Raw genomic sequence first — 57,671 nt, 5'->3', positions numbered from 1 at the left:
CAAGGCGTCGGCATCACATCCGCATCGGCCCGGAAGGGGATGGAGGAATCGCGCGGTGGTTTGTAGTCGTAGCTGAAGTAATTCAGCATCTCCTCGACACGCACGGCATCGGCCGGTGGCTTCTGCCCATTCATCAGGAAGCGCCGAATGTTCGCATAAGAGCCCGTATCCACATCGATGGAGAAAGTGGAGACAGGTGTCTCGGCAACGCGTTTCACTGGGTTGTCGTCAGCGTGGGCGTATTTTTCGTTGTTCTGGGGCTGCGCTGGATAGATGCTGGCAGTGAAGTTCTCGGTCTGCCCGGGCACCGCCTGGGCAGTGATTCCAGGTGTCGGTACGGGCTCGACTTTGCGCATCTCGGTCGGGGCGGTCACATCGCTCGACGCCAGGTCAGCCGCATCGCTTGAAGCTGATTCCGCTGCGGCTTTCACCTTGGCTGCCGCCTGCAAATCGGCTGTCTGACTGTTCTCCGCACCGCATGCATTGAGGATCAATGCCGATGACAGCAGAATGTGCGTGAAGAGAATTTGCCTGCGCATGATGGCGCCTCTATTGCTGATTGTCCCCTGGGCGACGAGGATCAGCATTCAGATAGGCGAAAGCGGGACCGGATTGTGGCGAAGTTGGGGTCGTGCCGAGGCGGATTGTGGTCAGCGCCAGTTGCGGCTGCGGGAGACGGCCGTCCGGTACTTCATCCGCTGGGCGTCGGTGACGTTGCCGGCGGGGCGCAGTTGGGCCTTGGGCGCGGGCGGCGGCGGCAGGGTCTCGATTGTGGCGAGGCCGGCGCCGATGAGCGCCAATTGCGCCGTTCCCAGGCCCGTTAGTTCCGTGCTGGCGGGGACCGCCACTTCGCGGTTGAGAACGTCGGCCACGAAGCGATCAAAATAGGCATTCTTGGCGAGGCCGCCGTCGATGGAAATGCGGCCGCCGATCGGGGCCAGGCGCGACATGGCGTCGATGACCTCACCGGCACGCAGGGCGATGCCTTCCAGCAGCGCCTGCATCATATCGGCCTTGCTGGTGTCGAGGCCGAGGCCCAGCCACATGCCGGCAGCGGATCGGTCCCAATAGGGGCAGCCGAGGCCGCTCAGGGCCGGTACGAAGGCAATATCCCGGGCGATCGCACTTTCGGCAGAGAAATCGTCAATGTCGGCGTAATCCGAGAACAATCCCAGGTTCCGCGCCCAGTTGACCGCCGACGCAGCGTTATAGACGCCGCCGTCGAGTGCATAGGCGGGCGGAGATTTGCCGAGCCGCCAGGCTATGGTCGGCAGCAATCCACTGGCGACATCGCGGAGCGGTTTATCGCCGACAACGCAGAGGGCGAATGCGCCGGTACCGAAGGTGATCTTCGCATCACCCGCCTTGCGGCAGCCGTGGCCAAACAAAGCCGCCTGCTGGTCGACGAGGTTGGCCGTGATGGCGATCCCGCCAACCTCACCGAACGCGTCGGCCGTCGATCTGATTTCCGGCAGGCATTCAATTGGCACACCGAACAGGTCACACAGGATCGGGTCCCAGGTCAGGGTCTCAAGGTTCATGAGGCTGGTGCGCGATGCTGTCGTGACATCGGTTGCGAAAGTTCCGGCGAGCCGGTCCAGGAAGAAGGCATCGCTGGTGCCGAGCCGCAAACGTCCCTGCTTGAGCAACAACTTCGCTTCGTCGACATTATCGATGAGCCAGCGCAGCTTGCTGGCTGAGAAATAGGGGTCGAGCGGCAGACCGGCGCGCGCCAGGGTCGTCTCTTCGTGACCACCTTCCTTAAGCGAGGCGATGGCTTCGTTGGTGCGTGCATCCTGCCAGACGATCGCATTGTAGATGGCGCGCTTGGTCTGCGCATCCCAGGCCACCACCGTTTCGCCCTGGTTGGCGATGCCGAGCGCACGGGCCTTGCCGGTACTGCCGACACAGGCATTGAGATGGGTGATAAGCTCCTCAGGGTCATGCTCAACCCAACCGGCCTGGGGCAGGATCTGCCGATGTTCAAATCCATCGAGCGTCTGAAACAGCCCATCCGCATAAAGGCGATGCAGTTTGGTTCCGGTGGTGCCTTGATCGATGGCGAGAACGAAATCGGTCATGTCAGTCGTGTGGCGAGAGGTCGATGGTCAATTGATGGATGCCGGTCAGGTCGATCGCTGGGACGCGCCAAGCGATGCGCCGCTCGGGCAGGACGTTGATCGGCCGCGACCAGATTTCGCGTCCGTCGGCGAGTACACGGAGCCGGCCCTTGGTGGCGACGCGCGCCCGCGCCTTGAAGAGAAGCGGATCATAGGGCCCCCGCCCGGTCAGACGCTGCGGATACACATAGCTGAGATTGCCGGCCGCTTCGAGCCGGATTGGCACCAATGGCTGTGGCAAATGGCCGGTCAAGGCGCGATGAATGATCCGTGCAACTGAGCGGCCTTCGCGGAAACATTGCCCCGCCGTCTCGATGCCCCGTAGCAAATTGCCCGCGGCGAAGTAGACGGGATCGGAGCAGCGGTAGTGCTGATCGATGATCGGGCCGCGTGTCCCGGGATCGATTTCCAGGTGGCTTTGCGTCAGCAGCGCCGTTTCTGGCCGGAAGCGGCCCGTGAAGATGATGCCGTCACATGAAAGAGTTCGTTCTTTTTCGCCGCGCTTGAATGAAATGCCTTCGACCCGGTCCTGGCCGATAATGGCGAGATCGGCGCATCCTGTGATGACGGGGACGCCGAAGCCGATGCGTGCGATCCAATCACCGGGACGCCATGCGGTGATGCGGTCGCGCTCTTCCAGCATGGCGGCCACTTTCACGCCAACATGACCGAGCGTCAGAAGCGTCGAAAAGGCAACCAGTTCGGTGCCGATGACGACCGGATTCTGGAAGGGGGCCTTGTTGTAGAGATAGGCGAATTGCTGCAGGGCGCCCGTGTTCATGACGCCCCAGGGCCTTGTTCCGGAGACGAGGCGCGCGCTGCGCGGTGTTTCGCGCGCACCCATTGCCAGCAGGACTTTCTGCGCCTGGAAATTCACGGGACCGTTCGGGCCCGTCACCTGAACGCGGCCATTGGGTTCCAGCTTCAGAACGGTATGGCCAAGGCGCAGGTCAAGGTCGGCGACGTCGTCAACCAGATTCTTGGCGAAATCAGGGCCGCTCATCAGTCGGCCATATTGCAGCAGGCCATAGCCGCTATGACCGCAATGGCGGGGAATGCCGCCGCCCTGGGCTTCGCGATCAATGATGACGATGTCGCGATGACCCAGCCGCTTCAGTTCGGCGGCAGCGGAAAGGCCGGCGGGACCAGCGCCGATGATGACGACCTCATGCGTCTTCATGGCGCGAACTTTCCTTCGGCCATCGCCGCAACGTGCGCGCTGCAATAGAAGCCCTGGCACCGCCCCATCATGGCGCGGGTCCGTCGCTTGAGGCCGCCGATATCGCCCGCCGGAAAATCGCCGTCGAGCGCATTGGCAATTTCACGCCGCGTGACCAATTCGCAATGGCAGACGATGTCGGCGCCGAGCGCGTCCTGATAGGGGCGCGCATTCTCCTCGCAGAGATTTGGCACGGGCGTCCAGATCGGTTCGGCCTCCGTCAGGCGGCGGTAGCTGGTATTGTAAAGACTGCTGACGTGCTGGGCGATGCCAAGGGCGCCGGTCAGCCCCGTTGAACGTATGCCGGCAACAGTGATCCAGCGTCGGTCCGGTTGCGCCGTGATCTGATAATCCTTGAATTCGGTCGCCGGTCGGAGGCCGGCATAAACGGCGTTGACGTCGACATTGGCAAGACCCGGCAGCATTTCGATACCGCGCGCGACCAACTGCCGAAGGGTGGCTTCGTCGATGCTGGCTTTTGCCCGATCTTCCTGATCCTCGGCGGTTGGTCCCACCAGGACGTTGCCGAAGGCAGTGCGGCAAATGACGATGCCCTTGGTCCGCTCGGTCGGGACCGGCAGGATGATGGCCTTCAACAGCCGGGCTGCAGGTTTGTCAAAGACGACGAACTGCCCTTTGCGTGGGGTCACCTTGAAGGGAGCGGGGCGGTTGATCGCCTCGACAATGTCGCCGTAATTGCCGGCCGCGTTGATCACGCAATCGGCTGTCACCTCGCCCTGCGAGGTTTCCAGATGCCAGACGCCGTCGAAATGCCCGCCGGACACCCGGCAGTTGCGCAGGACGATGCCGCCATGGGCGATGCCCTGCCGCACATAAGCAAGCGGTGCCGACCAAGGATCGATGATGTGCTCGCCAGGGACATGGACGCCGCCCACGGCCTTGGGCGACAGCAGCGGCTCCTGGCGGCGCAATTGGTCGCGGTCGATGCGCTGGACGTCCGCCACTTTATTCTCGTGCGCCTTGGCGACTATCCCGTCGAGCTTGGCGAGCTCTTCCTCGTTCCAGGCAACGACGATGGCGCCAGAGCGGACCAGCGGCAGATTGAGCTTTTCGCGGATCGCCAGGTATTCCCGGTAGCCGTTCTGCATGCAGGACAGCTCGAGCGAATTGTGCGGGGCGTCGAAGCCGGTATGGAGGAGGGCACTGTTGCCCTTGGAAGCGCCGGAGAGGATGTCGCGTCCGGCTTCCAACAGGACTGGGCGGGCGCCGCCCATAGCAAGCCTGCGGAAGATGGCGCAACCCACCACCCCGCCGCCAATGATCACCACCTGGGCATGATTGGTTTCGGTCAAATTTTCGTCCCCTGTCGCGGGGCAGTTTGCCACGACTAGGAAAAAAAATCACGCGCCGCGAGGGGGCGGCGCGTGATTTGGACGTCGTTTTGTGGGTCCTTAAAGCTGGGTGCGGAAGTGGAAGGATTTCGGCCGGGTGAGCATCTCATAGCCCACGCGGGACAAGGTGGCGCCGCGGCCCGAATCCTTGACGCCGACCCAGGCCAGCGCCGGGTCGAGATAGTCGCAGCGGTTCATATAGACCGTGCCGGTCTCGATCTCATTGCCGATCTGGCGCGCCGCCTTCTCGTCCATGGTCCAGAGGGCCGCGGTGAGGCCGTACTTGCTGTCGTTCATCAGCTTCACGGCCTCATCGTCATTCTTCACCTTCATGATGCCGATGACCGGGCCGAAGCTCTCCTCCGCCATTACCGACATGGAATGATCGACATTCACGAGGACCTGCGGGGCGAGGTAGGGGGTGCCTGGCTTATCGGCCGCGAAGGACTTGGTATCGATGAGTGCCTTGGCGCCATGCTTCACGGCGTCGGCGATCTGGCCGCGAACGAATTCGGCGGCCGAGGTTCGCACCATCGGCCCGAGATTCGTCGCCGTGTCGAGCGGGTTGCCGAGTTTGTAGCCCTTGGTGAGATCCACGAAGCCCTCGACGAACTTGTCGTAGAGGCTTTCATGCACATAGATGCGTTCGATGGCGCAGCAGCATTGGCCCGAATTGAACATGGCGCCGTCGACCAGATTCTCGACCGCGTGGGCGAGGTTGGCATCGGCGCGGACATAGGCCGGGTCCTTACCGCCCAGTTCCAGGCCGAGGCCCATGAACTTGCCCACAGCCGCCTGCTGGACGGCGTGGCCGCCGGCAACCGAGCCGGTGAAGTTGCAATAGGCGATCTCGGGGGCGGCGATGACCTTCGCCGTGTCGTCATGGGTGAGGACGAGGGTCTGGAAAACACCCTTGGGCAGGCCCGCGGCGTCGAGTGCCTTCTGGAAATCTTCGGCGCAGATGGGCGTCTGGGCCGAGTGCTTGAGGATCACGGCATTGCCAGCCATCAGGGCCGGAACGACGCCATTGACCGAGGTAAGATAGGGATAGTTCCACGGCGCCACGATGAAGACGACGCCCAGTGGCTCCCGATGCAGCACGCGGGTGAAACCGGGCTTGTCGGTGAAGGAGACATCGGCGAGGGCCTCCGGCGCCAGATTGATCATGAAGCGGGCGCGCTCTTCGAAGCCGCGCATTTCGCCGGGGCTCTGCGAGATCGGGCGGCCCATCTGGCGGGTGATATCGGTGGCGTGCTTGTCCTTGTCCTTCAGGAACTCGTCAACGAAACGGTTCATGATCTTGGCGCGCTCGGCGATCGACACCTTGCGCCATTCCTTCTGCGCCTTGGCGGCGGTTGCTAGCGTGGCGCTGATTTCCGCCGGGGTGGCGTAGGGGCGTTCGACATAGACGGAATTGTCGACCGGCGAGATGGTTTTCTGGGTAGCGGCCATGATGTCCTCGAGGGGTATGCGTCAGCAATAGAAAGCGCCCGCCTCCGGAAGGAGACGGGCGCGGAAACGAAGGTCAGATGATTTCGAAATAGCGGGAAAGTTCCCAATCAGTGATGTGCTTGCGGAACTCGCGCTCCTCATGTTCGCGGGTGCCAGCATGATGCTCGACAAAGGCGTCGCCGAAGAGATCACGGGCGGCCTTCGACTTGCGCAGGCGTTGGGCGGCTTCCCACAGGGTCTGCGGCAGGTCGAGCTTCGCCGGGTGCTTCATCTCGTAGGAATTGCCGACGATTGCCGGCAGCGGCTCGATCTTGTTCTCGATACCGTAGAGGCCCGAGCCGATCGCGGCAGCCAGGGCGAGGTACGGGTTGCAGTCGGCGGCGGCAATTCGATATTCGACCCGCTGCGACTTTTCCGAACCCGGGATGACGCGCAGTGCACAGGTGCGGTTTTCAACGCCCCAGGTCGCGTTGGTCGGTGCCCAGAAGCCGGGGATGAGACGCGAGTAGGAGTTGACCGTCGGCGAGACCATGCCGAGAAGTTCCGGCATCAAGGCCTGCTGACCGCCGATGAACCAGCGCATCTTGTCCGAGATGTTGTGTTCCTTCTTCGGGTCGTGGAAGACGGTCTTGCCGTCCTTGCCCTTCAAGGAAATGTGGATGTGGCCCGACTGGCCGGGATAGGAGTTCGACCATTTCGCCATGAAGGTGGCAAGGAGGCCGCGACGCTGCGCCAAGACCTTCATGAAGGTCTTGAAAAGAGCAGCGCGGTCGGCAGCTTCAAGCGCCTTGTCGACGGTGAGCGCTGCTTCCAAGACGCCGGGACCGGTTTCGGTGTGCAGACCTTCGATCGGCATGCGCATTTTTTCGCAGGTGTCGAGGATGTCCTGGTAGAGCTCCGACCAGACCGAATTGCGAATGACCGAATAGCCGAACCAGCCCGGAGTCATCGGCGTCAGATTCTTGTAGTTCTTCTCGCGGATGCTCTCGGGCGTCTCGTCGAACATGAAGAATTCGAACTCGAGCGCCGAATAGACGTCGTAGCCCAGCTTTGCGGCCCGATTGAGGACACGGCGCAGCGTACCGCGAGGGCAGATCTCTTCGGCCTTGTTGACGAATTCAGCAATGAAGAAGAGGCCGTTATCTTCCATCGGCAGGTCGCGGCAGGTCTCGGGGATGATGCGCGCCCAGGCGTCAGGATAGGCCGTGTGCCAGCCGGTATAGTTGAGGCCGTCGATCAGCTGGTCCTGATTGTCCCAGCCAAGCACCACGTCGCAGAAGCCGAAGCCGCCTTCGAGGGCCGAGAAGAACTTCGCCTTCGACATGTACTTGCCGCGCAGGATGGCGTCGCCATCGAACACGCCGACTTTGATATGCGTCAGGCCGCGCTCTTCCACGATCTTCTTGGCCTGGGCAATGGTTTTCACTTGTTCCGGTTTCAACGGCATTTTTTCAATACCCCCTGTTGTCGAATGAATTGGAATTTAGGCCGCGGCAAATGGCGCGGCAATCGCGAGTTGGATTTAGAGTGCGGCTCCCCCGACGTCGGGTTCCAGCGCCCGGCCGTTTCCATCGCCGGTCAGCCCCCCTCTGTCCTTGTGACCTGAGAGATTCACTGGTGGAGAACCAGTTTACTCCGTCGGTGAGGCGACGACGTCCGGCGCCCGCTTTCCAGAGATGGTGATTCCGACCTGGTCCTTTTGCCTGAGAGTTTCCGGGGGCGGTTGCTCCTTCGGCGCCGACATCCATTGCGGTGTCGATCTCTCCCTAGGTCGGAGGATTGTGCGCGCGGAGTGTGTGATTGCCCCGTTGAAACGTCAAGCCGAAAAAGGAAAAAGGGAGGCAGTTTGCACTGCCTCCCCATTCCGTTTGTTGATTTGCTGTGGAATCAGCCGGCGCCACCAATTGCCGCTTCTTCCTTCGCGATCTCGGCCTGACGGGCCTTGACGTCCGCCTCTGTGAGCGGCGGGCCGGGGAACCGGCTCTTCTCGAAGGCAAACCAGACGACGATCAGCACTGCGATAGCACCGGCCAGGAAATAGCCGACCAGCTGGTAGGGGGGCTGGAAGCCGACAAAAGCGAGGACAGCGCCGCCGATCACGGCGAGCACGCCCACGGGTTTCGACCAGACACCCAGATTGAACGGGCCTTTCTTCGTCCAGGTCTTGCCTTCGGCGAGGACACCCGCGCCGATCGGCATGATGTAGGAGACGTAGAGGAACACCGCGCAACCCGAAGCGAGGATGATGTAGGCGTTGGCATCACTGCCGGCAACCCAGCCCAAAATGAAGCACAGGATGGCGCCGACCAAGATGGCGGCACCCGGTGTGCGATACTTCGGGCTGACCTGGCGCAAGAACTTCGATGCGCCCGGAATACCACCATCGCGCGCGAAGGCATAGATCATGCGCGAAAGCGATGTCATGCCGGCGAGAGCGCAGAGATAGTTGGCGAGCACAATGCCGATTGCCAGCAGGTCCTTGAGTGCCTTCGGCATCAGACTGCTGTCAAGCACGTAGAAGAACACAGACCAACCCTTGGCGGCGCCTTCGGTCGTATCCGGCATGGCGAGCAGGACCGCGGCGACGAGGAGCCAGCCAAACAGAGCTGACCAGAACACGGCCGAGATCATGCCGCGCGGCACCGCACGCTGAGCATCGCGGGTTTCTTCTGAAGTGTGAGCAGAAGCGTCGAAGCCAGTGATGGTGTAGCAGACGTGCAGCAGGCCCAGGATGAAGGCGAAGAACAGGCTGCCGGTCTGCGGCCAGGTCCCGCCACCGACATCACCTGTGTTGTTGGTGAAGGTGACCAGACGCGAGAAGTCGAGTTCTACCGGCGAGGCGACGATGAGGCCGATGATCAGCACGAACGAGACCGCCATGATGAGGTAGCCAGAAAAGTCCGTCAGCAGCGTCGTCGCCTTGATGCCGACATAGTTGAGGATCGCTTGGGTCGCGGTGATCAACGCCACGGCGATGATCAGATGCGTCCCAGTGAAACTGTTGGGATCCATCCCGAGCACACCGACCAGAATGAGGTCGCGCGCCAGCAGATAGACACCGTAGTTCACAGAAGCGACGACGAAAAGCAGGCCTAAGAGATTGAGCCACGCTGTGGCCCAGCCCCAGCCCTTGCCACCGAGGATCGAACCCCAGTGATAGAGACCACCCGCCGTTGGATAGGCGGAAGCGATCTGGCCCATTGCTGCTGCGACGAGCAAGGCAAAGACCGAGCCAACGATCCAGCCAATACCGATCGAGCCACCGCCGCCGGCGCTGAACGCCACCGTGTAGGCGCCGATGCCGCCAGCGAGAATGCAGATGATGGAGAACGAAATTGCGAAGTTCTGGAACCCGCCCATGCGGCGGGACAGCTCCTGGGAATAACCCATGGAGTGGAGGACTTTTACGTCCTCGTCGTGATGACTAGGCACAGACATTTATAACCCCCTCAGTTTGCGGTCCTGCGCAGCGGCAATTCCCCGCCGTTGGCTCTGCACAGACCCGACCCCCTCCGGATGGATGGGGCCTCTTTCGACTCAGATGGTCGATTTCCCGCCAATCGGATGCGGCGAAGTATGCGCCGCATAAAGAAAAAGTAAAGACGGCGTTAACTTTTTGAGATGATTCAATGTGATGGGATACGCGTTTTGCATCTGCGAAATTGACCGGATGCGCAACTTGCAGCGTTTCAGACCCCGCCGACCACTAGCGCTGCTACCCAAGCGTAAGTCGGGGAAATTTCGATTCCCGGAATTCCATTAACCACGTTCACCCTGGAAATGGGCGCGGCACAGTTCGGTAAAGGCGAGGGCACGGCGCGTGGGCCGCAGCTTCTTGAGGCGCGCGATGCCGAGGCGCGTCGGTCGCAGTTTTTCCTTGATGGGAAGGAAGACGAGGCGCCGCCCATCGAGTGTCAGTTCGCTCAAAGGACGCGAATGCATGATCGAAAATGCATCCGAATGAGCCACCAGTCCACGCACCATTTCAAAGCTCGGCGTTTCATGGGCGACCCGGGGCTGCAATCCAAGCCCATAGATGATCGAGAGAAAATAGTCGCGACTATGCGGCAGGCCGAGCAAGACCATCGGATAGTGGATGAGGTCGGCAATGGCCACGGCCTTCTGCTTGGCGAGCGGATGGTTCTTCGCGAGGATGCAGTGAAGCGGAACCTCGGTCAGGGTATCAAACTCCAAATCGTCGTCGAGGCCGAGATCGTAGGTCAGGGCGAACTCGAACTCGCCTGCCCGTAATCCGTCGAGGACGCCCTGCACGTGATGTTCGTGCAGCTTCACGCTGATCTCCGGATGGCTGTTGGCAAGGGCGCCGATCAGACGCGGTAGAACAAGGGGGGCGACGGTCTGGAAGCAGCCGATGTGAAGTTCGCCCGCGACGTCCTGGCCCAGCCCCATCGCGCCCAGGCGCACATCCTCGGCATGCTCCAGCAGGCTCTTGGCGTCGGTCAGCAGTTCGCGGCCGGCGGCAGTGAGGCTGAGGCCCTGGGCATGGTGGCGCACGAAAAGGTCGACGCCGAAGCGGGACTCGAGCTCGGCGATCGCTGCCGATACGGACGGTTGCGAGATGTTGACCCGCTGGGCAGCCAGCGTAACCGAGCCCGTCTCGGCGGTTGCCACGAAATAGCGCAATTGCTTCAGAGTAAACGGCATTGGCAAATCCGATACAATTCGAATGATAAAAAGATTTTCTCATTGCCGCGCCCGGCAGGCAAGATCACAGGCAGTAACGTTGCGAATTGAACGCATCCCAAGGCGTCAGACAGTCCGGCAGGGAGAGGCCATCAATGCTGCGAACAGGGAACCAGTACCGGGATAGCCTCAAAGACGGGCGGCAGGTCTGGATCAACGGCGAACGGGTAAAAGATGTAACGACCCATCCGGCCTTCAAACCGATCGTCGATGTGCGCGCCCGTATCTACGACATGGCGCATGAGGAAAAGACCAAATCGGTCATGTCCTATCGCGACGGCAAGACGGGCCAGGAAAACTGCATCGGCTACAAGCTGCCGCACACCCAGGAAGACTGGCACGCCAAGCGCCGCGCCATTGACGCCGTCATGCGCGATATCAGGGGCTATGCCGTGCGCGTCGGCGACGAGACCGTGGGCGAGATGTGGTCGCTCTATGACGGCCGCGACATCCTCAACGAAGTCGATCCGCAATTCTCGAAGAACATCGAGCATCACATTCAGCACGTCCTCAATTCGGACACCTTCCATGTTTCGGCCAATACCGATCCCAAGGGCGATCGTTCAAAGCGGCCGCAGGATCAGGATCCGGACATGCTGCTGCATCTGGTGAAGGAGACCGACAAGGGCATCATCGTGCGCGGTGCCAAGTATGAAACCGCAGCAGCTTATGCCAACCAGGCTTTCGTCAAACCCACTATCGCCAATTGGGGCGACGACAAGCTCAGCGACTACGCGCTGGGTTTCATCTGCGATATGGGTTCGCCGGGCTTGAAGCATATCTGCCGAACCGGATTCACCGGTCGCGCTTCGGCCGACGATTATCCGCTCTCGAATCGCGCGGACGAGGTCGACACCTTGCTCGTGTTCGACGATGTGCTCATCCCGTGGGAGAATGTGCTGTTCTATCGGCACACCAAGGCGGCAGCCTTCATTCGTGGCACGCTGCACCGGTACAGCGCCTATCCCTTTACTCTGAGATTGCTCTATATCGCCGACCTGATGCTGGGTGCCGCGGCGTTCAATGCCAAGCAGACCGGTCTCGATGCCCAGCAGGCCGTGCGTGAGAAGCTTGCGCTGTTGATGCAGTACCGCGAGGCCATCAACGCCCATCTTATCGCTTCCATCACCATGGCGGAGAAGAGTCCGGGCGGATTGCTGATGCCCAATTCTTCGCTGCTCTTCACCGGGCGCTATGCTGCGATCAATCAGCTGCCGGCCATGATGCATCTGGCGCGGGAACTGTGCGGTGGTCAGATCTGCGTGACGCCGGATAAGGCGACCTTCGACAATCCGGAAATCAAGGATTGGATGCAGAAATACTATTCAGTCAATGAATTCTGGCAGGCTGAGGACCGCCGCAAGCTGCTGGCCTTCGCGCGCGATCTGCTCAATTCCGACCGCGCCGGTCATATGGTGACGTTCGAGCTCTTCGCCCAGTCACCGCCCTTTGCACATCTCAATCACATCTATATGAATTTCGACATGTCCAACGCCCTTTCCTATGTCAAGGATTGCGCTGGCTTGTCGGACCGCGTCATGGATCAATGGAAGAAGAAGTAAGACAATGACCTACAGCCACGTTCGCTTGCGCAAGTTCAACACCAAGAAGACCTATCCGGAGCAAAGCCTCGATAACGACCTCTCGATGTCGGTCCGGGCGGGCAACACCATCTTCCTGCGCGGCCAGGTCGGCCAGGCGCTCGATGGATCGATGGTCGGCGTCGGTGACGCCGCGGCCCAATCCGAACAGGCGATGCGCAATGTAAAGCAACTTCTCGAGGAACAGGGTGGCAAGCTTGCCGATATCTGCAAGATCGTCATCTACATCACCGATCCGCGCTATCGCGAGGATGTGTATCGGGTCGTCGGCAAGCACCTCAAAGGCGTTTACCCGGTTTCGACCGGCCTTGTCGTCCAGGGCTTGGCGCGTCCGGAATGGGTCATGGAAATCGACGCCTATGCGGTGATCCCGGAAAGTCGTATGAAGAACATCCAGGAGCCGCCTGCCGCGTTGCAGTGGAAGGATACCGCCGACAAAGCGGATCGCGCCAAGAAGGCAGCGAAGAAGAGGGCGACCCGCAAGAAGTAAGAAAGGGCTCGGATGACCTTCTCGCTCGTCGGCCGTTGCGCCGACACCGGCATGTTCGGGGTGGCGATCACCACCTCGTCGATCGCGGTTGCCTCACGCTGTCCCTGGGCCAGGGCCGGCGTGGGGGCTGTCGCTACCCAGAACGTCACCGACCCACGGCTTGGCAATCAGGGACTCGATCTGCTGGCGCAAGGGTTGAGCGCGCCGGACGCGTTGAAGGCCCTGATGGCCAAGGCGCCGTCCTCGCAGCACAGGCAAGTAACCATCATCGATGCCAAGGGCCGCACCGCGCATTGGACCGGGACCAAGACGCTCGGCACCAACAATGTGGCGGAAGGTGAGGATTGCGTCGCTGCGGGCAATCTGCTGCAGAACCCGGACGTGCCGGCCGCGATGGCCAGGGCTTTCGTCCAATCGAAAGGGCGCCATCTTGCTGACCGCCTGCTGCTGGGGCTTGAAGCCGGCATCGTGGCCGGTGGTGAAATGGGCCCGGTGCATTCAGCGGGCCTTCTCGTCGTTCACGAGCAAACCTGGCCGCTCGTCGATCTCCGCGTCGATTGGAGCGATGACAACCCGATCGTGCGCCTGAAGCGGCTCTGGGAGGATTATCAGCCCCAGATGGACGCCTATATCACCCGCGCTCTCAATCCCGATGCGGCCCCAGCCTATGGCGTGCCGGGAGATCCGGGAGACGATACCAAATAGGGCAGGCTCTCATTTGAACCGCGGAGGCAGCAGGATGGCGACCGTGACGGCACTGACGGGTAAGACCCCGATCGAAGGCTTTGATCCCGACCCGCAAAAATCCTACACGCTGCCGGCGCGGTACTATTTTGAGCCTTCCGTTTACGCGTGGGAGCAGGAGGCCATATTTGGCCACAGCTGGTGCTATGTCGGCCATGTCGGTTCGTTGAAGGAACCGGGCTGCTATATCACCGCCAAGGTCGCGGACCAGAACATTCTGGTCATCCGCGGCAAGGACGACAATCTGCGTGCCTTCTACAATGTCTGCCAGCACCGGGCGCATGAACTGGTGAAAGGCAGCGGCCAGGCCAAGGTGCTGACCTGTCCCTACCATGCCTGGACCTATCACGCGGATGGCCGCCTGCGCACGGCGCGCGGCAGCGAGAATCTGCCGAACTTCAACAAGGACGAATTCTGCCTGAAACCGGTCCGGGTCGAGACGATGGCGAACTTCGTCTTCGTCAATTTGGACCCCGACGCGCCGTCACTGAAGACGCAGAGCGGTGCGCTCGAATCCGAAATCCGCGGCTATTGCCCAGAGATCGACCATCTGGTGCTCGCCCGGGTCATGACCTATGACATCGAAGGCAATTGGAAGAACTCGGTCGACAATTTCCTGGAATGCTATCACTGCCACGTGGCGCATTCGGACTTCTGCGACCTCGTGGACATGGATAGTTACCGCTCGATCTGCCACGATATCTATTCCAGCCATTGCGGGCGTTCATCGCATCGTGCGAGCAAGGCCTATCAATACAGTGGCGATGCACGCGCACAGAAATTCGGCTCCTGGCTGCTGTGGCCGAATCTCTCGATTGAGGTCTTTCCTGGCGCGCCCAACGTGAACATCTTCCACCACGTGCCGATCGGGCCGGAGAAGACCCGGCATGTGTTCGAGTTCTATATGGAGTCGGATATGCCGACACCGGAACAGGAAGACGCCATCCGCTATATCGATGAAGTGCTGCAGGCCGAAGACATCGCGCTGGTCGAAAGCGTCCAGCGTGGCCTGCACAGCAAAGGCTACAACCAGGGTCGCTTCATCGTCGATGAAGGTCGTACCGATAAAAGCGAGCATGCCGTGCATCACTTTCACGGGCTGGTGGTCGACGCGCTCAATCGCTATGGCGGGGCTTAGTCCGGGAAACCGAGATGCTGCGGCAGGTCGTCGGTGATGGTAAACCACGGCGCCTTTGATCCGACGAAGATGTGTGCCCTGGGAGCGAGGCTCGGTGCATCGATGAGTGTCCCATAGGTCACATGCGCATAGGCAGCTTCGCGGACCACAGAATAAATGAGCGAACCGCATTTGCCGCAATGGAAGTCGTGATCGATTCCGTCTCCATACCGGACCAGCTGTGCGGCGCCAGAGGAGATTTTGAACTGCGAAATCTCAATGCCGCCGAATGGCTTGAAAGCGGCGCCGGTTGCCCGCCGACATAGCGAGCAATGGCAGTTCATGGCGTAGCGGAAATCATCTGCCACCTCGTAGCGGACGGTTCCGCACAGGCAGGATCCGTTAAGGATTTTGGCGCTTTTGTCGATCACGTTGCCGGTCCCACGTCTTAAGGGTAGAGTGCGGCCGATTATGGCTACCCAGCCACAAATTGGCTATGGCATTGAAAAATGGCGCCTTTCGACATCGTACATTCAGCTTGTCCACATGATTGTCCTTCTACTTGCGCCCTGGAGGTCGAGCGACTCTCCCCGACCCAGATTGGGCGCATTCACGGTGCCAAGGAGAACTCGTACACAGCCGGCGTCATTTGCGCCAAGGTGGCACGCTATGCGGAACGGCAGCATCACCCGGATCGGCTGACCGAGCCCCTGCGCCGGGTCGGCGACAAGGGGGTGGGTCGGGCGGCCTACCAGCCTATGACTTGGAGCGACGCTCTCGACGAGATTGCGGCGAAGTTTCAGGAAGCTGAGAAGCGCTACGGCGCGGAAGCGGTCTTTCCCTACTATTACGCCGGCACGATGGGGCTGGTGCAACGCGACGGCATCTTCCGTCTGACGCATGAGAAGAAGTATTCGCGCCAGAAGAGCACGATCTGCGTCGCGCTGTCCGATGCCGGCTGGGCCGCGGGTGTCGGCACCATGCGTGGTGTCGATAGCCGCGAAATCGCGGACAGCGATCTCGTCATCGTCTGGGGCGGCAATCCGGTCGCAACACAAGTCAATGTCATGACTCACGTTGTTCGTGCCCGCAAGTCGCGCGGGGCGAAGCTGGTCGTGGTCGATCCCTATCGCACCGGTACGGCGGAAGCGGCTGACCTGCATCTCATGTTGCGCCCTGGCACGGATGGGGCGCTTGCCGTCGCTGTCATGCATGTTCTCTTTGTCGAAGGTTTTGCCGACCGCGACTATCTGGCACGCCACGCCGATGCGCCGGATGAGTTGGAGCGCCATGTCGCGACGCGGTCGCCGGAATGGGCCGAAACGATCACGGGCATACCGGCAGCAACCATCCGCGAATTCGCCAGATTGTATGGCCGCCACAAGAAGAGCTTCATCCGCGTCGGCTACGGTTTTTCCCGAACCCGGAACGGTGCGGTCAATCTCCACGCCGTCAGCTGCCTGCCGACCGTGACCGGCGCTTGGGCAGAGAAGGGCGGTGGCGCGCACTATTCGAACCGCACGATCTACCATATCGATAACACGCTCATTCAGGGCTTGGACATGGCCGATCGCTCCGTGCGCGAGCTCGATCAGTCGCGGCTTGGCGCGATCCTGACCGGCGACAAACGGGACCTGGGCAACGGCCCGCCGGTGACGGCGATGATTGTTCAGAATACCAATCCGATGAATGTCTGCCCGAATTCCGCCTTGGTCCGGCAGGGCTTCATGCGGGACGATCTCTTTGTTGCCGTTCATGAGCAATTCATGACCGAGACCGCCGCGATGGCCGACATCGTGCTGCCGGCGACGACTTTCCTCGAACATGACGATATTTATCGTGCAAGTGGTCATACGCATCTGCAGGTCACGCGCAAGGTGATTGAACCGCTGGGGCAAGCGATGCCCAATCATTACGTGATTTCTGAACTCGCTAAGCGCTTGGATTGCCGGCATCGCGGCTTCGCCATGAGCGCGTGGGAGATCATCGACGAGACGCTCAAGATCTCGGGCCACAAATCCGCGCAGGATATGTATGACGCCCATTGGGAAGATTGTGCCGTCGATTTTGAAACGGGGCATTTCCTCAACGGCTTCGGTCATCCGGATAAGAAATTCCGCTTCAAGCCGGATTGGTCGGCGATCGGCGACGATGTCGAGGGGTTGCCGGCCATGCCGGATCATGCGCCCTTGACCGATGCGCCGACCGATCAGCATCCGCTGCGGCTGGTGACGGCGCCGGCCCGGCAGTTTCTGAACTCGACCTTCACGCCGACGCCGACATCGCGGGTGCGGGAAGGGCGGCCGACGCTTCTCATTCATCCGCAGGACGGCGCGCGCTATGGTGTCAGCGACGGCGGCGCCATCTCGGTCGGCAACAAGCTGGGATCGATCGATCTCCATGCCAAATTCTTCGACGGGCTGCTGCCTGGCGTGGTGGTGATCGAAAGCCTGTGGGGCAATGCCGACTTCCCCGGCGGGCTCGGCGTCAATGCCTTGGTATCCGACGAACCCGGCAAGCCGGATGGTGGCGCCGTGTTCCACGATACCGCTGTCTGGGTCAAGGCAGCCTAGGGCGATGGCCAAGATCGGTCCGCATATCATCGTCCTGGGGAATGAAAAGGGCGGGTCGGGCAAATCGACCACGGCGATGCATCTCATCGTCGCCTTGCTCGCTGCCGGCAAGAAGGTCGGTTCGATCGATCTCGATGCGCGGCAGGGCTCGCTCTCGCGCTACGTCGAAAACCGGCGCAAGACGGCCGAAGGGATGCTCACTCCCTTGCCGATGCCGACCCATATTCCCATCAATCAAAGTCAGGCCGACAGCCGCGAAGTGGCGAAGCTGGAGGACGAGGCGAACCTTGCCGCGGCCCTGGATCAGCTCAAGGAGAATGACTTCATCGTCATCGATACACCCGGCAGCGACAGCGCCCTGTCGCGTGCAGCGCATATCCGCGCCGATACGCTGATATCGCCGTTGAACGACAGCTTCCTGGATCTCGACCTGTTCGGCCGTATCGAGGATGAAGGCGCCAGCATCCGCCGCCCCAGCGTCTATGCCGAAACGGTCTGGGAGCAGCGCAAGCGCCGGGCGATGGCGGGCGGCAAGCCGATCGACTGGGTCGTCATGCGCAATCGCCTCTCCAGCCTGGACGCGCGCAACAAGCGCGACATCGGCAAGCTTCTGGAACAACTGGCCAAGCGTATCGGCTTTCGCATTGCGCCTGGTTTTACCGAGCGCGTGATCTTCCGCGAACTCTTCCCGCGTGGCCTGACCCTGCTCGACCTCTCGCGCCAGGATGCCGGCGTCCAGTGGCGCATGTCCCATGTGGCGGCGCGCCAGGAAGTCCGCGAACTGCTTGAGGCGCTCAATCTTGTGCCTGTGGATGCGGAATCAGGCGCAGTTTAAAACCGACGAGCCACTTTTTGGCGATGTCACACAACAAGGGCACGAATTGCTTTCTTTTGTGTTCGTCCCGTGAAGTTGGGGAAATATCCGCGATTATTCGGCGCTCCCCGCTTGTGCCAGTCTTCGGCGGCATGGCAGAAATGCTGCGTCGCATCAATCAAAGGGAAACGGAATGATCAAACCGCTTAAGAAGGCCATCTTCCCGGTCGCGGGACTGGGCACGCGATTCCTGCCGGCGACGAAATCGATGCCGAAGGAAATGCTGACGGTGGTCGACAAGCCGCTGATCCAATATGCGGTCGAAGAGGCGCAAGCTGCCGGGATCGAGGAGATGATCCTGGTCACCGGTCGCGGCAAATCGGCGATGGAAGACCATTTCGATCATTCCTACGAGCTAGAGGATACGCTGACCCGCCGCGGCAAGAAGGCAGAACTGGAACTCCTCAAGAAAATGCTGCCGCTTGCCGGCAACGTCGCCTATGTACGCCAGCAGGAGCCGCAAGGATTGGGGCACGCCGTCTGGTGCGCGCGCCATTTCATCAAGGACGAAGCGGTGGCGGTGCTGCTGCCGGACGATCTGGTTCACGGTGAAGTTTCGTGCCTGAAGCAGATGGCGGATGTTTACCGGAAGGTCGGCGGCAACATCATTGCCGTCATGGAAGTGGCGCAGGAACATACCAGCCGCTACGGGATCCTCTCACCGGGCACTGACAAGGACGGTCTCGTCGAGGTAAAGGGGTTGGTCGAAAAACCGTCGCCCGACAAGGCGCCGTCGCGGCTCGCCGTGATCGGCCGCTACATCCTGCAGCCGGAAATCTTCCATCATCTTGAGGCGCAGGAGCCGGGGGCGGGTGGTGAGATTCAGCTGACGGATTCCATGGCGCGCATGATCGGCCAGGTGCCCTTCCACGGCTATCGCTTCGCAGGCAAACGTTATGATTGCGGCGACAAGGCCGGATTCATTGAGGCCAATATCGCCCTCGGCGTCGCGCATCCCATCCTGGGCAAGAGCGTGCGGCAGGTGGTGGCGGACATCGCCAGCAGCTTGAAATTGTGAATCCGGGACGACCTGCAACGCTTGTCAGCTAGCTTGCATTCTGCCGGTGGGCTGCTTAGGCTCCCCGGCAGAAGGTCGTGGCCATAGGTGATTTTGCCTGGGATACGATCCTTGTGCTGTTGAGGACCATGTCGACTGTTCGCGACATATTCAATCTGACCGCCGTCCAGTCGATCTATCGAACCTTTGCTGTGGTTCTGGTCGGCTTTTTCCTGGCGGTTTGCGTCCTGGTCGCCAAATCCTTCAGCAATTGGCCGGTGAGCGACGCGTTGGCCGAATACGCCAATGGTCTTGCCCTTTGGATCGGCGCCCTCCTGGCTATGGTCCTGGCGCATCAGCATCCGCCTCGTTCCGGTGCGCGCATTTTCTGGTGGGGTGCGACGCTTGGCTTGGCATTGATTGCTGCGAACGAGGTCTTCAATATCTTCGATCGCATCGAGCGCGCCTGGGGTGACGACGACTATGCCGACCTGCTGTTCCTCTGTCTGACCCCGATCGGCCTCTATGCGGCCTGCTCGCTGGAAGAAGCGCCCCGTATTGCTGTGCGCGCCATGCAGCTGGGTTTCGCCTTCCAATGTATTTCCGACGTGATCGATCTTTCTGATGGGGATGGGTTTCTCTTCAACTACCAAATTCCCGGGCTCGAGCAGAATTTGATGGATGTAGTGACCGACATTTCGGAACTGATATTCATCGAGACATATCTGTTCGGTCTCGGATGTCTGTTGCTCAATCTCCTGATGCGTCGACTTGGTTTGATTGGGGGAACTGCTTGATGATGGACGAACTGTCGGCCATTTGGCGCCGGTTGCTGACGATTGCAGGCGCGATCTTGCTCGCGCCGCTTCTGCTGACGCTGATATTGGGGCGGATCATCTTCTTCTCGATTCTCGATCTTGCGCAGGCGGCGCATCAGATCGCCTGGGAGATTCGGGATATGTCGTTGCCGAAATCCGTGCGGGCGCGCCTGTTACCCTTCTGGGCTGGGTGGCTGATGTCCATCCTGCTGCTGGCCGGGGCGTTGGCTGGTGTAGTCATCGTTGTACGGCAGACGGTGGATTGGGCATTCGATGATCAGTGGGTGGCGCGCGGTGCGGCCGTCATGCTGGCGCTTTTCGCCGTCTATTTCGCATTTCGCTTGGCGATGCTCGGTACCGCCGCGCTGCAGCGCGCGCTGGCGCACAATCTGGCACGCGTGATTTCGGGGGAACTTGCGCAACTGAAGGCGGAAACGGATCGCCGCGCGCGAATTCTCGCTGCCGGCCACATTTCGTCAGCCATTCCGATGCCGAGCTTCAGTCGCGAAGGTGCGGAGATCGTCGAATTGCTGGGGCACCCGACCGAGGCAACCTTGCGGCAATTGTTGATCAGTCTCGAAGCGTTCAACACCGCCGCTGCCTATGACCAGCGCCCCAGCGACGTTCACGTGCGGGCACGACTGAAGGCGGTTGATCAGGATCTGGCCCGGGCCATGCGGGCCATCGACCCGCATTGCCGCTTGGTTTGAGGCCCAGTTCGGCCTTGCTAAAGATAAGCACATAAAAATATTCTTATCCCGCCAATAGGCGGGGAAGATATGGAAGAGATTTTAAGGGGGCTGCGCGCCTCGGCCGAAGCAACGCGTCTGCGCATCCTGGGACTGTGCGCCCATGCTGAACTGACAGTGAGCGATCTGGTCGAGATTCTGGGCCAATCCCAGCCGCGCATCTCGCGACACCTCAAATTGCTGGTCGAGGCCGGCGTCCTGGTTCGCAACCAGGAGGGCCCGTGGGCATGGTACCGCCTGCCGGAAGAGGGTGTGGGTGGAGAGCTTGCACGCCTCATCGTCGACTTGCTTCCGTCCGATGATCGGCAGCACGCCCAGGATTTGAAGCGCCTGCAGGCCATTTCGGAAGGTTGGACAAGCCGCGTCGCCGATTTCTTCCGCCAGCATGCCGGCGATTGGGAGCAGATTCGTTCGCTCCATGCCGACCAGGCCGCCGTCGATGCGGCCTTGTTGAAAGCCTTGCCGGAAGGACAGATCGAAAGCCTACTCGACGTTGGCACCGGGGCAGGTCATGTCTTGTCCCTGGTCGGCAAACGTGCCCAATCGGCAGTGGGCGTCGACCGCTCGCGCGAGATGTTGAATGTGGCGCGATCGAATCTGTTCCGCGCCGGCCTGCGCCATTGTCAGGTACGGCAGGCCGATATGTTCGCACTGCCCTTCGAGGACGCGGCTTTCACGGCCGTGACGATGAACATGGTGCTGCATTTCGCGGATCGGCCGGATGCGGCTTTGGCTGAAGCGGCGCGCGTGCTGGCGCAAGGTGGGCGGCTGGTGATTGTCGATTTCGTGACGCACAGCCTCGAACAATTGCGCGAAGAGCAGGCCCACCGCTGGCTGGGTTTTGACGACAGTCAGATAACATCCTGGTGCAAGTCAGCCGGTCTCATGCCGCTGCCGCCGCAGCATCTGGCGGGCGGCTCTCTGACGGTTGCGCTGTGGTCGGCGGAGCGACCCGCTTGATCGCTTATTCGAAGCCGTAGCGCGCCATGATCTCGCGGCGCAGGCGCGGGATCAGGTCAGGATCAGCGTGCAGGTGCGCTTCCTCTGAATCGAGAATGGCGAGGAACAAGCGACCGCGCATGCGTGCCGCATCGATCTTGGCGCCGACCCGCGCGCCGACGGCCGACAAGATGACATCGAGGCAGCGCTCCGCGGCATTGAGCCGGCCCCACAGAAAGTCATGCTCGCGCCACGACCGGTTGAAGAAGGCGCCGAAGCTCATGAGCGATGTGCCGCGCAGCACGACATCGCCGAGGCTGCGCGCATCGTCCGGGCTGATGCGGTCGACAAGAACCTCATTGATCTCATCCATGTCGGTCCATTGCAGGATCGGGAAGGTGATGAGATCGAAGAAGGCGAACCCGACATAGGCCTTGGCGACGGCGCGCCGGGCGATGGGCGGCAGAAAGGCAAAGCCCATGACCGAGATGATCTCGTCCAGCGAATGGTCGATGGGAATGAGGCCGAAGGATTCCTCGAGAGCGGCGAGATCCGCCTCGGAGAATTCGCCGCCCGCCCGCGCCGATGCCGCCAGCCGGGTCGCTGCTTCGACTGGCTTTCCGGCGTACTTGCTGGCATCCCAGCGCGGTGCCGCCCGCTCGATGGCTTCATAGAGCGCGCCTTTGAGATCGTCGATCGCGGCCGAACCCACATCGATGCCTTCTTCGCCGGCCGCCCGATAGAGTTCGTTGAGCCGTCGAATGACGAAGCGAATGCGGCGCAGGCGAAACTCGACATCGAACGCGCGAAGGAAGCGGATGGTACGCGCCGGCGATGCCGGATCGTCCGTCAGCCATCGGTCGATCGCCACCACCACTTCCGCCGCGGTGACGGAATCGCCGTCGCTATGGGCCAGATCCGCCACCAGCTTGGCGAGGGAATCGGTGACGCCACGAACCTTGAGCTTCATATAGCTCAGATAGGCGTAGCCGGCACCCCGGTGTGCCGCCTCATTCGCCTCGGACCGATAACGGCTGACCTCCGCGATGGTCGGTGGATTGTCTGGATCCGCGCGTACGATGCTGTCGACGAGGCGTTCGACTTCGGGGTCTGCCGCAGCAAGGATTTCTGCCATGCGGCGGGCGCGAACATTCCACGCTTCGATGCCGAGCAGATCATCGGCGATCGGTTCATTGCGCGGAATGACGGCGAGCGATGCCAGGATCGTGCGGAAAAATCCCGGTGCGCCCTCGCCGCTGCGCTGCCTGCCGCCGTTGCGCGGGTTCGGATCGACATAGATGATGCGCCGCACGACTTCCCGGCTCGCCGGCCGGTCGCCCAACGCCTGGATCACGGGCGAAAAGGGCTTGTTCATGACGACGCTGCCGTCGATGAAGAAGCGGTTGGCCGCCGCCTGATCCAAATCGCCATCGACGCCCAGCTTGTCGACGAGGAGCGCCCGGCGCGCCGGCCAGGGGCGGCCGCGTTCGCTCAACAGATCGTCCATTTCGGCCACAGTGGCCGGTGCGAAGGCACCGGGGAAACAGGCCGTGGCGCGCGAGGCAAAGACCAGGGACGGCACATGGTCGACGCCGAATTCGCTCTGCAATTCGCCGGAAAGGGTGCGGCGGCAGGTGAAGGCGATGATGCGCCGATGCTCGGTCTCTTCGACGACCGGCGGATCGTGCAGTGCGATCAGATGGTGGTGGCCGCGATAGTCGGTCACGGTCACGAAGAGATCGAGCCTGTGCCCCGGGGGCAACAGGCTGATGCCTTCGCTGGCGCTTGCGTCCATCGCGTCGCAGGCGTCCAACATCCAGCCGGCAAACCGCCGGCCGGAGAAGGGTGGGGTAAACCAGCGCGCCTGTACGAAACGCCGCACCTTGGACAGCGTTTCCGGCTCCGCCACCTGCGATCCGAAACGGCGGACCAGGATCTTGTCGATCATCGGCCCCATGGCCGACTTCCAAGTCCGGCTGAACAAGCTGGCAGGTGCAGAAAGCTGGGTCACATCGGCATTCTGCAGCCACAATTCGCGATGCGCGTCGAGCGGCAGATCGTGGGCAAGGGCGCGGGCCAGCATCACGCCGTTGATGCCACCGGCCGAGGCGCCGGAAATGAGATCGATAACGATGCGCAGATCGACGTCGGGCAGGAGTGTGCGGAGAATATCCAGATAGACCGAGGTGCTGTCCCCCGGATCTCCCACCTTACCCGTCTCGGCATGAAGGAGTTTCGAGGCGCGAATAAGGTTCAGCAATTCGCGGGTGACGCCGTGGATGTAGACGGCCAGCGAAACGCCGCCATAGAGCACCACGGCAAGCCTGACCTCGATCTGCTTCATGGGCCCCCGACGGCTGACTGGACTGGTTTCGAGCGGTCTTCGGTTCCGAGTCGCGCCAGTCTAGCACCCGATGTCGCCCATGTCCCTCGCGGGGACGGGGATTTGCGTCCTGGGCATGCGGTGTCGGCCAAATCGGCGTGGAGCCTGTGGCGTCGTCGCTTGCTATCCTCGCCCCACGAAAAGCGATCCTTTTGTGAGCGAAGCCATGATTCCGTTTTCCGTGCTGGACCTGTCGCCCATTCCCGAGGGGTTGAGCGCCGCGGATGCCTTCCGCAATTCGGCCGACCTTGCCCGGCACGCCGAGGATTGGGGTTACCACCGCTTTTGGCTGGCCGAGCATCACAACATGCCCGGCATTGCCAGCGCCGCAACTTCCGTCGTCATCGGTCATGTCGCTGCGGCAACCAAGCGCATTCGGGTCGGCGCTGGCGGGATCATGTTGCCCAATCACGCGCCGCTGGTGATTGCCGAACAGTTCGGCACGCTGGAATCGCTCTTTCCGGGGCGCATCGATCTGGGCCTTGGGCGGGCGCCCGGCACCGATCAACGGACGGCGCGGGCACTCCGCCGCAATCTTCTGGGCAGCGACGATTCATTCCCGCAAGACGTTGCCGAACTGATGGGATGGTTTGCACCGGTCGAGCCGGGCCAGGCCATCCGCGCCGTGCCGGGGGCGGGACTGGATATTCCGATCTGGCTGTTGGGCTCCAGCCTCTTCAGTGCGCAACTGGCGGCGGAGATGGGGCTGCCGTTCGCCTTTGCCTCGCATTTCGCGCCCGATTCCCTGCTGCGCGCACTCGACCTCTATCGCAGCCGCTTCAAACCCTCCGTTCACCTTGCCAAACCCTATGTCATGGCTGGTCTCAGCGTGGTTGCGGCGGAGACAGATGCGGAGGCCAAGTGGTTGTTCACCTCGCTCCAGCAGCAGTTCGTCAATCTGCGCCGGGGCCGGCCCGGCCCGCTGCCGCCGCCGCGGGACGATATGGAGTCTTTCTGGTCTCCGCTGGAAAAGGAAATGGTCGATCATTCCCTGGCTTATGCGGTGGTTGGGTCCCAGGAAAATGTCGAACGTGGGCTCGTCGACTTCATGACCGGCACAGCGGTCGACGAAATCATGGTGGCCGGCCAGATATTCGATCACCAGGCGCGATTGAAATCCTTCAAGATGGTGGCCGATATCCGGACCAAGCTTGCCGGCGGGCCGGGTGCCCTTGGTGAGAGAAGCGCGTCGGAGCGCTAGCGGCGCCGACCTGGCGGCATTATTCTGCCGTCATCAAACGATGGCTGCGAGTTTTGCCGATGTCTGCCTCCTACATGTTCACGCCGGCGCCGATCCCCGTCCTGCCGATATCCGGCACCGACGCCCTGTTCCCGGTGCATCGCATCTATTGTGTCGGCCGGAACTATGCCGACCATGCGATCGAGATGGGGCATGATCCCAATCGGGAGGCCCCGTTCTTTTTTCAGAAGAACCCGGATTCGCTGATCCTGCCCGGGGCGGATTTCCCCTATCCGACAGCGACCCGGGATGTGCATCATGAAATAGAACTGGTGGTTGCCCTTCATTCCGGCGGTGTCGGAATCGCGCCGCAGGAAGCATTGGGGCGGGTGTTCGGCTACGCCGTCGGCCTCGACATGACGCGGCGCGATCTGCAGGCTGAGGCCAAGAAGGCCGGCCGGCCCTGGGAGGTCGCGAAGGCCTTCGACCATGCAGCACCTTGCTCGGCCATCCAGCCCGCCGAGCGCATCGGCCATCCGCAGGCGGGGGCGATCTGGCTCAAGGTGAATGGTGAAACGCGTCAGCAGGGCGATCTCGGTCAGATGATCTGGAAGATCGGCGAAATGATCAGCTATCTTTCCAACCTGTTCACCTTGCGGGCCGGCGATCTCATCTTCACCGGTACCCCGGCGGGGGTCGGCCCGGTCGAACGCGGCCAGCATCTGCAAGGCGGCGTGGACGGTGTCGGCACCTTGGACCTGCGCGTGATCTGAAGGGACAAGTGCATGGCCGACTATGTTCGCCGTATCCTCGATGCCCGCGTCTATGACGTTGCCGAGCATACCCCGCTTGATTCCATGCCGCGCCTGGGTGGGCGCCTCAATGCGGAAATCCTGCTGAAGCGCGAAGACCTGCAGCCGATCTTTTCCTTCAAGATTCGGGGTGCCTACAACCGCATCGCGCGGCTTGACCCAGAGGCACGAAAGCGCGGCGTCATCTGTGCGTCGGCCGGCAATCATGCCCAGGGTGTTGCCTTGTCGGCGCAGCGGCTCGGTATTGCGGCCACCATCGTCATGCCGGTGACCACGCCGCAGATCAAAATCGACGCGGTGCGCCGCCTTGGCGGCAGCGTCGTCCTCAGTGGCGATACGTTCGACGACGCCTTCGCCCATGCCAAGCAATTGGAAGCCGAGCAAGGCCTCACCTTCATTCACCCGTTCGACGATCCGGATGTGATTGCCGGGCAGGGGACGATCGGGGTGGAACTGCTCCAGCAATTTGCCGGACCGATCGAGGCGATCTTCGTGCCGATCGGCGGTGGGGGGCTCGCGGCCGGCATCGCGTCATATGTGAAGTTCCTGCGTCCCGAAACCAAGGTGATCGGCGTCGAGCCGGTCGATGCGGCATCGATGAAAGCGGCCATCGCTGCCGGCGAACGTGTCATGCTCGATCGTGTCGGGCTCTTTGCGGACGGCGTCGCCGTGCGCCAGGCGGGGGCCGAGACGTTCGGCCTGTGCCGCAACCTTCTCGACGATATTCTATTGGCCGACACAGACGAGATGTGCGCCGCGGTCAAAGACATCTTTGAAGATACGCGGGTCATCGCCGAGCCGGCCGGCGCCTTGTCGCTGGCAGGGCTCAAGGCCTATGCGATGGCCAATCCCCAGCGCAGCGGCGCGCTCGTCGCCGTCAACAGCGGCGCCAACATGAACTTCGATCGGCTGCGCCATGTCGCTGAGCGCGCGGAGATCGGCGAGGCGCGGGAAATCCTCCTCGCCGTGACCATCCCGGAGCGGCAAGGCAGCTATCGGCGCTTTGTGGAAGTGCTGGGCAATCGCAACATCACCGAATTCAACTACCGCTATGCCGCCGGCAGCGAGGCTCATGTCTTTGTCGGTCTCAAACTGCGCGGCGATGGAACCGAGAAGGCGTCGCTGCTCGATGAATTGCGTGCTCTCGGCTACAAGGTGCTCGATATCAGCGCCGATGAGACGGCCAAGCTCCACATACGCTACATGGTCGGCGGGCGGGCACCGGGCCTGCGCGACGAAGTGTTGCTGCGCTTCGAATTCCCCGAACGGCCGGGTGCCTTGATGAAGTTCCTGAATGGCGTCGGCAGCGACTGGAACATCACGCTGTTCCACTACCGCAATCACGGCGCCGACTATGGCCGTGTGCTGGCTGGCTTGCAGGTGCCGCAGGCCGAGCGGGCGCGCTTTGCTGCGACACTCGATCGGCTTGGCTATCCTTATGAGGACGAGACGCTCAACCCGGTCTACCGCCTGTTCCTGGGCGATTGATGCGGGGCCATCGGACGGGCGAAAGGCGCCGGTCCCAACAACGCGGTTGTTTGGGCTTACTGCACCGATTGGGCGATGGTGCTGTCCGACTTCACGACCAGGCAGTCGGTCTGCTTGGCCTTCAGCTTCTTGCACGCGGCATCGGCATCGGTCTTGCTGAGGCCGAAGACCCGCGCGCGATAGATGTTGCTGTTGCCGCGATCGATCACGATGCGCGCGTCGGAAAGGAGCGTCGGCACGGCCTTGGTCGCACGTTCGGCGGCCTTCTGCGCCGGCTTGAACTTCGAATAGGCGCCAACCTGGATGCCGAACTGGTTTTCAGGGCTCCAGACGGTCGCCACATCCTGCGTGTCAGGCTTGGCGACGGCGGGGGCCAGGGAAACGCTGGCCATGGTCGCAATCGTCGTGCCGATCGAATCTTCCTGGCGCGTGGCCGGCTTCGGCGTCGGCACCAGGGTGCTCGCCACCACCGCATCCATGTCGCCATCGTCTTGGGCGCCGGTGTCTTGCCCACCAGCCGGCGCGCCATCATCATTGGCAGCCACCATCGGCGCCTGCTTGACCGGAGCGGCACTGCCGGGGGCCTTGGCAACGAGTACGTCGCCAATGCCCTGGCGGGTCTTGAAGCCGTCCGTCAGCAAGGCAACCATCTGCTTGTCGCGGATCGGCGCGCTGGTCCCGCCCAGAACGACGCCAACCAGGCGCCGACCGTTGCGTTCGGCCGAGGAGACAAGGTTGAAGCCGGCGGCGCGGATATAGCCGGTCTTGATGCCGTCGGCGCCGGCGAACTTCTTCATCACGCGATTATGGCCGCCATAGGTGTTGCCACGGTAGACGAAGCTGTTGCGGCCGAAGTAGCCGTAATATTTGGGATGGTCGCGCAGCAGGGCGATGCCCAGCGTCGCTTGGTCGCGCGCCGTGGTCATCTGACCCGGATTGGGCAAGCCGTTGGCATTGCGGTAGGTCGTGTTGCTCATGCCGAGCTGGCGCGCCTTCGCGGTCATCATGCGGGCGAACGCGCTTTCTGTGCCGCCGAGTCGCTCGCCCACCGCCGTTGAGACGTCATTGGCTGAACGCACGACCATGGCGAGAATGGCGGTCTCGACCGAAATCGTATCGCCGGCCTGGACGTTCATGTTGGTCGCCGGTTCGCTTGCCGCGTTCTTCGAGAAGGTGATGCGGTCGCTGAGCTTGATGGTGCCCGCGTCGAGAGCGTCGAACAGCAGGTAGAGCGTCATCATCTTGGTCAAAGATGCCGGGTAGGTGACGGCATCGGCGTTGGAACGGGAAAGAACTTCACCTGTTTCGGCATCGACCACGATGCTGGCGGCAACCGGCTTGGCGAGCGCATTCGGAGAAAAGACGACGCTGGTCAGTGCCAGAACGGCAAGGGCGGCGCCAAAAAGGCGCAAAATGGACAGAATCGACCCCCGCTTGGTCTGACGCGGCAGAAACATCGTGCTTTTCCCCCTAAGCCGGTGAAAAGATTTAGGCAATTTCGTGTCCGATCCTACGTTAACCGTAGAATCCTGTCTATAGCTTACTACCTCCTAAAATCTGGTAAACTGCGACAAGACGTCAACGGAATCAGGTGACTACCGGATGATCCTCAGAAATCCAAGCGGCCTCCGGCAGCGCCGCCGCTCCAAGGCGCGCATCTGGGCCGGCCTTGCGCTCGCCGCGAGTCTTCTCGGCGGCTGCGCCTATCAGCCCAGTGGGCAACTCGGTTCAGGCAGCAGTATCGACAATCCGATCGAGCGCAAATTCACGTGGTTCAGCTATCTGGACGGTGCTGATATTCGCAATTCCTGTGCCGCCGGCGGGCCGGATCAATACCGGATCGTCTATAACGGCCAATATTATGACCATGTGCGGACTTACGATCTGGCGGTGGCCGGAAAGCCGCATCTGACCGCCCGGGCGCGGGGTCAGAGCGGCAATCTGATGGACATGGGTTTCAACAGTTTCGATGAGTTGCTGGGGCCCTGGAATTTCCGCCGCTCCGACAGCGATCTCAGCGCCGCTGAATTGTCAAAACTGCGTGAACTGCTGCATCAGGCCGGGTTCGCCAGCGGCTCCCAGGCGGGCTTGCGCCTGCATTCGCAGGATTTCTACTGGCTGGTCGCCGGCTGCGAGAGTGGGAAATTCTTCATCAACGCCTGGGCGGATAAGCCGCGGGCGATCAGTCTTACCCGCACGGCGTTTCTGGACTTTCTGCTGAAGCATGACCAAACGGGTGTTGCCTATCTGCCGCCCCGTCCGGTCACCTATATGGACAAGAACGACCAGGGCAAAGGCCGGCACAGGGATTTTAACGGCGCTTTCGTCATTACACTCCGGGCCGATGGAATAGGGCGGGCTGGGCTGTGAATGGGGCTCGGAAATCGGAGCCCCGCATTATTGCAGCCCCACTATATCGCAACCGCCTCTTTTAACTCGGTCTTAGCATCCAATATGATAGAGCCATGATAGCCAATTCCGGGTCCACTGATTTGATGAATATTGAGGACATGGCGCGCAAGGCGGTCCTTCCCGTGCTGACGGCCGGTGAAGATGGCGACGACCACGACCAGGGTGGCGCCGGCCGGCCGGGCGTGGGCACGGTGGTCAAGGCGAAGCCGAAGACCAAGAAGCCCTCCATGTACCGGGTGCTGCTCCTCAACGACGATTACACGCCGATGGAGTTCGTCGTGCATGTCCTGGAGCGCTTTTTCAACAAGAGCCGCGAAGCGGCGACCGAGATCATGCTGCATGTGCATCACCGCGGTGTCGGGGTGTGCGGGATCTATACGTACGAAATCGCCGAGACGAAGGTCTCGCAGGTGATCGATTTCGCACGCCGCCATCAGCACCCGCTGCAATGCACGATGGAGAAAGAATAGCCAGTCGAAGACGAGCGAAGTGGGGAACAGTCGTTCATGTGTATCGGATGTCGCGCGGGCGGGGGCTCGTGTGACGGTAGATAGTTAGTCAAGGAAGGATATCCCGGCCCATGCTGTCGCCCAATCTTGAACAGACCCTGCACCGTGCCCTGGCCCTGGCCAGCGAGCGACGGCATGATTACGCGACGCTGGAGCATCTGCTCCTCGCCTTGACCGACGACCAGGACGCGGTTGCCGTGATGCGTGCCTGCAATGTCGATGTCGACCGGCTCAAGCGTGATCTCGTCGACTATGTCGACAACCAGCTCGCCAACATCATCAGCAAGCAGCAGGCGGAGGCCAAACCCACCGCCGGCTTCCAGCGTGTCGTTCAGCGCGCGGCCATTCATGTGCAATCTTCCGGCCGCGAGGAAGTGACCGGCGCCAATATCCTGGTGGCACTCTTCTCCGAGCGTGAAAGCCATGCCGTCTATTTCCTGCAGGAGCAGGAGATGACGCGCCTCGATGCCGTCAACTATATCAGCCACGGCATCGCCAAGGTCGCCGGCCGCGCCGAACCGAAGCGCGTGCGCGGCGCCGCCGAAAAGGAAGAAGGCGAAACCCAAACCAAGACCGGAACCGAGGCGCTCGAGGCCTATTGCGTCAACCTCAACCAGAAGGCCCAGAACGGCAAGATCGATCCGCTGATCGGCCGTGACGGCGAGGTCTCGCGCACCATCCAGGTGCTGTGCCGCCGTACCAAGAACAACCCGCTTTACGTGGGCGATCCGGGCGTCGGCAAGACGGCGATCGCCGAAGGTCTCGCGCGCCGCATCGTCAAGGGCGACGTGCCGGATGTGTTGAAGAACGCCACCATCTTCTCGCTCGATATGGGCTCGCTGCTGGCGGGTACCCGCTATCGCGGCGATTTCGAAGAACGGTTGAAGGCGGTGGTGAAGGAGCTCGAGAATCTCGAAGGCGCCATTCTCTTCATCGATGAAATCCATACGGTGATCGGTGCCGGTGCCACCTCCGGCGGCTCGATGGATGCCTCGAACCTGTTGAAGCCGGCGTTGCAATCGGGTTCGCTGCGTTGCATCGGTTCGACCACCTACAAGGAATACCGCCAGCATTTCGAAAAGGACCGCGCGCTGGTCCGCCGCTTCCAGAAGATCGACGTCAACGAGCCGTCGCAGGAAGATGCGGTGAAGATCCTGCGGGGGCTAAAGCCCTATTATGAAAAGCACCACAACGTCCGCTACACGTCGGAGGCGATCCGCGCCGCGGTCGAGCTCTCTGCCCGTTATATCGGCGACCGCAAGCTGCCCGACAAGGCGATCGACATCATCGACGAAGTGGGTGCGGCGCAGATGCTGCTGCCTGAATCGAAACGCAAGAAGACCATAACCGTGAAGGATGTCGAAGCGGTGGTCGCGGTCATCGCGCGCATCCCGGCAAAGTCCGTCTCGAAGGACGACAAGGTCGCCTTGAAGTCGCTGGAACGCGATCTGAAGACGATGGTCTTCGGCCAGGATCCGGCGATCGATGCGCTGTGTGCTGCGATCAAGCTCGCCCGTGCGGGCCTCCGCGAACCGGACAAGCCCATTGGCTCGTACCTGTTCTCAGGTCCGACCGGGGTCGGCAAGACCGAAGTGGCAAAGCAACTGGCCCGCATCATGGGCATCGAGCTCATCCGCTTCGACATGTCGGAATATATGGAGCGGCACACGGTCTCGCGCCTGCTCGGCGCCCCTCCGGGCTATGTCGGCTTCGATCAGGGCGGCCTTTTGACCGACGCCATCGATCAGCATCCGCATGCCGTGTTGCTTTTGGATGAAATCGAGAAAGCGCATCCGGACCTTTTCAACATCCTGTTGCAGGTGATGGATCACGGCAAGCTCACCGACCATAACGGCAAGGGCGTCGATTTCCGCAACGTCATCCTCATCATGACGACGAATGCGGGTGCCGCCATGATGGCGAAATCGGCGATTGGCTTCATGCGCGACAAGCGTGAGGGCGAGGACCAGGCCGAAATCGAACGCCTGTTCGCGCCGGAATTCCGCAACCGTCTGGATGCCGTCATTCCGTTCTCGAACCTCTCGCCGGAGATCGTGGCGCAGGTCGTGGACAAGTTCGTCATGCAGCTTGAGGCCCAGCTCGCCGATCGCCACGTCAATATCGAGTTGACCGACGCGGCGCGGAAGCACCTCGCCGATATCGGCTTCGACCCGCTCTATGGCGCGCGGCCGCTCGCCCGCACGATCCAGGAGCACATCAAGAAGCCGCTCGCCGAGGAATTGCTGTTCGGCAAGCTCGAAAAGGGCGGCACGGTGCGCGTCGATTTCGATACCGAGAAGCAGAAGCTCACCTTCGAAATCGTCGAATCCAAATCCTCCCCGCGCGAAGAGACAGTCGAGCCCGTCGACGCCTAAGGGACACAAGCGGCAGGCTAGCCAGCGTTTCCTAGCCAATTCCTGCCTTCCACATCGGCGCCCGGTCACCTACGATCGGGCGCCGTTTTGCCATGAAGGGAAGGCCATGAACGATCAGACCAAAATCTCGGAAGCCGATGCCTTGCGTGATCTCTACGGGGAGCCGGTGCCGGCCTCGCTGGTGAAGGAGATGACCTTCCTCACCGAGCTTTACGCAGCCTTCATCAAGGCATCGCCCTTCGTCGTGCTGTCGACCAGCGGCGATGAAGGTCTCGATGCCAGCCCGCGCGGCGGCCCGCCGGGCTTCGTGCGCATCGTCGACAAAAAGACTCTCATGCTTCCCGACCGCAGCGGCAACAACCGCGTCGACAGTTTGAGCAACGTCGTCAGCGATCCGCGCGTCGCCTTGCTGTTCCTGGTGCCGGGTGTGGGTGAGACGATGCGCGTCAACGGGCGCGCGAAGGTCTCGGTCGATCCGGATCTCGTCGCCAGCTTCGCCGACGTCAACGGCAAGATTCCGCGCTCGGTGCTGATCATCGAGATCGACCGCGCCTACGTGCATTGCTCGCAATCACTCTCGCGTTCCAAACTGTGGGATCCGGCGGCACAGATCGACCGCAAGGCGTTGCCGACGATCGGGCAGATGCTGCAGGCCTGCCGTGCCGAGTTCGACGGCGCCGCCTACGACAAGCGCAATGAAGAAGAAGGTGGTCTCATCCCTGAGGATTGAGGCGGCACGTATCCTTTCCGCAAGCTGACGGCGCGCTGTTGGTCGGCGTTTGCAACAGAAAGCTGTCTGTCAGTCGGTCTTGCTAGCGTTTCTTTCGCGGCCGTTGCTGGCGGTCGTGGCCGAGACCGGCCAGACATTCACATTGGGAGCTTTCTTATATGTCGACCTATTCCATGCGCGGCCTGTGGCTGGGCGCAGCAATCCTTGTTGCCTCGAGCCTGCCGGCCTTTGCCGACTCAACCGTCAATGTCGACCTCACTGGCGATGCCGGCGACAAGATGGGGATGAAGCTCGATCATGAATCCGTGCCGGCCGGCAAGGTGACGTTCGTCGTCAAGAACGATGCCATCGCCACCAATCACGAGATGGTCGTGATCAAGCTGAAGCACAAGAACGACAAGATCCCGATGATGGCGGGCAAGCACCGCGTCGACGAAGACAAGCTGAAATCGATGGGCGAGGTCGAGGATCTGGAGCCGGGCAAGACCGGCGAGATGAGCGCCGATCTCAAGGCCGGCGAATATCTCTTGATGTGCAACATCAAGGGCCATTTCGAGGCCGGCATGATGGCGCATTTCACGGTGACGAAGTAACGCGCAACGTAGGTTATGCCAACTCCCTCGCCGCGTTCGGCGAGGGAGGGTGGCGTGTTCAGGCGGTTTTCTTCGCGGCCTTCTTGACGGCTTTCTTGGCCGTCTTCTTGGCGGCGGTCTTTTTCGCCGGCTTCGCCTCGGAATCGTCCGGCTTTGCGGCGGTCTTCTTGGCCGCTTTCTTCGCGGCTTTCGGTGCCGCCTTTTTCTTGCCCTTAGCCCCGCCGGCCGCTTCGCGCGCGGCGATCAGTTGCAGGGCCTCTTCAAGCGTCACGGCGCCGGGCTCGATCGATTTCGGCAAGGTCGCGTTGATGGCGCCCATCTTCACATAAGGCCCGTAGCGGCCTTCGTGCAGGGTCACGGCTTCGCCCGATGTCGGATGCTTGCCGATCTCCTTGCCGGGTGCCGCCTGTCGGCCACCGCGACCTTTGCTTTCTTGGGCGAGCAGTTCGACCGCGCGGTTCATGCCGATGGTAAGGACGTCGTCATCCTTCGGAATCGATTTGAACTTGCCGTCGTGATTGAGATAGGGGCCGAAGCGGCCGATGCCGGCCATGATCGGCTTCTGCGTCTCGGGGTGGTGGCCGACGACACGCGGCAGGCTCAAGAGCTTCTCGGCGATCTCCAGGCTCACCGCATTGGGGTCGAGATCGCGGGTGAGCGACACGCGCTTGGGCTTCTCGCCATCTTCCGCCTCACCCAGCTGCACATAGAAGCCATAAGGCCCCTTGCGCAAGGTGATGCTCTTGCCGGCCGGATCCTTGCCGAGCTCGACCGGGCCGGCGGCGGCTGCCGCAATCTCTTCCTCGGTCTGCACGGCCAGGGGCTTCGTGTATTTGCATTCCGGGTAATTGTTGCAGCCGATGAAGGCGCCGTTCTTCGCCAGCTTGATGCCGAGTTCGCCGGAACCGCAGGCAGGGCAGGCGCGCGGATGCTTGCCGTTGCCAAGGTCGGGGAAGAAATGCGGCGCCAGCGCATCATTGAGTGCGTCGATGACGACCGAGCGCGTGCCGATGCCCTTGTCGAGGAACGCGACCGCTTCCTGCATCGAGGGCAGCTTGCCGCCGTCATTCGCCTCGTCCTGATGGAGATGGGCGAAGTCGTTCCAGAATTCGGCCAGAACGTCCTTCCAGCGGGCGCGGCCGCCGGAAATATCGTCGAGCTTGGTCTCGAGATCGGCGGTGAAGCCGTACTGGACATAGCGGTCGAAGAAATTGGTGAGGAAGGTCGTGACCAAGCGGCCGCGATCTTCGGGGATCAGGCGCTTCTTCTCGATCTTCACATAGGCGCGGTCTTCGAGCGTCTGCAGGATCGAGGTATAGGTCGACGGGCGGCCGATGCCGAGCTCTTCCAGGCGCTTGATCAGCGACGCTTCAGAATAGCGGGGCGGCGGCTGGGTGAAATGCTGCTCCGGCTTCACCTCTTGCGATTTGACACCGTCGCCCTGCTTCAAATTGGGCAGGCGCTTGCCGCTATCGTCATCCTCGGTCGGGTCATCATGGTCTTCCTGGTAGAGCGTCAGGAAGCCATCGAAGGTGATGATCGAGCCGGTCGTGCGCAGGGTCTGGCGCCCGTCTGCCGAGACGATATCGATCGCCACCTGGTCCAGCTCGGCCGATTCCATCTGGCTGGCGAGGGTGCGCTTCCAGATGAGGTCGTAGAGCTTCGCCTCCTCGTCGCGCAGATACTTGCGCACCTGCTCCGGGCGGCGGAACAGGTCGGTGGGGCGGATCGCCTCGTGGGCTTCCTGGGCGTTCTTCGCCGCACTCTTATAGATGCGCGGGCTGGCGGGCAGGTATTTCTGGCCGTATTGCTCGCCGATGAGCTTCCTGCCGGCGACCACGGCTTCCTGGCTGAGGTTGACGCCGTCGGTTCGCATATAGGTGATGAGGCCGACCGTCTCGCCGTCGAGATCGATACCTTCATAGAGGCGCTGGGCGATCTTCATCGTGTGGGCCGCGCCGAAGCCCAGCTTCCGCGAGGCTTCCTGCTGCAGGGTCGAGGTGATGAAGGGCGGCGACGGGTTGCGGCGGACCGATTTCCGCTCAACCGCACCCACCTTGAAGGGGGCGCCGGCCTGGACGGCGGCAACGGCTGCCTTGGCGGCGGCTTCGTCGGCGATGTCGAACTTGTCGAGCTTCTTGCCGTTGAGGTGGGTCAGGCGCGCGGCGAAACTCTGCCCGTCGGGGCCGGTAAAGACGGCCTCGATGGTCCAATATTCGCGGGGTTTGAAGGCTTCGATCTCCGCCTCGCGCTCGCAGACGATGCGCAGCGCCACCGACTGGACGCGGCCGGCCGAGCGGCTGCCCGGCATCTTGCGCCACAGGATGGGGGAAAGGGTGAAGCCCACCAGATAGTCGAGGGCCCGGCGCGCCAGATAGGCGTCGACCAGTTCCTGGTCGATCTCGCGGGGGTTGGCGATGGCGTCGAGGACAGCCTTCTTGGTGATTTCGTTGAAGGCCACGCGGGCCATCGGCAGCTTGGCCAGCGCCTTCTTGCCCTTGAGCTCCTGGGCGAGGTGCCAGGAGATGGCCTCCCCTTCGCGATCAGGGTCGGTTGCGAGCAGGAGCTGGTCGGCCCCCGCGGCGGCGCTGGCGATTTCCTTGATCTGCTTGGCGCCGCGTCCCTCGGCGTCCCAGGTCATGGCGAAATCCTCGTCCGGCCGGACCGAGCCATCCTTGGGCGGCAGGTCGCGGACATGGCCGAAGCTGGCCAGGACCTTGTAATCGCTACCCAGATATTTGTTGATGGTCTTGGCCTTGGCGGGGGATTCGACGACGACGACCTTCATGGACCCGCTTTCGGGATGATCTAGAAGTGGACACCAAACCGGCCGTTATGGGGTGCCGGTCCGCCGGATATATAGGTGGTCAGGCGACCTTTGCGAGCAGCGAAACCCGGTTGCCGGGGTGCCGCTCCAGGCGGCCCGCCAGGTCCAATTCCAGCAGGACCATTCCCATGACGGGAGCGGAGCAATGACACTGCCGAAGCAGTTCGTCAACCTCCACCGGGCTCGGCCCCAACAGGTTGAGGATGTTGGAACGTATGTCGGCTGTTTCTTTTTCTATTTCAGAATCAGCGAGTTGATCGCCGTCATTGACGTTATTGAAGAGGTTGAGATTTAGGTTTCTGACCCCATCAATCGCCTCCAAAACCTGTGCGGCATCTTCGACCAGCAGGGCGCCCTCGCGAATGAGACGGTTCGTTCCCCGGCAGCGCGGGTCGAGCGGCGAGCCCGGCACGGCCATGACTTCGCGCCCCTGTTCGTTGGCAAAACGGGCGGTGATGAGGGAGCCGGATTTGAGTGCCGCCTCGATCACCACGGTGCCGAGCGACAGGCCGGAGATGATCCGGTTGCGGCGCGGAAAGAGCCGCGCCCCCGGTTCGGTCCCCGGCGGCATCTCGGCGACGATCAGCCCGTCCCGGGCGATCCGGTCATAAAGGTCGGCATGCTCCGGCGGGTAGAGCACATCCACGCCACCCGCCAGTACGGCGATGGTCCCGCCCTTCGCGGCGAGAGCACCGGCATGGGCGGCGCCGTCGATCCCGCGCGCGAGACCGGAGACGACGACCAAGCCGGCTTCCGCAAGTTCGCGGGCCATGTCATGGGCAAAGCGGCGCCCGTTGGCGGAGGCATTGCGCGCCCCGACCAGGGCTACCTCTCTAGGGTGGGTGAGGAGGTCGGCACGGCCCCGGACAGTGATCACGGCCGGCGCATCATCGACGGCGCGCAAGGCAGCCGGATAATCCGGCTCGACCCAGGCGATGGCCCGCCCACCGATCTCCGCGAGGCGCGCCAATTCCTCCTGGGCCAGATTCAAGGGACAAGGGCGATAGCTGCGCCGGCCCCCATTCCGGGCGAGATCCGGCAGCCGCTCCAGAGCGCGTTTCGCAGACCCAAAGCGGTCGATCAGGCGGCGGAAAGTGACCGGCCCGACATTCTCGCTGCGGGCAAGCCGCAACCAGTCGAGGCGTTCGGAATCAGTGAGAGGACGGGACAAAGGCTCCATGCCGGGGGAGCCTAAGGAACGGTGACGCGAGAATCAACCGTGAACAAACAACCAGAGGTGTTACTCGGTCTTTTTCTTGCCGATCCGAGGCTCGGTGCCTTTGAGGAGCCGGCTGATATTCTCGCTGTGGCGAATCCAGACCAGCACGGCGGCGAAGGCCGCGAGTGCCACTTGCGGGCCGGTGCCGAGGATATAGGCATAGAGCGGCGAGAGGGCCACGGCGACGAGGGCCGACAGCGACGAAATGCGCAGGCCGAAGGCAACCGCCAGCCAGGTCAGGCAGGCGGCAATCCCCACCATCCAGTTGATCGCGAGCAGCGTGCCGAGCGTTGTCGCCACACCCTTGCCGCCCTTGAACCCCAGCCACACCGGGAAGAGGTGGCCGAGCAGCGCAGCACCACCGGCAATGACCGCGAGCAGCGGATCGAAATGCGCCGCGATCAGCGCCGCGACCGCACCCTTGCCGCCATCGAGCAACAGGGTCGCAAGGGCGATCTTCTTGTTGCCCGTGCGCAGCACATTGGTGGCGCCGATATTGCCGGAGCCGATATTGCGGATATCGCCGAGCCCAGCCGCCTTGGTGAGGATCAGGCCGAACGGAATCGACCCCATCAGATAGCCGAGGATCGCGGCGGCGGCATAAGTCCAGAGTGGCAGTTCTGTGACCGGTTCCATCAGCCTTGTCCGTCACTGGCATAGACGATGCGACCATCGACGAAGGTCTTCAGCACCTGTCCCTGCACCGGGCGCCCATCATAGGGCGAGTTCTTGGACTTGCTCTTAAAATTCGCGACATCGATCCGGTGCGGCTTGTCGAGATCGATCAGCACCATGTCGGCCGGCGCTCCCTTGGCGAGGCGCCCCTGGGGCAGGCCGAGGATTTCCGCCGGGCGGCTGGTCAGGCATTTCAGCAGGTCAAGGAGCGACAGCGACCCCTTGTGATAAAGCTCCAGGCTGACCGGCAGCAGGGTTTCAAGGCCGACGATACCGGCCGCCGCCTGCACGAAGGGCACGCGCTTGCTCTCGACGTCATGGGGTGCATGGTCGCTGGCGATGCAATCGATGACACCTTCGGCAACCGCCGCCGCCACCGCGCGCCGATCGCTCTCGCTCCTGAGCGGCGGGGACAGTTTGGCAAAGGTGCGATAGTCGCCGATCTCGTTCTCGTTCAATGAGAAATAGGGCGGGGCGGTGTCGCAGGTGACGCGCAGGCCCTCGCGCTTGGCGGCACGGATCGCCTCGACTGCGGCGGCCGTCGATACATGCGCCACGTGATAGCGGGCACCCGACATGCGCACCAGATGCAGATCGCGCTCGATCATCATCACTTCGGCGCAAGGCGGAATGCCGGGCAGGCCGATGCGGGTGGCAAGCTCGCCATTGTTCATGGCGCCACCAGCGGCAAGGCTCGGTTCTTCCGGATGCTGCACGATGAGGAGGTCGAAGGTACGCGCGTAATAGAGCGCGCGGCGCATCACCTGGGCGTCGGCGACCGGCTGCAGCGCATTGGTGAACCCAAGCGCGCCGAACTCCGACAGCAGCCCCATCTCAACCAGATCCTTGCCGTTGAGGTCGCGTGTCAGCGCCCCATAACAATAGATCTTGGCGCGCTTCGTTTCGCGGGCGCGACGGGCGATGTATTCGACACCCGACACGTCGTCGATGATCGGGTCGGTATTGGGCAGGCACACCATGCTGGTGACGCCGCCCGCTGCGGCAGACAAGCTGCCGGTGGCGATGGTTTCCTGATGCTCGCTGCCCGGTTCGCGCAGTTGGACGCGCATGTCGACCAGGCCCGGGATCAGCACGTGACCGGCGCAATCGACGATCTCGGCGCCTTCCGGTGCGCTCTGCTTTGTCACCTGCGGGCCGATATCGGCGATCATGCTGCCATCGACCAGGATGCCACCGCGTTCGTCGCGGTTGGCGGACGGGTCGACGATGCGCGCATTGACCAGCAGCAGAGGGCGCGCGCCCTTTTTCTTTTCCGCACTCATCGGTTCTGCCCCACGATGCCGCGGGTGAGGGCGTCGAGGCAGGCCATACGGACCGCCACACCCATCTCGACCTGCTCGCGGATGACCGAGCGGTTGATGTCGTCGGCGACTTCGGAATCGATCTCGACGCCGCGATTCATCGGACCCGGATGCATGATGAGCGCGTTGGGCTTCGCGACCGACAACTTCTCGTAATCGAGGCCGAAGAAATGGAAATATTCGCGCACCGACGGTACATAGGCGCCCTGCATGCGCTCCAGCTGCAGGCGCAGCATCATGACGATGTCCACGTCCTTGAGGCCCTTCCTCATATCGGTGAAGACCTCGACGCCCATGCGGTCGATGTTCGACGGCAGCAGGGTCGTGGGCGCGATCACGCGCACGCGGGCACCCATCTTGGTGAGGAGGTGAATGTTCGAGCGCGCGACGCGGCTGTGCAGGATGTCGCCGCAGATGGCGACCAGCAGGCCCTGCAACTTGCCGAGGCGCCGGCGGATGGTGAGGGCGTCGAGCAGCGCCTGGGTCGGGTGCTCGTGGCGCCCGTCACCGGCATTGATGACGGCGCCGTCGACCTTTTGTGACAGCAAATTGATGGCGCCCGAATCCGGGTGGCGCACGATCATGACATCGGGCCGCATGGCATTGAGCGTCATGGCGGTATCGAGCAGCGTCTCACCCTTTTTGACGGAGGAGGTGCCGACCGACATATTCGTGACGTCCGCCCCCAGGCGCTTGGCCGCCAGCTCGAAGCTGGTCTGCGTCCGCGTCGAATTTTCGAAGAAGACGTTCATGACCGTGCGGCCGCGCAACAGGGCGCGGGCGGTCGCATCGTCCTTCGTCATATCGGCGTAGCGGTTGGAAAGGTCCAGGAGCCGTTCGATTTCGGCGGCGGAAAGCCCCTCGATTCCCAGCAAATGCCTGTGGGGGAAAAAGGGGTTAGGCGTGCGTGCTTCAGCGCTCATATCGAGCGCGCATCATAGTGCCAACGACCGCCCCGTCAACGATTCTGCGGCGGCTCCCCAAATAGGCCCTGTCCACTCGGTCAAATGATCTTTTTCGCCCGCAATTGGCCGATCTCGTCGTCGCCCATCGACAGCAATTCGCGCAGGACCGCGTCGGTATCCTGGCCGCAGGTGGGCGGGGCCAGGCGGTAGTCGACCGGGGTGTCGGAAAGCTTGATCGGGCTGCCGATCAGATCGACCTTGCCGGAACCGGCGGCGGCGTGCGGCATCGAGATCTTCATCTCGCGGGCGAGGACCTGCGGGTCCTTGAAGACCTGGTCGATATTGTTGACCGGCCCCACCGGCACGCCGAGTTCATTGAGCCCCTCGATCCAATATTGCTGGGTCTTCTTCTCGGTGAGTTCGTTGATCATCTGGTAGATGAGCGTGCGGTTGCGCACGCGCGCCGGGTTGGTGGCAAAGCGCTCATCCTTGGCCCAGTCGGGGACGCCCGCGAACTGGCAGAACTTCTCGAACTGGCTGTCATTGCCGACCGCCAGGATGAAGAACCCATCCGAGCAGCGCACGACCGAATAGGGGACGATGTTGGGATGTTCGTTGCCGAGGCGCTTGGGCACTTCGCCCGAGGTCAGATAGTGAAGACCGATATTGGCGAGATACCCGACCTGGGCATCGAGCAGGCTCATGTCGCAGAACTGGCCGTGGCCCGACACCGTGCGGTGATGGAGGGCGGCGAGGATCGCCACCGTCGAATAGATGCCGCAGACGATATCGGTGATGGCGACGCCGACCTTGGTCGGTTGGCCGCTGGGATCACCCGTCACACTCATGATGCCGCCCATGCCCTGCGCCAGGAAATCGTAGCCGGCGAGCGGGGCATAGGGACCGGTCTGGCCGAAACCGGTGATCGAGCAATAGATAAGGCGCGGGAAATCGTATTTGATCTGCTCATAGGCCAGGCCATAGCGCGCCATGTCGCCGACCTTGAAATTCTCGACGAAGATGTCGCAGCGCGCGATGAGGCGCTTGGCGATTTCCTGCCCCTCGGGCTTGGAGACGTCGAGCGTCACCGAGCGCTTGTTGCGGTTGATCGAGAGGTAATAGCCGCTCTCATGCGTGTCCTTGCCGTCCTTGTCCTTGACGAAGGGTGGGCCCCATTTGCGCGTATCGTCGCCCGCACCCGGCCGCTCGATCTTGATCACGTCGGCACCGAGATCGCCGAGGATCTGGGTCGCCGTCGGCCCGGCAAGAATGCGGCTGAGATCGAAAACGCGAATACCGGCAAGCGGTCCTGACATGATGGTCCCCGACAGGTCTGATTTCGCGCCAATGTCGGGGGGCTTCCGGGCAAAAGCAAGCTGGAAGTGCTGCTTTCCCTAGCTTTCAGTCGCGGCGATCCGATAGGCGCAGCAGCGATCGCCGCCCAGCATGTGCTCTATGCGCGTCACCTCGGCAAGATTGCCGAGGACGTCCTGAAATAGCTTCAATTCGGCATGGCAGAGGCCCGAGCAGGCCTTGGCCGCATGCGCGATCGGGCAGTGGTTCTCGATGAGGCGCCACACTTTGTCCGTTTCCATCTGGCATTCCGCCATATAACCGTCGATGCGCCGGAGGTCGGTCAGGCGCTGGACGCGTTCGGCAAGCGTCCCACCATCGCCCAAGGCCGCGCGATAGCGCGCCGCCTGCTGCTCTTCGCGGGCGGTGAGGATGCGCGCCAGCCCATCGTCGCCTTGCGACGCGATGATCGCCGTCAGCAATTCGCTGGCAAGGTCGCGGTGCCGGTCGTCGAAATGCGCATGGCCCTGATCGCTCAGCGACCACAGGCGCTGCGGTCGCCCGACGCCCCGGCGGCGGTCCTCGAAAGTGACGAGGCCGGCGGCGGCCAGACGATTGAGATGCTGTCGGGCTCCCACGGCGGTCATGTCGAGATGGTGGCCGATATGGGCGGCGGTGAGGGCCCCCTCCGCCTTCAGCACTTCCAGCACTCGTGTCGGACCAAAATCTGCCATCCCTGAAAATACCGCGCTGCACTCATTTTAGAAAGCATTTACTTTCCAAAATAAGCGGCCTAGGTTCCGCGCCATGACAGCCCTCGACGCCATCCCCGACGCCGCCCCACCGCGTCTTCTCCAGCGCGCCAACATCGCGCCGCTGGCGCTGGTCAATCTGGGCGTCGGGCTCCATGCGGTGATCTGGTACATGGCCTCGACCGCCATGCCGACCGCGATCGGCGATGTCGGCGGCGCCGAATATCTAAGTTGGGTCGGCAGCCTCTATCTGGTGACGACCATTCTGGGCGGTGCCGTCACGGCGATGCTGAAAGGTCATTTCGGCGCCCGCAACGCGATGCTCGGCGCCGGTTTCGTCGTCATGGTGGGTGGCCTCGTCTCCGCGATGGCGCCTGGTGTTGCAACGATCCTCGCCGGCCGCGCCATCCAGGGGTTGGGCGAGGGCGTGCTGATCGCGCTCTCCTATGTCATCACCCGCGAGCTCTTCGACAATCGCCTCGTCCCGCGCGTCTTCGGCACCCTGGCGGCGACCTGGGGTGGTGCCGTGTTCCTCGGTCCCTTGGTCGGCGGCGTGTTGACCGAGCTGTTTTCCTGGCGTGTGGCCTTCCTCGGCGCCGCTTTGCTGCCGCTCCCGATGCAGGCACTGGCCTACATGATCCTGCGCGAGAAGCATGAACGCGTTTTTGTCGGCAAGCCGCCGCTTCTGCGCGTTTCCCTGCTGGGGGCGGGCGTCATCGGCATTGCCGTTGCAGACCGGCTGCACAGTTCCGTCCTCGGTGCCGCAGCGATTGCAGCCGGCATCGTTGCCGTGGCGCTGGCGCTGAAGCTCGACCGGCATGCTCATTCCCATCTCATCACCACCGTCTTCCCAAGTTTCCGGCACCGCGTCTCGCTGGGTCTGTGGATATTGATCCTCATGCCGATGGGCGAGGCGGGCGTCTTTGTCTACACGCCGTATCTGCTGCAACTCGATCGCGGCCTCTCGCCGACCTGGGCCGGCTATTTCGGCGCCATCCATGCGCTCACCTGGTCGTTCTCGGCCCTCTGCGTCGCGGCCCTCGCGCCGCGCTGGCACAGTCTGGCGATCATCGTCGGGCCGGCCCTGCTCGCAGCTGGCCTGGCATTGCAAAGCGTCACCATGACCGGCGTGCCGATCATCTATGTCGGCTTCGCCCTGGCACTGGTCGGGATTGGCTTCGGCATTTCCCATTCTTTCATCAACCAGCGCATCATGGCCGCAGCCCCGGCAGGCGAGGAGGATGCGACAGCGACCGCCATCCCGACGCTCGAATGCTTGGGTGGCGCCGTCGGCGCCGCTGCCGTGGGGCTCATCGGCAATGCGGCCGGATTCGGCGGCCCACTCACGGGCGAAATCGTGCGAATCGGTTCCTTTGGGGTCTTCGGTGCTGGCGCCATCGTCGCTGGCCTCGCCTGTATCGCGGCCGCCTTCTTCCTGCGTTCCGCTGTCCCGCTAGAGAATAGAGAAAATTGATCCAAACCTTCGACGAATTCGATTTCCTAAATACCTTTCCCTGCGGCAGACTGTCGCCCATGATCGATTTCGAAACGGGGAATCGCCATGGGAAGGATCGAGTTGATGGCCACGGTTAAGGTCGAGAGCAACGCTGAATCGCTCGAAAGCGTCGATGTCGACACTTTCGTGGGGGCGATGCGCGTACAGGCCGCCGCGGTCAATCTCGTCACCTCGAACGGGCCTGCGGGCCGGACGGGTGTCACCGTCAGTGCCATGACCTCTGTCTCGGCCGAGCCGCCGCTGATTCTCGCCTGCGTCAACCGCCGCAGTCCCTCGGTGACCGCCATTCGGCAGAACGGCGTCTTCTGCATCAACGCCCTTTCCGCCGAGCAGAGCGAACTGGCCAACACCTTCGCCGGTCGCCCCAGCAGTGGCGAGCCGTTCGACTTCGCCTCGGCCCAATGGGTCAACCTGACGACGGCGGCGCCCGCCTTGGTTGATGCCGTCGCCAATCTCGATTGTGTCGTCCACGACATTGTCGAGGCCGGCTCGCACACCATCTTCATCGGCCGCGTCGTCGGTGCCGCCTACCGCAATGTGAAGCCGCTGGTCTATTGCGACCGCACCTATCTCGCCCCCGGTCCTCTCAAGGACTGAGCGCGCATTCCCACGCCCCATTGGGGCTTCAATGTAAGGCAACGCAAAATGGCGCGTGACCCGCGTTACGATATCCTGTTCGAGCCGGTGAAGATCGGCCCCGTCACCGCGAAGAACCGCTTCTATCAGGTGCCGCATTGCAACGGTCAGGGCTATCGCGATCCTTCCGCCGTCGCCAAGATGCGCGGCAACAAGGCGGCGGGCGGCTGGGGCGTGCTCTGTACCGAGCAGGCGGAAATCCACCACACGTCGGAGATCACGCCGTTCATCGAACTACGCCTCTGGGACGATCGCGACATTCCGCAGCTCCAGAAGATGAGCGACGCGATCCATGCCGAGAACGCGCTGGCGGGGATCGAGCTTGCTTACAATGGCCCCAACGGGTCGAACCTCTATACGCGCGAAGTGCCGCTGGGTCCGTCGCATCTTCCCATCGCCACCTTCTATTACGATCCGGTCCAGGCGCGGGCGATGGATCTGTCCGACATCAGGAATTTGCGCCGCTGGCACAAGAACGCGGCGATCCGCGCCAAGCGTGCCGGCTTCGACATCATCTATGTCTATGCGGCGCACGGCTTCTCGGTCATCCAGCATTTCCTGTCGCGGCGCTACAACACGCGGACGGATGAGTATGGCGGCAGTCTCGAAAACCGCATGCGCCTGCTGCGCGAGATCACCGAGGACACGAAGGATGCGGTGGGCGACACCGCTGCCGTTGCGGTCCGCATCGCCGTCGACGAATTGATGGGCGAGAGCGGCCTCCACAAGGCCGAGGTCGAGGATATCATCGGCCGCATGGCGGAAACGCCCGATCTCTGGGACGTGACGCTCTCCGACTGGAGCAATGATTCAAGGACCTCGCGCTTCACCGAGGAAGCGGCGGAAGAAGAATTCGTGCGCGGCATCAAGAAGCTCACGACCAAGCCCGTGGTCGGCGTCGGGCGTTTCACCTCGCCCGATCTGATGGTGCGCCAGGTAAAAAGCGGCATTCTCGATCTCATCGGCGCGGCGCGGCCCTCGATCGCCGATCCGTTCCTGCCCAACAAGATCAACGAAGGCCGCATTGACGATATCCGTGAATGTATCGGCTGCAACATCTGCGTCTCCGGCGACATGACCATGTCGCCCAGCCGTTGCACGCAGAACCCGGCGATGGGTGAGGAATGGCGCAAGGGGTGGCATCCCGAATTCATCCGTCTCCGCGAAAGCGATGCGCGCGTGCTCGTCGTCGGTGGTGGCCCGGCTGGGCTTGAAGCAGCGCGGGCGCTGGGCCAGCGCGGCTATGACGTGGCGCTCGCCGAAGCCGGCACCGAACTCGGCGGCCGTGTCGCGCGCGAATGCCGCCTGCCGACCTTGAGCGCCTGGGGCCGTGTGCGCGACTGGCGCGTGGGCCAGATCAACAAGATGGCCAATGTCAGCGTCTATCTCGACAGCAAGCTGGATGCGGATCAGGTGCTGGAATTCGGCTTCGAACATGTCGTTGTGGCGACGGGCAGCAATTGGCGGCGCGATGGTGTCGCGCACTTCCATCTGGCGGCCATGCCCAACACCGGCATGCCGGTGCTGACACCCGACGATTTGATGGCGGGTACCAAGCCCAAGGGCAAGCGCGTCGTCCTCTTCGACGACGATCATTATTACATGGGCGGCATCTGCGCCGAACTGCTGGTGAAGGCCGGGCACCAAGTCACCTTCGTTACACCGGCGACCGAAGTTTCCACCTGGACCCGCAACACGTTGGAGCAGGATAAGATCCAGGCCAAGCTCATCAACATGGGCGTCGAGATCATCGTGAGCCACGCCGTCGCCTCAGCCGAGGCCGGCGGTGTGGCACTTGCCTGCACCTTCACCGGCAGGACGATGACGCTCGCCTGTGACGATCTGGTGCTGGTGACAGCGCGCCTGCCGCAGGATCACCTTTATCTCGATCTCAAAGCGCGCGAGTCGGATTGGGGCGATATCAAATCGGTGCGCGGCATCGGCGATTGCTGGGCGCCTTCGACCATCGCCGCCGCCGTCTATGCCGGGCGCCGCTATGCCGAGGAATTCGACGCGCCGGATATCGGCGATGCGGTGCCCTTCAAGCGGGAGCTTGCGGAACTGCTGCCATGATCGTCGCTTCGCCGCAGGAACTCAAAGCCGCTCTGCCGCGCCACTTCCGGCTGATGGGGCTTGATCTCGGCGAGAAGACGATCGGCATCGCGGTGGGCGACCCCGGGCACATGATCGCGACACCGGTCACGACCATTCGGCGCAAGAAGTTCTCGGAAGATGCCCAGCAACTTCTCAAACTGATCGATGATCGCCAGGTGGGTGGCCTCGTCATCGGCCTGCCGCTCAACATGGACGGGTCCGAGGGGCCGCGCTGCCAATCGGTCCGGCAGTTTGCCAACAATCTGGCGAAGCTCCGCGATCTGCCGATGGCCTTCTGGGACGAGCGGCTGTCGACGGTGGCGGTCACGCGCGACATGATCTCGGCCGACCTCAGTCGCGGCAAACGCGCCAAGATCGTCGATGAGTCCGCCGCTGCCTTCATCCTGCAAGGGGCGCTCGACAGCCTCGGGCGCTGAGTGGCTGCGGGCCTGTCTCGACAGCTTCACGGGATGGTCGCTCAACTGTCACAAATGCTTGTTACGCGGTCCGGCATCGTAATGCGTGACAGGGAGCTTGCTCGATGAACAGATTTGCCCGCCGCTTTGGCATGGTTTCGCTCTTCACCCTCATGATGGCCGGTATCGCCCAGGCCGAAGGGCCGGAGGTCTTCACCAGCGACGACCCGGCGCTGCCGCTGGGTGAAGTGCAGACCGGGCCGAAGCTCCTGAAGCTGAGCCGCGGCGTCGGCAGTGCGCTGTTCCACATGCCGGGCGACGCCGACAATATCTTCTACTCGATTACCGATCGCGGCCCGAACATCGATTGCGCCGAGGCGGGGGAATTGCTGGGCGCCGACTTCAACAAGATGTGTGCCGGCGACGAGAAGGCCAAGATTTTCCCGCAGCCCGACTTTACGCCGACCATCCAGCGCCTGGAACTCGGTGAAGGCGGCAAGTTCGCTGTCAAGGACATGGTCAAGCTCAGCGACGCCAATGGCAAGCCGATCACGGGCCTCCCTAATCCGCTGAAGGTCGCCAAGACCGAACATGCCTATGACAAGGACGGCAAGCCGGTTGATTTCGATCCCAACGGTCTCGACACCGAAGGTCTGGTGCGACTCTCGGACGGCAGCTTCTGGATCTCCGACGAATATGGGCCGAGCCTCGTGCACGCAGCCGCCGACGGTAAGATCATCGAACGGCTCGTGCCCCAGGGGACGGAGGGCGACTATGCCGGTGCCACCTACAAGATCAGCGGCACTCTGCCGGCGATCCTCGCCAAGCGCCAACTCAACCGTGGCATGGAAGGTGTTGCCGTCTCGCCGGATGAAAAGTTCCTCTACGGTTTGATGCAGAACCCGCTCGCCAACCCGGATGCCGATGCCTACAAGAAGGCGAATGCGACCCGCATCCTGAAGATCGAGGCGGCAACCGGCAAACCGGTCGGCGAGTTCGTCTTCCAGCTCGACCCGCACACCAGCTTCAAGGCCGACAAGAAGGCGGAGAAGCAGTCCGACGTCCGCCTGTCGGAAGTGACGGCGATCGGGGCCGACAAGCTCGTCGTGCTGGAACGCATCGCCAAGACGACCAAGCTGCAGCTGGTCGATCTCTCGACCGGCAGCAATATCCTGGGCACGGCCTGGGATGATGTCGCGACCAGCCCCAGCCTTGAGCAGGTCGACCTTGGTGCTGCCGACGTGAAGCCGCTCACCAAGACGCTCTGGTTCGACAGCAGCGACATAAAGGAAGTGCCCGCCAAGATCGAAGGCGTTGCGATCGTCGCGCCCGACACCCTCGTCATCATCAATGACGATGATTTCGGTATCGACGGCAAGAGCACGACCAAGATCCTGCGTCTGAAGCTCGCTCTGCCGTCAATGTAAGCGGGCAGGAAATCGAACGGGCGCCCGCGCTGTCGGCGTGGGCGCCCGTTTTCTATCGTGCAGCGTTTGCCACACTCGCTGCCGTCTGGTTGAAAAGGATGCTCTTGCCCGCATCGGTGACGGCAGGCCGCGATTGCAGCGGCTCGGCCTTCGCATAGGCGGCCTTGGTCGCGGGCCTTGCGGCAATCGCCTCAAACCAGCGCTTCAAATGCGGAAAATCCTCCAGCCTTTGCCCTTGCCGTTCGTAGGGCACGACCCAGGGATAGGCCGCCATATCGGCGATCGAATAATCCGGCCCGGCGAGGAAGGCATTTTTGGCGAGCTGTCGGTCCATCACGCCATAGAGCCGGTTCGTTTCATTGACATAGCGCTTGATGGCATAGGGCAGTTTTTCCGGCGCGTAGGTGGCGAAGTGGTGGTTCTGACCGGCCATCGGCCCCAGACCGCCGACTTGCCAGAACAGCCACTCCATCACCTGCTTGCGGCCGCGCAGATCGCTGGGCAGGAACCGGCCGGTCTTTTCGGCGAGGTAGGTGAGAATGGCGCCGGATTCGAAAACAGTCACCGCTTCTCCGCCATCGCTGGGCTTGTGATCGATGATGGCGGGCATGCGGTTGTTGGGTGAAAAAGCGAGGAAGTCGGGCTTGAACTGGTCGCCCGCACTGATGTCGACCGGGACGATGCGATAGTCGAGACCGGTCTCTTCCAGGAACATCGTGATCTTGTGGCCGTTCGGCGTCGGCCAATAATAGAGATCGATCATCGCGGTATCCTTCTCGGGCAATTGAACCGTTGCCCAAAGACTTATGCGGATGCATCGAGCGGACAAGCGTCCAGGATGCATGAGGGGGGCGCAAAAAAAGACCCATCCGACACTATGGTCGAATGGGTCTCTATCGTCTCACGCGACGTGTGAGATTTATTTAGATGCCGAGATCCTTCGCCGTGGCATCGAGTGCCACCTTGGCGATCTTCATGAACTCGTCGATATGGCCCTTCGTCCACATCAGGGGCGGCGACAGCAGCATCGTGTCGCGGGTTGCGCGCATGATGAGGTTGTTCTTGACGCAGTGATCGCGGCAGATCGTGCCGACGCGGCCAATGGGCTCGAACGTCTTGTGGGTCTTCTTGTCCTGCACCAGTTCGATGGCGCCGACAAAGCCCATCGAGCGGACTTCACCGACCAGCGGATGGTCTTTGAATTCCTGCAGGCGCTTGGCCAGATAGGGGCCGGTCTCGTCATGGACGGTTTCGACCATCTTCTCTTCGCGAATGATGCGGATGTTCTCAATCGCCACGGCGCACGAGACCGGGTGACCGGAATAGGTGAAGCCGTGATTGAAGTCGCCGAAAGAATTCAGCACTTCCGCCACGCGGTCCGCCACCATGATGGCCGACAGCGGCATGTAGCCGGAGGTGAGACCCTTGGCCAGCGTCATGAAGTCCGCTTCGATCTGGAAGGGTTCGGACGCGAACATGTAGCCGGTGCGGCCGAAGCCGCAGATGACTTCGTCGGCGATCAGCAGCAGATCGTACTTCTTGCAGATCTTCTGCACTTCCGGCCAGTAGGTCGAGGGCGGAATGATGACGCCGCCGGCACCCTGGATCGGTTCGCCGATGAAGGCCGCGACGTTTTCGGCGCCGAGCTCGAGGATCTTGTCCTCCAGCAGCTTCGCGGCGGCGAGGCCGAATTCTTCCGGCGTCTGCGCGCCACCTTCGCCGTACCAATAGGGCTGCTTGATATGCGCGTGACCGGGGAGCGGCAGGTCCGCCAGCTCATGCATATAGTTCATGCCGCCGAGGCTCGCCGCCACCATGGTCGAACCGTGATAGCCGTTCCAGCGGCTGATGATGGTCTTCTTCTTCGGCTGCTTCTTGAGGTTCCAATAGGAACGCACCATGCGCACGATGGTGTCGTTCGCATCCGAACCCGAGAGGCCGTAGAAGACGTGGTTGAACTGCTTCGGCGTCATCTCGACGAGCAGCTTCGAAAGCTCGGCGACCGGCGGATGCGTCGTCTTGAAGAAGGTGTTGTAGTAGGGCAGTTCAAGAAGCTGGGCGTGCGCCACGTCGGCGATCGACGAGCGGCCATAGCCGATATTGACGCACCACAGACCCGCGAACGCGTCGAGGATCTTGTTGCCGTCGGAATCGAAGAGATAGGTGCCTTCCGCCTTGGTGATCACTTTGGCGCCGATGCGGCCGAGTTCGGCGTGATCGGTGAAGGGATGCAGGTGCTTGCGGTCCTGGGCCTGCCATTCGGCGGTGCTGTTGCGCTTGGCTTGTGCGGTCATGATGAATTCCTTGCTGTGATGGGTTGTGGTCGAATTGGTGCGACGATCGCCATCACGGATTGAAATTCACCCGTGCCGTCAGGATGAGGATCTCTTTGCGCCGGGAAAACCGGCTGACCGCCGCCTCGATCGAGGCAGCGGTGCTGATCAATACTTTGCCAGTCTTCTTGTTCATTCGTCAGACGTTGAGCAGGAGATGCTCGCGTTCCCACGAGCTGATGACGTTTTGATAGGCCTCGAGCTCGGCCATCTTCACGATCCACAGCGCCTTGATGAACTTGTCGCCAAGGAGCGGACGGATCGGCTTGCAGGCCATGAAACGCTGCAGGGCCTCCTGCGCCGTCTTGGGCAGGGTGTGTGCCATGCGATAGGCGCTGCCGGTGATCTGGTTGGTCGGCTTCAACCGTTCGGTCATGCCGAGATAACCGGCCACCAACGACGCCGCCATGGCGAGGTAGGGGTTCGCATCGGCACCGGCGAGGCGGTTCTCGATGCGACGGCCCGGGCCGCTCGAGACCGGCACGCGCAGGCCGCAGGAACGGTTGTCGACACCCCATTGCACGTTGATCGGTGCGTCGAACTGCGGACGCAGGCGGCGATAGGAGTTCACGTTCGGCGCCAGCATCGGGATGAGTTGCGGCAGATACTTCTGCAGGCCCGCGACATGCGCGCGGAACAGGGCCGAATCGCGCCCCTTCGAATCCGCGAACAGCGTCTTGCCGGTCCGCTTCTCCACCACCGACTGATGGATGTGCATCGACGAGCCCGGCTGGTTGGCGAGCGGCTTCGACATGAAGGTGGCATAGATGCCGTGCTTCATCGCCGCCTGGCGCACCGTCCGCTTGAACAGGAACGCCTGGTCGGCGAGTTCCAGCGGGTTGCCGTGGTTGAAGTTGATCTCCATCTGCGCCGAGCCCGATTCATGGACCAGCGTGTCGACGTCGATCTCCGAGCGTTCGCAGTAGTCGTAGACGTCCTCGAAGATGTGGTCGAAATCGTTGACCGCGTCGATGCCGTAGGCCTGGCTGCCGGTTTCGGCGCGGCCGGACTTGCCGATGGGTGGCAGCAGCGGCAAATCGGGATCGGTGTTGACCTGCACCAGATAGAATTCAAGCTCCGGTGCCACGATGGGCTTCCAGCCCTTGTCGTCATAGAGTTCCAGCACGCGCTTCAGCACATAGCGCGAGGCATGCTCGACCGGCTTGTCGTTGACGTCGAAGCAATCGTGGATGACCTGCGCCGTCGGATCGTTGTACCAGGGCACGACACGGATGGTGTTGGGGTCCGGGCGCAGATAGACATCCGGGTCCTGGAAGGAGCCGATATCGTCTTCATCGATGTCCGGGTAATCGCCGGTCACGGTTTGCAGGAAGACGGAGCTGGGCAGGCGCAGACCGTCGTCGCGCACACCCTTCATGAACTTGGTCGCGGGGAGGATCTTGCCGCGCGGGATACCGTTCATATCGGGGACGAGGCATTCGACCTCGTCCACTTTCCGTTCACTGATCCAATCGTCTAAATACTTCATGATAAAGAACCATTATGGCAAATGTGATGGTCGCATATGACCTTTGGCGCCGGTCAGAAAAACCGGCAATGCGAGGCAGAAACTAGCCCAAACCGGGCATTTTGTCCAAGCCGAGCCGCCATGCGCGGCGCGCAACGCGTGCGCAATTGTTAACTGACCGGATGTGAAGGAAGAAAGCGATGTCAATGAAACCGCGTATCAGCCTTGTGACACTCGGAGTCGACGATCTCGCGCGTGCGAGACATTTCTACGAAGTGGGCCTGGGCTGGAAGGCATCCAGTGCCAGCAACGATGCCGTCGCGTTCTTCCAACTGGCGGGCGGGATGGGCCTGGGACTCTTCGGGCGCCAAGCGCTCGTTGAGGATGCGCATCTCACCGATGTCGGCCGCGGCTTCGGCGGGGTCACGGTGGCGCAGAATTTCGAATCGAAGGCCGCCGTCGACGCGGCAATGGCGCGCGCGGTCGCTGCCGGCGCCAAGCTGCTCAAGCAGCCGCAGGATGTCTTCTGGGGTGGGTATTCCGGTTACTTCGCCGATTTGGACGGGCATGTCTGGGAGCTGGCGTGGAACCCGTTCTTCCCTTTGAGCGAGGATGGCGGCATCACGCTTCCCTAGAAACGAAAACGGCGGGACCAGATGGCCCCGCCGTCTTTGCTCCTTGCGGCTTACGCCGTCTTAGAGGCCGAGGGCTTCCGCCGCCGGCACGTACTTCTTCTTCAGATCGTCGGCCACCGCCTTGTAGGTCACCTTGCCTTCATGGACATTGAGGCCGTTCATGAGGTGCGGATCGTCGGCCAAGGCCTTCTTCGCACCCTTGTTGGCGAGCGCCAGGGCGAAGGGCAGGGTGGCGTTGTTGAGGGCGAAGGTCGAGGTGCGGCTAAGGCCGCCCGGCATGTTGGCGACGCAATAGTGGATGACGCCGTCGACATTGTAGACGGGGTCCGCATGCGTCGTCGCCTTCGAGGTCTCGAAGCAGCCGCCCTGGTCGATGGCGATATCGACCACGACCGAACCCGGACGCATCTGCTTGATCATCTTGCGGGTGACGAGCTTCGGCGCCGCGGCGCCCGGCACCAGCACGGCACCGATGACGAGATCGGCGCTGACGACATGCTCTTCGATCGCATCGAGGGTCGAGTAGCAGGTGTAGACCTTGCTGCCGAACATCTCGTCGAGCTGACGCAGGCGGTCAACCGAACGGTCGATGACGGTGACATTGGCTTCCATGCCCATCGCCATGCGCACGGCGTTGGTGCCGGAGACGCCGCCACCGATGACAACGACCTTGGCCGGCAGCACGCCCGGCACGCCGCCGAGCAGAATGCCGGCGCCGCCCTGGGCCTTCTCGAGATAGTGGGCGCCCACCTGGACCGACATGCGGCCGGCGACTTCCGACATCGGCGCCAGCAGCGGCAGGCCGCCGCGGGGGCTGGTGATGGTTTCATAGGCGATGGCGGTGCAGCCCGACTTGATCAGGCCTTCGGTCTGCACGGGATCCGGCGCCAGGTGCAGGTAGGTGTAAAGGATCTGGCCCTTGCGGAGCATCTTGGTCTCCTTGGGCTGGGGTTCCTTCACCTTCACGATCATCTCAGCCTTGGCGAACACATCTTCGGCCGACTTCGCGATCGTGGCGCCCGCCGCCTTGTAGGCGCGGTCATCCATGCCGATGCCTTCGCCGGCGCCAGTCTCGACCAGCACCTTGTGGCCATGATGGATGAGTTCGCGCACGGAGGACGGCACCAGGCCGACGCGATACTCGTGGTTTTTGATTTCCTTAGGAACGCCGATAAGCATGGGTCTTCTCCAATAAGAAACGCACCGGCCGGCCCATTCGGGGGACCTGCCGGTGCGTCAGATGCTTGGTTAGTCGATGGATTTGAGAACGTCGGCCATGATCGAGACGGCCTGGTCGATGTGGCTCTTCTCGACGATGAAGGGCGGCGACATGGCGATGATGTCGCCGGTGACGCGGATCAGCATGCCCTTCTCATAGGCCTTGAGGAACGCGTCGAACGCGCGCGCGCCGGGCTTGCCCGGACGCGATTCAAGCTCGATCGCGCCGATGAGGCCGACATTGCGCAGGTCGATGACGTGCTTGGTGCCCTTGAGGCTGTGGATCGCGTTCTCCCAGTACGGGGTCAGCTCCTTCACGCGGTCAAAGAGGCCCTCGTTCTTGTAGATGTCGAGGACGGCAAGACCCGCGGCGCAGGCGACCGGGTGGGCCGAGTAGGTGTAGCCGTGGAAGAGCTCGATCGCGTTCTCAGCGGCCGTGTTGCAGAAGGTGTCGTAGATGTCCTTCGAGACGATGACACCGCCCATCGGGATCGCACCGTTGGTGAGGCCCTTGGCGCAGGTGATGATGTCCGGGGTGACGCCGAAATAGTCGGCGCCGAAATTGGTGCCGAGGCGACCGAAGCCGGTGATGACTTCGTCGAAAATCAGCACGATGCCGTGCTTGGTGCAGATCTCGCGCAGCTTTTCGAGATAGCCCTTGGGCGGAATGAGGACGCCCGTGGAACCGGCAACCGGCTCGACGATGACGGCAGCGATGGAGCTGGCGTCATGGAGGGCAATGAGGCGCTCCAGATCGTCGGCGAGATGCGCGCCCCAGCTCGGCTGGTTCTTCGAATACGCCATTTCCTTGGGGTTGTAGGTGTGCGGCAGGTGATCGACGCCGCCGAGCGCGGTGCCGAACCACTTGCGGTTATTGACCATGCCACCGACGGAAATGCCGCCGAAGCCGACGCCGTGGTAGCCGCGCTCGCGGCCGATGAGGCGCGTGCGGGTGCCCTGACCCTTGGCGCGCTGATAGGCCAAGGCCATCTTCAGCGCGGTGTCGACCGATTCCGAACCCGAATTCGTGAAGAAGACATGGTCGAGACCGGTGGGGGCGAGGGCCGCGACGCGCGAGGCGAGCTCGAACGCAGCCGGGTGGCCCATCTGGAAGGGCGGCGAATAGTCCATCTCGACGATCTGGCGCGAGACGGCTTCCGAGATTTCCTTGCGGCCGTGGCCGGCATTGACGCACCAGAGGCCGGCGGTCGCGTCGAGGACCTGCTTGCCTTCGATGTTGGTGAAGTGCATCCCCTCAGCCTTCACGAAGAGGCGCGGGTTGGCCTTGAAATGCCGGTTCGACGTGAACGGCATGAAGAAGGCTTCGAGGTTGTTCGGTGACGGCTTGAACTGGGTCGCCTCGAACGACTTCGTGGTGCGGTTGGACATGGCTGGTTTCCCTCGAGCTTTGCCGGCGCCCCGAGCGCGGAGGCCGGACCGGATGGATGGCCGGACATTACCACGCTAAAGAAAATAAACAAGCGGCAGGCCGCTCAATTCAATTGGTGCAAAGTTTCTGGGCAAAAACGTTGATTCTGTGATTGGTGTGATTAATATAATGATCATTCGAGCTTGGGCGTTGAACACCGGCTGGAAGGCTGGCCAGAGGTGAAAATGGACGAAAACCACGGCTTTGACCTCGGGGCGCGCCTGAAATCCCTGCGCGAATCGCACAATCTCTCGCAGCGGGAACTGGCCAAGCGTGCCGGTGTCTCCAACGCCATCATCTCCATGATCGAGCAGAACCGCTCGTCGCCCTCGGTCGGCATGCTGAAGAAGCTGCTCGACGGCTTCCCCATGAGCTTGGCCGAATTCTTCGCCGACGATCTCAAACCCCGGCCGCAGATCTTCTTCGCATCTGCGGAATTGGTCGAACTGGCCGGCGGCCCCGTCTCCTACCGTCAGGTCGGCCGCGACATGACGGGGAAGGCCATCCAGCTGATGCATGAGCATTACCAACCCGCCGCCGACACGGGTGCCCAGATGCTGAGCCACGAGGCGGAAGAGGGCGGCGTCGTCATTCGCGGTAAACTGGAAGTGACGGTCGGCGACCAGGTCCGCGTACTCGGCCCGGGCGACGCCTATTATTTCGACAGCCGCACGCCGCATCGCTTCCGCAATGTCGGCAATGAGGAATGCGAAGTCGTCACGGCCAACTCGCCGCCGAGTTTTTGATCGGTTCGTAGGTCCGCAGCCTTCGGCCCCCCGCTGGTGCGCACCCCCACCCTGACCCTCCCCCTGAAGGGAGAGGGGACCTCACCGAGTTTGCGGAAACGCGCGTGCGAACCCCGCACCAAAGCCCTCTCCCTTCAGGGGGAGGGTTGGGTGGGGGTGGAATTGAAATTTCCCGCCAGTTTCATTCTCTTCTCTTCACTCTCCCCATCCGGACCCGCTCGGGCAGCTTTGGCAGCCGTGACGTTGCCGGCTGTGACGTGGATGGCTTCCTGCCATCCAGGAGGGGAACCCGGTCACCGCATCGGGTCCGGCGGGGGCTGGCGTAACCGCCGCAACCCTGGGGGAGCGTCCTGTGACCCGGGACTCGCGGAGGATCGCTCACCCGCTGATCCGGGGGATCGGGCCTTGTGGCCGCCGACCAAGCCTGCCCCTCTCAAACAGGGGCCGATGCATTCGGCCTGCGCCCATCGCTGGACTTGCGCCGAGGGACAACCGAGCGGCTCCGGATGGGGAGCCAGGGTGATGTGTG

Annotated in this window: 49 protein-coding genes and 1 riboswitch (1 of these 50 running past the window's edge); of the genes, 25 read left to right on the top strand and 24 right to left on the bottom strand. The window is 62.2% G+C overall.

What is annotated here, in order from left to right:
• From ACE3PP_RS17520 to ACE3PP_RS17485, 8 genes are all read right to left on the bottom strand, one after another.
• On the bottom strand, nt 1-587 hold the 5' end (the start) of the coding sequence (locus ACE3PP_RS17520; RefSeq protein ID WP_374384500.1) for a von Willebrand factor type A domain-containing protein. The gene continues 1,174 nt to the left of window position 1, outside the view; 587 of the gene's 1,761 nt are visible here — the first part of the coding sequence; its start codon is at nt 585-587; its stop codon lies beyond the left edge, outside the window.
• A 63-nt stretch (nt 588-650) separates the two neighbouring features.
• Nucleotides 651-2,081: an FGGY family carbohydrate kinase gene (locus tag ACE3PP_RS17515; RefSeq protein ID WP_374384499.1), complete on the bottom strand. Its 1,431-nt coding sequence runs from the start codon at nt 2,079-2,081 to the stop codon at nt 651-653.
• 1 nt (nt 2,082) lies between these two features.
• Nucleotides 2,083-3,300: an NAD(P)/FAD-dependent oxidoreductase gene (locus ACE3PP_RS17510; protein WP_374384498.1), complete on the bottom strand. Its 1,218-nt coding sequence runs from the start codon at nt 3,298-3,300 to the stop codon at nt 2,083-2,085.
• Nucleotides 3,297-4,652, bottom strand: a complete 1,356-nt coding sequence (locus tag ACE3PP_RS17505) for an NAD(P)/FAD-dependent oxidoreductase (protein ID WP_374384497.1) — start codon at nt 4,650-4,652, stop codon at nt 3,297-3,299. Before ACE3PP_RS17505 ends, ACE3PP_RS17510 begins: the two co-directional genes overlap by 4 nt.
• 99 nt (nt 4,653-4,751) lie before the next feature.
• The gene (locus tag ACE3PP_RS17500) at nt 4,752-6,143 is read right to left on the bottom strand and encodes an aldehyde dehydrogenase family protein (protein WP_374384496.1); all 1,392 of its coding nucleotides are present in this window, start codon (nt 6,141-6,143) and stop codon (nt 4,752-4,754) included.
• 73 nt (nt 6,144-6,216) lie between these two features.
• Entirely contained in the window at nt 6,217-7,590 is a 1,374-nt protein-coding gene (locus ACE3PP_RS17495; protein WP_374384495.1) for a glutamine synthetase family protein, read from the bottom strand.
• Between the two features lie 235 nt (nt 7,591-7,825).
• Nucleotides 7,826-7,921: riboswitch (glycine riboswitch) on the bottom strand.
• Nucleotides 7,922-8,030: 109 nt separating this feature from the next.
• Complete coding sequence (locus ACE3PP_RS17490) at nt 8,031-9,533, bottom strand: amino acid permease (protein ID WP_374384494.1); 1,503 nt, start codon at nt 9,531-9,533, stop codon at nt 8,031-8,033.
• 369 nt (nt 9,534-9,902) lie between these two features.
• Nucleotides 9,903-10,808 carry a LysR family transcriptional regulator gene (locus ACE3PP_RS17485; protein ID WP_374384493.1) on the bottom strand — a complete coding sequence of 302 codons (906 nt, stop codon included), beginning with the start codon at nt 10,806-10,808 and terminating at the stop codon, nt 9,903-9,905.
• Nucleotides 10,809-10,942: 134 nt separating this feature from the next.
• On the opposite strand from ACE3PP_RS17485, the gene ACE3PP_RS17480 reads away from it, so the two are divergent.
• Genes ACE3PP_RS17480 through ACE3PP_RS17465 form a run of 4 tightly spaced genes read left to right on the top strand, consistent with a single transcriptional unit; the run spans nt 10,943 to nt 14,820 of the window.
• Nucleotides 10,943-12,409, top strand: a complete 1,467-nt coding sequence (locus ACE3PP_RS17480; RefSeq protein ID WP_374384492.1) for a 4-hydroxyphenylacetate 3-hydroxylase family protein — start codon at nt 10,943-10,945, stop codon at nt 12,407-12,409.
• A gap of 4 nt (nt 12,410-12,413) precedes the next feature.
• Nucleotides 12,414-12,938, top strand: a complete 525-nt coding sequence (locus tag ACE3PP_RS17475) for a RidA family protein (RefSeq protein ID WP_374384491.1) — start codon at nt 12,414-12,416, stop codon at nt 12,936-12,938.
• A gap of 12 nt (nt 12,939-12,950) precedes the next feature.
• A complete protein-coding gene (locus ACE3PP_RS17470; protein ID WP_374384490.1) occupies nt 12,951-13,643 on the top strand; it encodes a DUF1028 domain-containing protein in 693 nt (230 codons plus the stop codon).
• 34 nt (nt 13,644-13,677) lie between these two features.
• On the top strand, nt 13,678-14,820 hold the full coding sequence (locus ACE3PP_RS17465; protein WP_374384488.1) for an aromatic ring-hydroxylating dioxygenase subunit alpha: 1,143 nt from the start codon (nt 13,678-13,680) through the stop codon (nt 14,818-14,820).
• Here the strand turns inward: ACE3PP_RS17465 and ACE3PP_RS17460 are convergent.
• The gene (locus tag ACE3PP_RS17460) at nt 14,817-15,230 is read right to left on the bottom strand and encodes a GFA family protein (RefSeq protein WP_374384487.1); all 414 of its coding nucleotides are present in this window, start codon (nt 15,228-15,230) and stop codon (nt 14,817-14,819) included. The two genes, ACE3PP_RS17465 and ACE3PP_RS17460, sit on opposite strands and share 4 nt — an antisense overlap.
• A 78-nt stretch (nt 15,231-15,308) precedes the next feature.
• Here ACE3PP_RS17460 and ACE3PP_RS17455 point away from each other — a divergent pair, with 78 nt between their 5' ends.
• From ACE3PP_RS17455 to ACE3PP_RS17430, 6 genes are all read left to right on the top strand, one after another.
• The gene (locus ACE3PP_RS17455; protein WP_374384486.1) at nt 15,309-17,372 is read left to right on the top strand and encodes a molybdopterin oxidoreductase family protein; all 2,064 of its coding nucleotides are present in this window, start codon (nt 15,309-15,311) and stop codon (nt 17,370-17,372) included.
• Between the two features lie 4 nt (nt 17,373-17,376).
• Nucleotides 17,377-18,207 (top strand): division plane positioning ATPase MipZ, encoded by an 831-nt coding sequence (locus tag ACE3PP_RS17450; RefSeq protein WP_374384485.1) that lies wholly within the window; start codon nt 17,377-17,379, stop codon nt 18,205-18,207.
• A gap of 172 nt (nt 18,208-18,379) precedes the next feature.
• Nucleotides 18,380-19,264, top strand: a complete 885-nt coding sequence (gene galU / locus ACE3PP_RS17445; RefSeq protein ID WP_374384484.1) for a UTP--glucose-1-phosphate uridylyltransferase GalU — start codon at nt 18,380-18,382, stop codon at nt 19,262-19,264.
• A gap of 257 nt (nt 19,265-19,521) precedes the next feature.
• Nucleotides 19,522-20,040 carry a hypothetical protein gene (locus ACE3PP_RS17440; RefSeq protein ID WP_374384483.1) on the top strand — a complete coding sequence of 173 codons (519 nt, stop codon included), beginning with the start codon at nt 19,522-19,524 and terminating at the stop codon, nt 20,038-20,040.
• Nucleotides 20,040-20,771, top strand: a complete 732-nt coding sequence (locus tag ACE3PP_RS17435; RefSeq protein ID WP_374384482.1) for a hypothetical protein — start codon at nt 20,040-20,042, stop codon at nt 20,769-20,771. Before ACE3PP_RS17440 ends, ACE3PP_RS17435 begins: the two co-directional genes overlap by 1 nt.
• 69 nt (nt 20,772-20,840) lie before the next feature.
• Complete coding sequence (locus ACE3PP_RS17430; protein ID WP_374384481.1) at nt 20,841-21,770, top strand: ArsR/SmtB family transcription factor; 930 nt, start codon at nt 20,841-20,843, stop codon at nt 21,768-21,770.
• A 4-nt stretch (nt 21,771-21,774) separates the two neighbouring features.
• On the opposite strand, the gene ACE3PP_RS17425 is transcribed toward ACE3PP_RS17430, so the two are convergent.
• The gene (locus ACE3PP_RS17425; RefSeq protein WP_374384480.1) at nt 21,775-24,093 is read right to left on the bottom strand and encodes a patatin-like protein; all 2,319 of its coding nucleotides are present in this window, start codon (nt 24,091-24,093) and stop codon (nt 21,775-21,777) included.
• A gap of 205 nt (nt 24,094-24,298) precedes the next feature.
• Between ACE3PP_RS17425 and ACE3PP_RS17420 the strand changes: the two genes are divergently transcribed.
• The 3 genes from ACE3PP_RS17420 to ilvA are packed head-to-tail and all read left to right on the top strand — an operon-like array spanning nt 24,299 to nt 27,612.
• A complete protein-coding gene (locus tag ACE3PP_RS17420; RefSeq protein ID WP_374384479.1) occupies nt 24,299-25,333 on the top strand; it encodes an LLM class flavin-dependent oxidoreductase in 1,035 nt (344 codons plus the stop codon).
• 59 nt (nt 25,334-25,392) lie between these two features.
• Nucleotides 25,393-26,085 carry a fumarylacetoacetate hydrolase family protein gene (locus ACE3PP_RS17415; RefSeq protein WP_374384478.1) on the top strand — a complete coding sequence of 231 codons (693 nt, stop codon included), beginning with the start codon at nt 25,393-25,395 and terminating at the stop codon, nt 26,083-26,085.
• A gap of 12 nt (nt 26,086-26,097) precedes the next feature.
• Nucleotides 26,098-27,612 carry a threonine ammonia-lyase, biosynthetic gene (gene ilvA, locus ACE3PP_RS17410; protein WP_374384476.1) on the top strand — a complete coding sequence of 505 codons (1,515 nt, stop codon included), beginning with the start codon at nt 26,098-26,100 and terminating at the stop codon, nt 27,610-27,612.
• 56 nt (nt 27,613-27,668) lie between these two features.
• Here ilvA and ACE3PP_RS17405 read toward each other — a convergent pair whose 3' ends face one another.
• Entirely contained in the window at nt 27,669-29,069 is a 1,401-nt protein-coding gene (locus ACE3PP_RS17405) for a D-alanyl-D-alanine carboxypeptidase (RefSeq protein WP_374384475.1), read from the bottom strand.
• A 145-nt stretch (nt 29,070-29,214) separates the two neighbouring features.
• Here ACE3PP_RS17405 and ACE3PP_RS17400 point away from each other — a divergent pair, with 145 nt between their 5' ends.
• The 5 genes from ACE3PP_RS17400 to ACE3PP_RS17380 all read left to right on the top strand — a co-directional run bounded on the left by ACE3PP_RS17400 (nt 29,215) and on the right by ACE3PP_RS17380 (nt 34,231).
• A complete protein-coding gene (locus ACE3PP_RS17400) occupies nt 29,215-29,982 on the top strand; it encodes a hypothetical protein (protein ID WP_374384474.1) in 768 nt (255 codons plus the stop codon).
• A gap of 125 nt (nt 29,983-30,107) precedes the next feature.
• On the top strand, nt 30,108-30,494 hold the full coding sequence (clpS, locus tag ACE3PP_RS17395; RefSeq protein WP_374384473.1) for an ATP-dependent Clp protease adapter ClpS: 387 nt from the start codon (nt 30,108-30,110) through the stop codon (nt 30,492-30,494).
• A 110-nt stretch (nt 30,495-30,604) separates the two neighbouring features.
• Entirely contained in the window at nt 30,605-32,908 is a 2,304-nt protein-coding gene (gene clpA / locus ACE3PP_RS17390; protein WP_374384472.1) for an ATP-dependent Clp protease ATP-binding subunit ClpA, read from the top strand.
• Nucleotides 32,909-33,014: 106 nt separating this feature from the next.
• The gene (locus tag ACE3PP_RS17385; RefSeq protein ID WP_374384471.1) at nt 33,015-33,638 is read left to right on the top strand and encodes a pyridoxamine 5'-phosphate oxidase family protein; all 624 of its coding nucleotides are present in this window, start codon (nt 33,015-33,017) and stop codon (nt 33,636-33,638) included.
• Nucleotides 33,639-33,796: 158 nt separating this feature from the next.
• The gene (locus ACE3PP_RS17380; protein ID WP_374384470.1) at nt 33,797-34,231 is read left to right on the top strand and encodes a sulfocyanin-like copper-binding protein; all 435 of its coding nucleotides are present in this window, start codon (nt 33,797-33,799) and stop codon (nt 34,229-34,231) included.
• A 58-nt stretch (nt 34,232-34,289) separates the two neighbouring features.
• Here the strand turns inward: ACE3PP_RS17380 and topA are convergent, their stop codons facing one another.
• The 7 genes from topA to ACE3PP_RS17345 all read right to left on the bottom strand — a co-directional run bounded on the left by topA (nt 34,290) and on the right by ACE3PP_RS17345 (nt 43,206).
• Nucleotides 34,290-37,019, bottom strand: coding sequence for a type I DNA topoisomerase (gene topA, locus ACE3PP_RS17375; protein ID WP_374384469.1), 2,730 nt, complete (start codon nt 37,017-37,019; stop codon nt 34,290-34,292).
• A 79-nt stretch (nt 37,020-37,098) separates the two neighbouring features.
• Nucleotides 37,099-38,238 (bottom strand): DNA-processing protein DprA, encoded by a 1,140-nt coding sequence (gene dprA, locus ACE3PP_RS17370; RefSeq protein ID WP_374384468.1) that lies wholly within the window; start codon nt 38,236-38,238, stop codon nt 37,099-37,101.
• Between the two features lie 60 nt (nt 38,239-38,298).
• Nucleotides 38,299-38,916 carry a glycerol-3-phosphate 1-O-acyltransferase PlsY gene (plsY, locus tag ACE3PP_RS17365; protein WP_374384596.1) on the bottom strand — a complete coding sequence of 206 codons (618 nt, stop codon included), beginning with the start codon at nt 38,914-38,916 and terminating at the stop codon, nt 38,299-38,301.
• The gene (gene pyrC / locus ACE3PP_RS17360) at nt 38,913-40,235 is read right to left on the bottom strand and encodes a dihydroorotase (protein WP_374384467.1); all 1,323 of its coding nucleotides are present in this window, start codon (nt 40,233-40,235) and stop codon (nt 38,913-38,915) included. Before pyrC ends, plsY begins: the two co-directional genes overlap by 4 nt.
• Nucleotides 40,232-41,197 (bottom strand): aspartate carbamoyltransferase catalytic subunit, encoded by a 966-nt coding sequence (locus ACE3PP_RS17355; protein WP_374384466.1) that lies wholly within the window; start codon nt 41,195-41,197, stop codon nt 40,232-40,234. Before ACE3PP_RS17355 ends, pyrC begins: the two co-directional genes overlap by 4 nt.
• Before the next feature lie 80 nt (nt 41,198-41,277).
• Nucleotides 41,278-42,495: a CaiB/BaiF CoA transferase family protein gene (locus tag ACE3PP_RS17350; protein WP_374384465.1), complete on the bottom strand. Its 1,218-nt coding sequence runs from the start codon at nt 42,493-42,495 to the stop codon at nt 41,278-41,280.
• A 78-nt stretch (nt 42,496-42,573) separates the two neighbouring features.
• Entirely contained in the window at nt 42,574-43,206 is a 633-nt protein-coding gene (locus ACE3PP_RS17345) for a helix-turn-helix transcriptional regulator (protein WP_374384464.1), read from the bottom strand.
• A 73-nt stretch (nt 43,207-43,279) separates the two neighbouring features.
• Between ACE3PP_RS17345 and ACE3PP_RS17340 the strand changes: the two genes are divergently transcribed.
• From ACE3PP_RS17340 to ACE3PP_RS17320, 5 genes are all read left to right on the top strand, one after another.
• Nucleotides 43,280-44,698: an MFS transporter gene (locus ACE3PP_RS17340; RefSeq protein ID WP_374384463.1), complete on the top strand. Its 1,419-nt coding sequence runs from the start codon at nt 43,280-43,282 to the stop codon at nt 44,696-44,698.
• Between the two features lie 105 nt (nt 44,699-44,803).
• Nucleotides 44,804-45,337, top strand: coding sequence for a flavin reductase family protein (locus tag ACE3PP_RS17335; protein WP_374384461.1), 534 nt, complete (start codon nt 44,804-44,806; stop codon nt 45,335-45,337).
• A 48-nt stretch (nt 45,338-45,385) separates the two neighbouring features.
• Nucleotides 45,386-47,449, top strand: a complete 2,064-nt coding sequence (locus tag ACE3PP_RS17330; protein WP_374384460.1) for an FAD-dependent oxidoreductase — start codon at nt 45,386-45,388, stop codon at nt 47,447-47,449.
• Nucleotides 47,446-47,907: a Holliday junction resolvase RuvX gene (ruvX, locus tag ACE3PP_RS17325; RefSeq protein ID WP_374384459.1), complete on the top strand. Its 462-nt coding sequence runs from the start codon at nt 47,446-47,448 to the stop codon at nt 47,905-47,907. The genes ACE3PP_RS17330 and ruvX overlap by 4 nt, the downstream gene beginning before the upstream one ends.
• A gap of 104 nt (nt 47,908-48,011) precedes the next feature.
• Nucleotides 48,012-49,313, top strand: coding sequence for an esterase-like activity of phytase family protein (locus tag ACE3PP_RS17320; RefSeq protein ID WP_374384458.1), 1,302 nt, complete (start codon nt 48,012-48,014; stop codon nt 49,311-49,313).
• 52 nt (nt 49,314-49,365) lie between these two features.
• Here ACE3PP_RS17320 and ACE3PP_RS17315 read toward each other — a convergent pair whose 3' ends face one another.
• The 4 genes from ACE3PP_RS17315 to ACE3PP_RS17300 form a co-directional block, all read right to left on the bottom strand.
• On the bottom strand, nt 49,366-50,076 hold the full coding sequence (locus ACE3PP_RS17315; protein WP_374384457.1) for a glutathione binding-like protein: 711 nt from the start codon (nt 50,074-50,076) through the stop codon (nt 49,366-49,368).
• Nucleotides 50,077-50,236: 160 nt separating this feature from the next.
• Entirely contained in the window at nt 50,237-51,607 is a 1,371-nt protein-coding gene (locus tag ACE3PP_RS17310) for an aspartate aminotransferase family protein (protein WP_374384456.1), read from the bottom strand.
• 52 nt (nt 51,608-51,659) lie between these two features.
• A complete protein-coding gene (locus tag ACE3PP_RS17305) occupies nt 51,660-51,782 on the bottom strand; it encodes a hypothetical protein (RefSeq protein WP_374384455.1) in 123 nt (40 codons plus the stop codon).
• Between the two features lie 3 nt (nt 51,783-51,785).
• Nucleotides 51,786-53,135: a glutamine synthetase family protein gene (locus ACE3PP_RS17300; protein ID WP_374384454.1), complete on the bottom strand. Its 1,350-nt coding sequence runs from the start codon at nt 53,133-53,135 to the stop codon at nt 51,786-51,788.
• A 179-nt stretch (nt 53,136-53,314) separates the two neighbouring features.
• Between ACE3PP_RS17300 and ACE3PP_RS17295 the strand changes: the two genes are divergently transcribed.
• Nucleotides 53,315-53,749: a VOC family protein gene (locus ACE3PP_RS17295; protein WP_374384453.1), complete on the top strand. Its 435-nt coding sequence runs from the start codon at nt 53,315-53,317 to the stop codon at nt 53,747-53,749.
• Nucleotides 53,750-53,809: 60 nt separating this feature from the next.
• Here the strand turns inward: ACE3PP_RS17295 and ald are convergent, their stop codons facing one another.
• On the bottom strand, nt 53,810-54,928 hold the full coding sequence (gene ald, locus ACE3PP_RS17290; protein WP_374384451.1) for an alanine dehydrogenase: 1,119 nt from the start codon (nt 54,926-54,928) through the stop codon (nt 53,810-53,812).
• A gap of 69 nt (nt 54,929-54,997) precedes the next feature.
• Entirely contained in the window at nt 54,998-56,356 is a 1,359-nt protein-coding gene (locus tag ACE3PP_RS17285; protein WP_374384450.1) for an aspartate aminotransferase family protein, read from the bottom strand.
• Between the two features lie 225 nt (nt 56,357-56,581).
• Between ACE3PP_RS17285 and ACE3PP_RS17280 the strand changes: the two genes are divergently transcribed.
• On the top strand, nt 56,582-57,142 hold the full coding sequence (locus ACE3PP_RS17280) for a cupin domain-containing protein (RefSeq protein WP_374384449.1): 561 nt from the start codon (nt 56,582-56,584) through the stop codon (nt 57,140-57,142).
• Nucleotides 57,143-57,671 lie beyond the last annotated feature (529 nt).

Origin of the sequence: Dongia sp., from assembly GCF_041910485.1 — a bacterium.
Classification (GTDB): domain Bacteria; phylum Pseudomonadota; class Alphaproteobacteria; order Dongiales; family Dongiaceae; genus Dongia.
This window is presented reverse-complemented; position numbering and strand designations above follow the sequence as displayed.

Bases quoted from the DNA above. Each gene is read 5' to 3' on its own strand.
- ACE3PP_RS17305 (WP_374384455.1), bottom strand. From the start codon at position 51,782: ATGAACAAGAAGACTGGCAAAGTATTGATCAGCACCGCTGCCTCGATC.
- ruvX (WP_374384459.1), top strand. From the start codon at position 47,446: ATGATCGTCGCTTCGCCGCAGGAACTCAAAGCCGCTCTGCCGCGCCAC.
- pyrC (WP_374384467.1), bottom strand. From the start codon at position 40,235: ATGAGTGCGGAAAAGAAAAAGGGCGCGCGCCCTCTGCTGCTGGTCAAT.
- clpA (WP_374384472.1), top strand. From the start codon at position 30,605: ATGCTGTCGCCCAATCTTGAACAGACCCTGCACCGTGCCCTGGCCCTG.
- ACE3PP_RS17320 (WP_374384458.1), top strand. From the start codon at position 48,012: ATGAACAGATTTGCCCGCCGCTTTGGCATGGTTTCGCTCTTCACCCTC.
- ACE3PP_RS17480 (WP_374384492.1), top strand. From the start codon at position 10,943: ATGCTGCGAACAGGGAACCAGTACCGGGATAGCCTCAAAGACGGGCGG.
- ACE3PP_RS17490 (WP_374384494.1), bottom strand. From the start codon at position 9,533: ATGGGTTATTCCCAGGAGCTGTCCCGCCGCATGGGCGGGTTCCAGAAC.
- ACE3PP_RS17450 (WP_374384485.1), top strand. From the start codon at position 17,377: ATGGCCAAGATCGGTCCGCATATCATCGTCCTGGGGAATGAAAAGGGC.
- ald (WP_374384451.1), bottom strand. From the start codon at position 54,928: ATGCTTATCGGCGTTCCTAAGGAAATCAAAAACCACGAGTATCGCGTC.
- galU (WP_374384484.1), top strand. From the start codon at position 18,380: ATGATCAAACCGCTTAAGAAGGCCATCTTCCCGGTCGCGGGACTGGGC.
- ACE3PP_RS17350 (WP_374384465.1), bottom strand. From the start codon at position 42,495: ATGTCAGGACCGCTTGCCGGTATTCGCGTTTTCGATCTCAGCCGCATT.
- ACE3PP_RS17280 (WP_374384449.1), top strand. From the start codon at position 56,582: ATGGACGAAAACCACGGCTTTGACCTCGGGGCGCGCCTGAAATCCCTG.
- ACE3PP_RS17310 (WP_374384456.1), bottom strand. From the start codon at position 51,607: ATGACCGCACAAGCCAAGCGCAACAGCACCGCCGAATGGCAGGCCCAG.
- ACE3PP_RS17425 (WP_374384480.1), bottom strand. From the start codon at position 24,093: ATGAAGCAGATCGAGGTCAGGCTTGCCGTGGTGCTCTATGGCGGCGTT.
- ACE3PP_RS17455 (WP_374384486.1), top strand. From the start codon at position 15,309: ATGGCGCCTTTCGACATCGTACATTCAGCTTGTCCACATGATTGTCCT.
- ACE3PP_RS17430 (WP_374384481.1), top strand. From the start codon at position 20,841: ATGGAAGAGATTTTAAGGGGGCTGCGCGCCTCGGCCGAAGCAACGCGT.
- ACE3PP_RS17340 (WP_374384463.1), top strand. From the start codon at position 43,280: ATGACAGCCCTCGACGCCATCCCCGACGCCGCCCCACCGCGTCTTCTC.
- ACE3PP_RS17465 (WP_374384488.1), top strand. From the start codon at position 13,678: ATGGCGACCGTGACGGCACTGACGGGTAAGACCCCGATCGAAGGCTTT.
- ACE3PP_RS17335 (WP_374384461.1), top strand. From the start codon at position 44,804: ATGGCCACGGTTAAGGTCGAGAGCAACGCTGAATCGCTCGAAAGCGTC.
- ACE3PP_RS17495 (WP_374384495.1), bottom strand. From the start codon at position 7,590: ATGCCGTTGAAACCGGAACAAGTGAAAACCATTGCCCAGGCCAAGAAG.
- ACE3PP_RS17435 (WP_374384482.1), top strand. From the start codon at position 20,040: ATGATGGACGAACTGTCGGCCATTTGGCGCCGGTTGCTGACGATTGCA.
- ACE3PP_RS17380 (WP_374384470.1), top strand. From the start codon at position 33,797: ATGTCGACCTATTCCATGCGCGGCCTGTGGCTGGGCGCAGCAATCCTT.
- ACE3PP_RS17315 (WP_374384457.1), bottom strand. From the start codon at position 50,076: ATGATCGATCTCTATTATTGGCCGACGCCGAACGGCCACAAGATCACG.
- ilvA (WP_374384476.1), top strand. From the start codon at position 26,098: ATGGCCGACTATGTTCGCCGTATCCTCGATGCCCGCGTCTATGACGTT.
- ACE3PP_RS17405 (WP_374384475.1), bottom strand. From the start codon at position 29,069: ATGTTTCTGCCGCGTCAGACCAAGCGGGGGTCGATTCTGTCCATTTTG.
- ACE3PP_RS17285 (WP_374384450.1), bottom strand. From the start codon at position 56,356: ATGTCCAACCGCACCACGAAGTCGTTCGAGGCGACCCAGTTCAAGCCG.
- ACE3PP_RS17475 (WP_374384491.1), top strand. From the start codon at position 12,414: ATGACCTACAGCCACGTTCGCTTGCGCAAGTTCAACACCAAGAAGACC.
- ACE3PP_RS17300 (WP_374384454.1), bottom strand. From the start codon at position 53,135: ATGAAGTATTTAGACGATTGGATCAGTGAACGGAAAGTGGACGAGGTC.
- ACE3PP_RS17510 (WP_374384498.1), bottom strand. From the start codon at position 3,300: ATGAAGACGCATGAGGTCGTCATCATCGGCGCTGGTCCCGCCGGCCTT.
- topA (WP_374384469.1), bottom strand. From the start codon at position 37,019: ATGAAGGTCGTCGTCGTCGAATCCCCCGCCAAGGCCAAGACCATCAAC.
- ACE3PP_RS17400 (WP_374384474.1), top strand. From the start codon at position 29,215: ATGATCCTCAGAAATCCAAGCGGCCTCCGGCAGCGCCGCCGCTCCAAG.
- ACE3PP_RS17485 (WP_374384493.1), bottom strand. From the start codon at position 10,808: ATGCCGTTTACTCTGAAGCAATTGCGCTATTTCGTGGCAACCGCCGAG.
- ACE3PP_RS17295 (WP_374384453.1), top strand. From the start codon at position 53,315: ATGTCAATGAAACCGCGTATCAGCCTTGTGACACTCGGAGTCGACGAT.
- ACE3PP_RS17345 (WP_374384464.1), bottom strand. From the start codon at position 43,206: ATGGCAGATTTTGGTCCGACACGAGTGCTGGAAGTGCTGAAGGCGGAG.
- ACE3PP_RS17470 (WP_374384490.1), top strand. From the start codon at position 12,951: ATGACCTTCTCGCTCGTCGGCCGTTGCGCCGACACCGGCATGTTCGGG.
- ACE3PP_RS17385 (WP_374384471.1), top strand. From the start codon at position 33,015: ATGAACGATCAGACCAAAATCTCGGAAGCCGATGCCTTGCGTGATCTC.
- ACE3PP_RS17330 (WP_374384460.1), top strand. From the start codon at position 45,386: ATGGCGCGTGACCCGCGTTACGATATCCTGTTCGAGCCGGTGAAGATC.
- dprA (WP_374384468.1), bottom strand. From the start codon at position 38,238: ATGGAGCCTTTGTCCCGTCCTCTCACTGATTCCGAACGCCTCGACTGG.
- clpS (WP_374384473.1), top strand. From the start codon at position 30,108: ATGAATATTGAGGACATGGCGCGCAAGGCGGTCCTTCCCGTGCTGACG.
- ACE3PP_RS17415 (WP_374384478.1), top strand. From the start codon at position 25,393: ATGTCTGCCTCCTACATGTTCACGCCGGCGCCGATCCCCGTCCTGCCG.
- ACE3PP_RS17420 (WP_374384479.1), top strand. From the start codon at position 24,299: ATGATTCCGTTTTCCGTGCTGGACCTGTCGCCCATTCCCGAGGGGTTG.
- ACE3PP_RS17355 (WP_374384466.1), bottom strand. From the start codon at position 41,197: ATGAGCGCTGAAGCACGCACGCCTAACCCCTTTTTCCCCCACAGGCAT.
- ACE3PP_RS17500 (WP_374384496.1), bottom strand. From the start codon at position 6,143: ATGGCCGCTACCCAGAAAACCATCTCGCCGGTCGACAATTCCGTCTAT.
- ACE3PP_RS17515 (WP_374384499.1), bottom strand. From the start codon at position 2,081: ATGACCGATTTCGTTCTCGCCATCGATCAAGGCACCACCGGAACCAAA.